Origin of the sequence: Streptomyces marokkonensis (assembly GCF_039539045.1) — a bacterium.
Classification (GTDB): domain Bacteria; phylum Actinomycetota; class Actinomycetes; order Streptomycetales; family Streptomycetaceae; genus Streptomyces; species Streptomyces marokkonensis.
Genome location: NZ_BAABCQ010000020.1, coordinates 1 through 57,671 on the forward strand (window position 1 = coordinate 1; position 57,671 = coordinate 57,671).

Below are 57,671 nucleotides of genomic sequence, written 5' to 3' on the forward strand. Positions count from 1 at the left end.
GGCCGGGGTGCCGGGGCGCGCGGGTGCCGCCCGCCCCTGGAGATAGGACTGCCGACGGCTGCGTGGGCAGGGTGCTCACGCCGTCCGTGGCAGGGACGCGTGGCGGTCCAGGAAGGGTGACACGCCCGAGGCGCGACGGTGGGGGAGGAGCACCCGGGCCGTGCCGGCCAGCATCGTGTGAATGCGGGACGACTGGACCTCGCCCAGCAGGTCCAGGACCCGCATGCCCGCCCCCGCCGCCTCGTCGGGATGGCCGCCGCGGGCCAGGTCGTCCGCCAGTTCCGCCGAGTACAGCGCCAGGTTGCGGGTGAAATGCGGGTCCTGCAGTCCGGCCGCCCGTCGCGCGTGCCGGGCCGCCCGGGGCCAGTCGCCGAGGGTGGACCAGCACTGGGCCTCCAGCCCCTCCAGTTCGGCCTCGCCGTAGAAGCTCATCCACTCGGGATCGGCGTCCGAGGAGCCTCGCCCGTAGAAGGCCTGGGCACGGGCCAGCGCCTGCTCGCAGCCGACGCGGTCGGCGAGCCCCGCCCAGCCGCCCGCCTCGCGCAGCGCCAGCAGCGACATCAGCCGGGCCGAGCCCAGCGGTCGGGCGGCGCGCTGCGCGGCCTGGGCCGCCCGTACCGCCTCGCGCGGCCGGCCGGCGTCGCGGGCCAGGAACGCCATGTTGCAGAAGGCGTGCGCCTCCAGACCCGCGTCGCCGGTCATCCGGGAAGTGGCGAGGGCCTCGGCGTAGTGGGAACGCGCGTCGTCGAAGCGTCCGGAGTCGTGCGCTAGCCAGCCCACGGAGATCGCCAGCTCACCGGCGCCCGAGTAGAGCCGGTCCGCCGTCGCCTGCCGGGTCGCGCCCGCGTCCAGCAGCGCGTACGCCGTGCGCAGCGGGGCTGCCGCGCGCCGGTAGAGACCGTCCGCGCCGTGCCGGTCGTCGAGCAGCCGGATCCGGAGGACGGCGTCTTCCAGGGCGCCCGCGTCGCCCGCCCCGGCCCGCCGTACGGGGCGCTGGGCCGCCGCGGCGTCGAGGGCGAGTCCCAGGGGGCCCAGCGAGGCGGCGGCCGCCGTGGCACCGCTCGTCATGAATGCGCGACGCAGCACGTCGCTCTCCTCGTTGTCGTTGTCATGCCTGTCGTACTGGTTCTGCGTGTACCGCGTCTCATACGGCTCGCCGGTCCCTCTCGTCTCACTCGCGGTACGCACCCGGCGTCCGCGTACCGAAGAGCGGGGCGTGAACCCCAGGTCGGTGAGCGTCCGGCCCGGGAACATGTGGAGGAACACCCGCTCGTACGCGTAGTTGGGACAGCGGATCTCGCCCGCCTCGACCCGTCCGATGTAGCGCGCGTCACAGCTGACCCGTTCGCCGATCTCGCGCGCGGCCCTGCGCACCGCCGCCGCGAACTCGGCCGGCGAGCGTTTTCCGCGCAACCGCCGGAAGACCGGGTTCGGCCGCGGGGGCCGTTCGGGCTGGGCGGAGGTCACCATTGACGACGCCATGGTCGGGTCCTCTCGTGCGAACCTGCGAACCATGCCGAGGCAGGGGTGGGTTGCGAGGAACTCTCCGTCTGTCATCCCTGCTTCCGGCGAGCAAGAACGTACCCGCTGTGACGGAGTGGCCACGCGGTGTTTGGCCACAAATCGGATATCTCATGCGCGATCTGCCATGAAGTGCCATCCTTTGCGGCTGATTCGTGCCGTAGCCGTTGACGGTCCGACGCGTTGAACCCCGTGGACCGGGAGGCTCCCGACTCCCGATCCGCTCGTCCAAGGAGGAGTTCCGTGGTGGAGGCCGGGATGGATACCGGACGGATCAGCGATCACCCCTGCGACGCCTGCGACGTCGTCACCGTGCCGACCCGGCAGGGTCTGGAGGCGGTCGACATCCTCAGGCGGGGCGCCGGTGAGGGGGTGGGCCCGGTGATCCACGACGACGGCTGCGACACCCTGGGATTCCTGGTGCCCCCGGGCACGGCCGCCGCCTGGGACGTGCCGGGAAGCACCTGCACCGAGACGGACGGGTGCGCACCGCATGTCGACCCGGCCCCCGAACTCCCCGAGCCGCCCGTGGAGGGCTCCGACTGGCTGCTGCCACCCGGCGACGCCGACCCGGCGACCGACCCCGCCGTGCTGCGGGCCGCGCTGGGCGAGGCGGCCCGGCTGATCGAGGCCGCGGACAGCTGCCGCTGAGCTGTCGGGTGCGGCCGCCGGGGTGCCGGGGTGCGGCTGGGCTGCCGGGGTGCGGTCGGGTGCGGCCGCCGGGCTGACGTTGGGGCTACTTCAGGGTGCCGGGCCCGGGTGCGCCGAGACGCCGGGCGCCGGGGCAGCCGGCAGGGTGCCCTCCGGGTGCGCCGATAATGGCCCGATGGGAAAGTCCAGGAACGCCCGTCGCGGGCGCGCTGCCGTCGAAACCGTCGCCGAGAACGTCGACGGCGGGCTCGCCGAGCTGGTCCCCGACCGGGAACGGACCCGGGCCTGGACGCTGCTGATCGACGGCGCCCCGCAGTCGCACGTCGACCTCGACGACCCGGCCCACCTGTCCTTCGAGTACCAGCGCCGCCTCGGGCACGTCATCGACCTGGCCGCCCCGGAGGGCAGACCGCTCCAGGCCGTGCACCTCGGCGGTGGCGCCTTCACCCTCGCCCGCTACGTCGCCGCCACCCGGCCCCGCTCCACCCAGCAGGTCGTGGAGAAGGACGCCGGCCTCGTCCAACTGGTCCGCCGGGAGCTTCCCCTGGCCCCCGGCGCGCGGATCCGGGTGCGTTCCACCGACGCCCGCGCCGGGTTGGCCAAGGTGCCCGACGGCTGGGCACAACTGGTCATCGCGGACGTGTTCAGCGGGGCCCGCACCCCGGCCCATCTGACGTCCACCGAGTTCCTCGACGAGGTCCGGCGCGCGCTCGCGCCCGGCGGGATCTTCGCCGCCAACCTCGCCGACGGCCCGCCGCTCGCCCATCTGCGCGGCCAGATCGCCACCGCCGCCGGCCGATTCCCGGAGCTCGCCCTCGTCGCCGACCCCGCCGTGCTGCGCGGCAGACGCTTCGGCAACGCGGTCCTCGTCGCCTGCGACCACCCGCTGCCGATCGCCGAACTCACCCGCCGAGCCGCCTCCGACCCGCAGCCCGCGCGCGTGGAGCACGGCCGCGCGCTGACGGACTTCACCGGCGGCGCCGCACCCGTGACGGACGCGGCGGCGGTGGCCTCTCCGGCGCCACCCCCGTCCGTCTTCCAGTGACTCAGTAGTTTCCGATCTCCACCCGGGGCGCCGAGTCGTGCCAGGTGCAGAACACCGACACCCGGTCCGCGCCGGAGGTGAACTCCACCCGGATCCAGGACTCCGTCTTCCACACCTGCATCGACCAGCCCGCGCCCGGCGTCGCCGACACCAGGGACGCGGACGACGTACCGAGGTCGAACACCACACGGCCGCCGTCGGTGTCGTAGCTCCTGACCCGGCCGGAGGCGCTGGCGGACGGATCGGGAGCGGAGGGAGCGGAGGGAGCGGTGGCCGTCGCCGTCCGCGGCGGGGCGGGCCTCGGCTCGCGGGGGGTGCCGCTCGGCGTCGGCGACGGACTGGCCGACGGAGAGGGCCGCCTGGTGGAGGAGGCCAGCGACTTTGAGCCGTCGTCGTCCGCCGCGGCGTCCGACTCCCGCGCGTCGCGCACGGCCGCGTCGTCCGCCGTGATGGGCAGGGCGCGGGGACGGTCGTAGGCCGTGCCCGCCATCACCGTGTGGACGCCCCACCACGACAGCGTGACCGACGCACCGGTGGCGAGCAGCCAGGCGAGTACGTGTACGAGTCCTCTGCGCATCGCGGCCATACTGCCTCACGTGTCACACACGTGTCGCCCCGAACAGAGGGGCGACGGCAGCGGATCGAGGGCTGATCGAGGGTGGACCCGAGGCCGTGATCGAGGGACTGACCGAGGGACTGACCGAGGGACTGACCGAGGGCGGAACACGAGGGTGGCGGAGCGGAACGGGGTGGTGGCAGGGGCCGGGGCCGCGGTTGTCCAGGCACGCACCGGCCTCGTCCGCATCGCGTACGGTGCCGCCCATGGCAAGTGTGCTCGTGGTCGAGGACGACCAGTTCGTACGTTCGGCGCTCATCCGGCACCTCACCGACGCCTCGCACACCGTGCGCAGCGTCGGTACGGCGCTGGAGGCGCTGCGCGAAGTCGCCCATTTCCGTTTCGACGTGGTGATCCTCGACCTCGGACTGCCCGACCTGGACGGCTCCGAGGCGCTGAAGATGCTGCGCGGCATCACCGACGTACCGGTGATCATCGCCACCGCCCGGGACGACGAGACGGAGATCGTACGGCTGTTGAACGCGGGAGCGGACGACTACCTCGTCAAGCCGTTCTCCGTCGAGCATCTGTCGGCGCGGATGGCGGCCGTACTGCGCCGCGCCCGGACCGGTCACGCTCAGGCGGCGCCGTCGACCGTCCTCCGGGTCGGCGGCCTCGCCGTCGACCCGCTGCGCCGGCAGGCAGAACTGGACGGCGCCCGGCTCGACCTGACCCGCCGGGAGTTCGACCTGCTCGCCTTCCTGGCGGGCCGGCCGGGAGTCGTCGTCCCCCGCAAGGAACTGCTCGCCGAGGTCTGGCAGCAGTCCTACGGCGACGACCAGACCATCGACGTCCACCTGTCCTGGCTGCGGCGCAAGCTCGGCGAGACCGCGGCACGGCCGCGCTACCTGCACACCCTGCGCGGTGTCGGCGTGAAGCTGGAGCCGCCCACCGGGCCGTCCACCGGGCCGTCCACCGGGCAGTCCACCGGTCTTCCCGGAGTGGAGCCGCCACGATGAGGTGGGCCCTGGTCAAGGTGTCGCTCGCGGTCACCGCGATGGTCGTGGTCGCCTTCGCGGTCCCGCTCGGGCTGGTCATCCGGGAGATGGCCCGCGACCGCGCCTTCACCAACGCGGAGCGGGAGGCCGCCGCAGTCGCCCCGGCACTGTCCATCACCACCGATCGCGAGCAGTTGGAGCGCGTCGTCGCCTCCGCCGGCTCGGACGCCGGGATGGCCGTACACATACCGGCCCCCGGCGAGGAGAGCGGCGGCACGGACGGCGCGGCGCACGGCGGCACCGACATCGGCAGGCAGCGGGCCACCGACGAGGACATCGCCGCCGTACGCGAGATGGGGCGCGCCTCCACCACAGAGGTGCCCGGCGGCTCCACGCTGCTCCAGCCGGTCGCGCTCAGCTCGGGAGAGATCGCCGTCGTCGAGGTGTACGTCCCCGAGTCCGAGGTCACCAACGGCGTCGGCACGGCCTGGGCGGTGCTCGCCGCGGTCGGCGCCGCCCTGATCGTCGGCTCGGTCGCGGTCGCCGACCGGCTGGGCGTACGGATGGTGCAGCCCGCGCGGCGTCTGGTCGAGGGCGCGCACGAGCTGGGGGAGGGCAAGCTGGGCGCCCGGGTGCCCGTGGAGGGGCCCAGCGAACTACGTCTCGCGGCGGTCGCGTTCAACTCCATGGCCGACCAGGTCGTCCAGCTCCTGGCGAACGAGAGGGAGTTGGCCGCCGACCTGTCCCACCGCCTCCGTACCCCGCTGACCGTACTGCGGCTCAACGCCGCCTCGCTCGGCGAGGGAGCGGCCGCCGAACAGACCCGGGCCGCCGTCGAGCAGTTGGAACGCGAGGTCGACACGATCATCCGCACCGCCCGGGACGCCAAGCCGCAGACGGCCGCGGCCGGTCCCGGCGCCGGGTGCGACGCGGCCGAGGTGGTCCGGGAGCGGATGGGTTTCTGGTCGGCGCTCGCCGAGGACGAGGGCCGCAAGTGGCGGGTGGCCGGCGCTGATCGGCCGGTGCGCACACCCGTGGCCCGCGCCGATCTGGCCGCCTCCCTCGACGCCCTGCTCGGCAACGTCTTCCGGCACACCGCCGAGGGCACGGCCTTCGCGGTCGACCTGCACAACGGGGAGGACGCGGTGATCGTGCTCGTCTCGGACGCTGGCCCCGGCATAGCCGACCCCGAGGCGGCGATGGCCCGCGGCCGGGGGTCCGGCAGCGACGGGTCCACCGGCCTCGGCCTGGACATCGTGCGCCGGCTCGCGGAGTCGACGGGCGGTGACGTCCGGATCGGCTCCTCGGTGCTCGGCGGCACCGAGGTGCGGATCTGGATCCAGTTGGGCGGGCGGGCGACGCAGGTACGGCAGCGCGGACACCGGGGGGCCGTACGACGCCGCCGGCAGGCCCGGCCGGCCACGACCACTCAGGTGACGTCGCCCGGTGGCTGACCCTTCCGTTCCCGAGCCGGGGAGCAGGCGTCGCATGCCCGGGGCGCGCCAACGGGCCCCGCGTACGGGGCGCGGCCCCCCGTGGAATGCCGCGCCCGCGCCCCGTACCCCGACCCCCGTTTCCCCGTCCCTCCGCTTCCCCGTCCCCCCGGGCGGGGCTACTCGGCGGCCGATTCCACCGGCGGCAGCGACCCCGTGCGGGCCGCCCGTCCGTACCAGAGGGCGCTCGACTTCGGGATGCGCTCCTGGGAGGCGTAGTCGACGTACACCGCGCCGAACCGCTTCTCGTAGCCGTAGGCCCACTCGAAGTTGTCCAGCAGGGACCACAGGTAGTAGCCGCGGACGTCGGCGCCGTCGGTGATGGCCCGGCGAACCGCCTTGAGGTGGCCGTCCAGGTAGGCGACCCGCTCGGGGTCGTGCACCGTGCCGTCCGCGCCGGGCTTGTCGTCGTAGGCGGCACCGTTCTCGCTGATGTACAGCGGCAGGCCGGGAGCCTCACGGTGGTAACGCATGATCAGTTGGTGCAGGCCGGTCGGGTCGACGCTCCAGCCCATCTCCGTACGCTCGCCCGGCGGCTGATGGAACGCCACGTCGTCCGCGGCCGGCCACGGCGAGTGGTCGCTCTCGCCGTGCCCGCCGGAGCTCCGGACGCGTGAGTCCGCGTCCGCCGCCGAGACCACGGTGGGCGTGTAGTAGTTGAGGCAGATCGCGTCCAGCGGCTGGCGGATCAGCCCCAGGTCGCCGTCCTCGACGTGCGACCAGTCGGTGACCGGCGCCGTCGCCTCCAGCAGGGTCTGCGGGTAGGCGCCGTGCAGGATCGGGCCGTGGAAGATCCCGCCGGACAGGTCATCGATCTTTTGCGCCGCCGCCAGGTCCGCAGGCTGCTGCGACAGCGGCCGGACGGCGGAGGTGTTGAGGCTGATCGCCACCGAGTTGTGGGCCGGCATCACCGAACGCAGGGCCACCGTGCCCAGTCCGTGGGCCAGGTTCAGGTGGTGCGCGGCGCGCAGTGAGGCGGCCGGGTCGGTACGGCCGGGGGCGTGCACGCCGGAGGCATAGCCAAGGAAGGCGGCGCACCACGGCTCGTTGAGCGTGATCCACTGCTCCACCCGGTCGCCGAGCGCCTCGCCGACGATCTGCGCGTACTCGGCGAACCGGTAGGCGGTGTCCCGCTCGGGCCAGCCGCCCGCGTCCTCGAGCTCCTGCGGCAGGTCCCAGTGGTAGAGGGTGACGGCCGGCTTGATCCCGGCGGCCAGCAGCTCGTCGACCAGGCGGCGGTAGAAGTCCAGGCCGCGCTGGACGGCGGGGCCGCGGCCGGTCGGCTGCACGCGCGGCCACGAGATGGAGAAGCGGTAGGCGCCCAGCCCCAGCTCCTTCATCAGCGCCACGTCGTCGCGGTACCGGTGGTAGTGGTCGACAGCGATGTCACCGGTCTCGCCACCGGCCGTCTTCCCCGGCGTATGGCTGAAGGTGTCCCAGATCGAGGGGGTACGGCCGTCCTCCCGCACCGCGCCCTCGATCTGGTACGCCGAGGTCGCGGCGCCCCACAGGAAGGCCGAAGGGAAGGAGACAGGGCTTGCTTCTGGCATGGAATCGCTCCCACGGGTCGGGGCCTTCATTATGCATGGGAGCGCTCCCACAGCAAAAGTCCATCCCGGGGCCGCCATGTCCCGCCCCGCTGCGGGCCGTTGGCCGCTGGCTCCCGCCTCCCACCTCCCGCCTCCCGCCTCCCACCTCTCGCCCGTTCCCCGTTGCCTGTCGCCCGCTGAGCCGCGGTGCCGGGTCCCTGTCAGGCCGACTCCCGTACCACCAGCCGTGTCTCCAGGACCACTCCGCGGTGGCCCGAGCCGCGTTCGGCGATCTCGTCCAGGAGCAGGTCCGCCATGCTGCGGCCCATCTCCTCCAGTGGCTGGCGGACGCTGGTCAGCGGCGGGTCGATGTGCCGGGCCACGATCGAGTCGTCGAAGCCGACCACGGCCACGTCGTCGGGCACCCGCAGGCCCGCCGCGCGCAGTTCCAGTACGGCACCGGAGGCCATCACGTCCGAGGCGGCGAACACCGCGTCCAGGCCGGGGCGCCGGCGCAGCAGTTCCCGCATGGCCGCGCGCCCGCCCTCCTCGGTGAAGTCGCCGGCCGCGACCAGGTCCTCGTCGACGGCGACACCGGCGCTCCGCAGGGCGTCGCGGTAACCGGCGAGGCGCTCCCGGGCGGCCTCCATGTCCAGTGGGCCGGTGATGGTGCCGACGACTTGCCGGCCGCCCGCCAGCAGGTGCCGGACGGCACTCCCGGCGCCGCCGCGGTTGTCCGCGCGGACGTGTCCCAGCGGCTCCCGGTCACCGCGACGGCCGGCCAGCACGGTCGGGATGGAGAGCGCTTCCAGCTGGTCGGGCAGCGTGTCGTCGCTGTGCACCGCGACCATCAGCACCCCGTCCACGTGCTGCCCGGACAGATAGGGGGCGAGTCGCGCGTACTCCTTCTCGTCACGCACCATGACCAGCAGCAGCCGCATCCCGGCGCTCGCGAGTCCGGCGGACACTCCCCGGATGATGCCGGAGAAGTACGGCTCGGAGAACAACCGCGTCTCGGCGTCGGGGACGACGAGCGCCACGGAGTCGGTGCGCCGGGTGACCAGGGAGCGGGCGGCCGGGTTGGGGACGTAGCCGAGCTCGGCGATCGCCTGCTCCACGGCCGCGCGGGAACGGTCGCTGACCTTGGGCGATCCGTTGATGACCCGGGAGACCGTGCCGCGGCCGACACCGGCGCGGGCGGCCACGGCGTTGAGGGTCGGGCGCCGGACGTCCGCGGCGGAGGGCGGCGGTTCGGCAGGGCGCATCGTTCACCTTCCGGTGCTCGGTGGGGGGCTGGCCTCATTCTGGCCCAGAAATGCGCGGCGACCCCCCGGATGGGCTCCTCCACACCCTCTCCTGGTGGCCAACTCGCCTTTGACCTGCGTTAATTCGCCATCTCACGGGCTGTTGACCGGCAGGGCGCGGTCCGCGGCGCAACACATTCCCATGACGCGCGGAACACGCTTGGGCAACAACGCCGTTTTCAAGTCTTGACACCTGGCCCGGCACCAACGAGTCTTCGGGGCAAGCCGCGTGGGAGCGGTCCCACGAACTTCCGGGACCGGTTCCCGTGCGGACCGAAGAACCCCAGGCCCTTCCCTCCACCTCGCATGGCACACCGTTGACCAGCATCTTCGCATCGCACACCGCGTTGCCCTGGGCTGGCCGCTGCTCGAACCGAGAGGGCAGGTCCGGACCGTCGATCCCGGCGGTCTGATTCCTGAGATCCCGTTCCCACTGGAACAAGGAGTAGTGGAATGCGCATCACCCGAACCGGCGGCGGTCGCGGCCGCAGAGCAGCGGTCCTGACCACGTCGGTCCTGACGGCCTCCGCGCTGCTGCTGACCGGCTGCAGCAGCGACAGTGACTCGGACTCCTCGGAATCCGACGGGAAGATCACCCTCAAGGTGTCGGACTACGGGCAGTTCGGCTACAAGGAGGCCGGCCTGTTCGAGAAGTACGAGGAGCTCCACCCGAACATCAAGGTGGAGGAGGAGACGACCTCCAACGAGCAGGACTACTACCCGAAGCTTCTTCAGCAGCTGAACTCGGACAGTGGTCTCGGGGACGTCGTCGGAGTCGAGGTCGCCCGTATCAAGGAGGTCGTCGACACCCAGGCGGACAAGTTCGTCGACCTGAAGGACTCGATCGACGTCGGCCAGTGGCTCGACTGGAAGGCCAAGCAGGCCACCACCAAGGACGGGAAGATCATCGGTGCCGGCACCGACATCGGCCCGATGTCGCTGTGCTACCGCAGGGACCTCTTCGAGAAGGCGGGTCTGCCGACCGAGCGCGAGGCGGTCGCCAAGGCGGTCGACGGCGGCTGGGAGGACTACCTCAAGCTCGGTGAGCAGTACCAGGGGAAGGCCCCCGAGGGCACCTTCTTCATGGACTCCGCGAGCGCCATGTTCAACGGTCTCGTCAGCTCCTCCGAGGAGCAGTACTACAACGCCGAGGGCGAGCCGATCTACAAGGACAACCCCACGGTGAAGAAGGCCTGGGACCTGGCCGCCGAAGCCGCGGACAAGAAGATGACCCAGGGGCTGCCGCAGTTCCAGGACCCGTGGAAGGCGGCGCTGCGCTCGGGCAGCGTGGCCACCGTCGTGTGCCCCGCCTGGATGGCCATCCAGATCGAGGAGTACTCCGGCGAGGACCTCAAGGGCAAGTGGGACATCACCAGCGCGCCCGGTAAGACCGCGGCCAACTGGGGCGGTTCCTTCCTGACCGTGCCCAAGAGCGGCGAGCACGTCAAGGAGGCCACCGAGCTGGTCAAGTGGCTGACCGCGCCGGAGCAGCAGGCCGCCGTGTTCAAGGCCGTCGGTATCTTCCCGTCCAACCAGGGTGCGTACGAGCTCCCCGAGGTGAAGGACGGCAAGCTCCCGTACTTCAACAACGCCCCGGTCGGCCAGCTCTACGCCGAGGAGGCCAAGAGCATCCCGGTGGCCGTGCTCGGCGCCAAGGACGGCCAGATCAAGGACGTGATCTCCAGGGAGATCAACAACATGGAGCAGCGCGGCACCGACCCGGACAAGGCCTGGAAGTCCGCGACCGAGACGATCGACAAGGCCATCGGCTGACCCCGCGCGGTGCGGGCGGCTCCACCGCCCGCACCGCGTCCGCCGGGGCCCCGGCACAACGGCGGTCCCGCGCCCGCGGGCGCGGGGGTCGTACGCAGCAGACCCGGCCGTCGCGGCGGGTCTGCTGCCCGGCGTCCGGAGGCACTCCCATCCGTACCAGGCCCCGGCGTCCACACGGCCCGGGGCCCGAGCCCCGTCCCGGCCTCCGCACCATTCCGTTCCGCCGGCCGCGCTCCCGCCCGACCCCGGTCACCTCGGCCCGCGTGCCCCGGCACCCGGCGCCGGATCTCCGGCCGCACCCACCTCATGCCTCCGTACGGCCCGCCCGGCACACCGTGCTGGTCCGCGCGGGCGGAGGAAAAGGGGCGGGACGGGCGCCCGCTCGAACGTCCCGTCTCCCGCCCTACCAGGCCCGACCTCCCAGGGAAGGACTCCCTCCGTGGCAACGACAACCCCCACACGGGGTGCCCACACCCCGCCCACCGGCGGCTCCGGCACCGCGTCCAAAGGACGCAGCGCATGGCGTGCGCGCCTGTGGCGCTTCGACGACAAGGCGTCCCCGTACGCGTACATCGCCCCGTTCTTCCTGATCTTCGGCGCGTTCGGGCTCTACCCGCTCCTCTACACCGGCTGGATCGCCCTGCACCGGGTGGAGATGACCAGTCTCGACGAGTCCGAGTGGGTGGGCCTGGAGAACTTCACCACCATCCTCCAGGACTCCGAGTTCTGGACGTCCGTCTCCAACACCTTCATCATCGGCGTCATCTCGACCGTCCCGCAGCTGCTGGTCGCGCTCGGCCTGGCCCACCTGCTCAACTACAAGCTGCGCGCCAGCACCTTCTGGCGCACGGTGATCCTCACCCCGTACGCCACCTCGGTGGCGACCGCGGCCCTCGTCTTCGCCCTGGTCTTCCGGGCCGACGGCGGCCTCCTCAACTGGGTGCTGAGCCTCGTCGGTGTCGAGAGCATCGACTGGGGCAACGGGCACTGGTCGTCCAAGATCGCCATCGCGGTCATGGTGATCTGGCGCTGGACCGGCTACAACGCCCTGATCTACCTGGCGGCCATGCAGGCCGTGCCGAGCGACCTGTACGAGGCGGCCTCCATCGACGGCGCGTCGCGCTGGCAGCAGTTCATCAAGGTGACCATCCCCTCGCTGCGGCCGACGATCCTGTTCACGATCGTTATCTCGACCATCGGCTCCATGCAGCTGTTCGGTGAGCCGCTGCTGCTGCAGGGCGGCACCCTCGGTTCCGTCGGCGGCAGCGAGCACCAGTACGAGACGCTCAGCATCTACCTCTACAACTACGGCTGGAAGCTGGGGCACCTCGGCCCGGCCGCGGCCGTGGCCTGGGCCATGCTCGCACTGCTGCTGCTCATCGCCCTGATCAACTGGATCGTCAGCCGGTACGTGCGCAAGAGCGCGGCCTGACGGGAGCGACACGATGACCACGACCATTCCCTCCAAGTCCGCGCTGAGCCCGGTCGAGGACCCGCCTCCCGGCCCCAACGGCAAGGGCCGCCGCCTCAAGATCGGCGCCGGCCAGCAGATGAAGGGCGGCCCGTACACCTACCTCGCGCTGATCGTCGTCGGCCTGGGGTCCGTCTTCCCCCTGTACTGGACGCTGGTGGCCGCCTCCCACGACCAGCAGCGCGTCCTCGACAACCCACCGCCGTTCATCCCGGGCGGCAGACTGTGGAGCAACCTCGAGGCGGCCTGGGAACAGGCCAACCTCGGCAAGGCCATCGTCAACAGCATCATCGTGTCCACGAGCATCACCGCGGCCACGCTGTTCTTCTGCACGCTGGCCGGCTACGCCTTCGCCAAGATGCGCTTCCGCGGCCGCGGCGCGCTGATGACCGCGGTCATCGCCACCCTCACCATCCCGCCGCAGCTGAGCGTCGTGCCGTTGTTCATGATGATGTCGGACATCGGCTGGGGCGGACAGCTGGAGTCGGTGATCTTCCCGACCCTGGTCGGCGCCTTCGGTGTCTTCTTCATGCGCCAGTACCTGATCGAGGCCCTGCCCTACGAACTCATCGAGGCGGCCAAGGTGGACGGGGCGAGCAACATCCGCATCGTGTGGGCCGTCGTCCTGCCCGTCGCCCGGCCCGCGATGATGGTGCTCGGCATGCTCACCTTCGTCCAGGCGTGGAACGACTTCTTCTGGCCGTTCCTCGCCCTGAGCCAGGAGAACCCCACCCTCCAGGTGGCGCTCGGCCAGCTCAGTGCCTCCTACACCCCCGACCAGAGCATCGTCATGGCCGGAGCGCTGATCAGCACGCTGCCCCTGCTGGTGGTCTTCGTCGTCTTCGGCAAGAAGATCGTCGGAGGCATCATGGCGGGCGCCGTCAAGGGCTGACACCCACCGCCGTATCCGGACGGGCCCGCCCCGCGGGGCCCGTCCGCCGCACCCGGCAGGGCCCGCCCGCACGCGGGCGTGTCCGCAGCGACCCGGCGGAACCCGCCCGCACGCGGGCGTGTCCACCACACCGGCGGGCCCCGCCCCGTGTGCGGGCCCCGCCGGACCGGGGGCCCGCCCCGCGCACCGACCCCGCGCGGTCGGCCCGCCCTTCCCACACCACCGGACCACCCTGTCCCGTCCGGTCCTCCTCCACGCCATTTGGGAGCGTTCTCACCATGACCGCCGTACGACCCGAGACCACTGCCCAGTCGGCCTCCGACACCTCCTTCCCGACAGGTTTCGTCTGGGGCACCGCCACCGCCGCCTACCAGGTGGAGGGCGCCGCCGCCGAGGACGGCCGCACCCCCTCCATCTGGGACACCTTCAGCCACACCCCCGGCAAGGTCCGCAACGGCGACACCGGTGACATCGCCGCCGACCACTACCACCGGTACCGCGACGACGTGGCGCTGATGAAGGACCTCGGCCTGAAGGCGTACCGCTTCTCCGTCTCCTGGTCCCGCGTCCAGCCCACCGGCCGGGGCCCCGCCGTCGAACGCGGCCTGGACTTCTACCGCCGCCTGACCGACGAACTCCTGGAGGCGGGGATCACCCCCGTCGCCACCCTCTACCACTGGGACCTGCCCCAGGAGCTGGAGGACGCCGGCGGCTGGCCCCACCGCGACACCGCCGACCGGTTCGCCGACTACGCCGACATCATGGCCCGCGCCCTCGGCGACCGGGTCGGCGTGTGGACCACCCTCAACGAGCCGTGGTGCAGCGCCTTCCTGGGCTACGGCTCCGGCGTGCACGCCCCCGGCCGCACCGACCCCGCCGCCACCCTGCGCGCCGCCCACCACCTCAACCTGGCCCACGGCCGCGCGATCGGCGCGCTGCGCGCGATCCTGCCGGCGTCCGCCCAGACCTCCATCACGCTCAACCTGCACCAGGTCCGCCCGCTCACCGCCACCCCCGAGGACATCGAGGCGGCCCGCCGGATCGACGCGGTCGGCAACCGGGTCTTCACCGGCCCGATCCTCGACGGCGCCTACCCCGAGGACCTGATCCGCGACACCTCGCACCTCGTCGACTGGAGCGAGCTGGTCCGCGACGGCGACCTGGCCGAGATCTCCCGGCCCATCGACGTGCTCGGCGTCAACTACTACTCGCCGACCGTCGTCTCCCGGCCCGCGGACGGTGCCGGCGCCACCCACAACGACGGCCACGGCGCGAGCGCCCACACCCCGTGGACCGGTGCCAAGGACGTCGCCTTCCACCTCGCCAACGACGACGTCACCGCGATGAACTGGGCCATCGACGCGGACGGGCTGCACACCCTGCTGACCGACCTGGCGAAGTCCCACCCGGGTCTGCCGCTGATGGTCACCGAGAACGGTGCCGCCTTCGACGACTACATCTCCCCCGAGGGCCGGGTGAACGACCCGCAGCGCGTCGCCTACCTCCACTCCCACCTGGACGCCGTCCGGCGGGCCATCGCCGACGGGGCGGACGTCCGCGGGTACTTCCTGTGGTCCCTGCTGGACAACTTCGAGTGGTCGTACGGCTATTCCAAGCGCTTCGGTGCCGTCTACGTCGACTACTCCACCCAACGCCGCATCCCGAAGACGAGCGCCCACTGGTACGCCGACGTGATCCGGCACAACGCGCTGCCGGCCGCGGCCGGCGGACAGGGCTGACGCTCCGGTCCACCCGCGCCGAGGGTGCGCCGCCGCCCGCCGGCCGCGCACCCTCTCGGCCACCGTGCCGGACCGGCACGGTGGGGGAGGACCGTCCCGGCCCCGGCACGGAACGACGGGGTCGGGGAGGGCAGCGCCGGGGCTGTTAGATTCCAGGCCTGACAGCTGCGAAGGGAAGGCGACGACCATGGCGGTCAAGGGTGGGGGGAGCCGGGGAGTCAGACGTCCGACCCTGGAAGAGGTGGCCGCTCGGGCCGGTGTCGGCCGTGGCACCGTCTCCCGGGTGATCAACGGCTCGCCCCGGGTGAGCGACACGACCCGGGCGGCCGTCGAGGCGGCCGTCGCCGAACTCGGCTACGTCCCGAACACCGCCGCCCGGGCCCTGGCCGCCAACCGCACCGACGCGATCGCGCTGGTGGTCCCCGAGCCGGAGACCCGCTTCTTCGCCGAGCCGTACTTCTCGGACATGCTGCGGGGCGTCGGCGCGGAGATCTCCGACACCGAGATGCAGCTGCTGCTGATCTTCGCGGGCAGCGACCGGGAGCGGCAACGGCTCGCCCAGTACCTGGCCGCGCACCGGGTGGACGGCGTCCTGCTGGTGTCCGTGCACGCCGACGACCCGCTGCCCGACATGCTGGGCCAGCTGGAGATCCCCGCGGTCATCAGCGGTCCGCGCTCGGCCCGGGAGCCGCTGGCGTCGGTGGACTCGGACAACTACGGCGGCGCCCGCTCGGCCGTCGAGCACCTGCTGTCCCGCGGACGCGGCCGGATCGCGCACATCACCGGCCGCCTCGACGTCTACGGCGCCCAGCGTCGCGTCGACGGCTACCGCGCCGCCCTGCGCGACGCGGGCCACGCGGCGGACGAACAGCTCATCGAGGTGGGGGACTTCAGCGAGGAGGGCGGGCATCGCGCGATGGTGGAACTGCTGCGCCGCCGGCCCGACGTGGACGCGGTCTTCGCCGCCTCGGACGTCACCGCGGCCGGCGCCCGGCGGGCCCTGCGCGAGGCGGGCCGGCGCATCCCGGACGACGTGGCGCTGGTCGGCTACGACGACTCTGCCATCGCCCGCCACATGGAGCCGCCGCTGACCAGCGTGCGGCAGCCCATCGAGGAGATGGGCCGGGCGATGATAGACCTGCTGCTGTCGGAGATCGCGGATCGCCGCCCGACGGCCTCGCGAGGGCCGGAGCAACGGCACCGGACGGTGCTGGCGACGCAGCTGGTGGAGCGGGCGTCGTCGTGACGCGGCGCGGGCTGCGGGCGTCGTGTGACGTGGCGCGGACCGAGGACGGGACGTGGGCCGTCGTGACAGGGCCGGCCCGCGAGAGGGAACACGTCGGCCGGTGACCTCGTGCGAGGTCGCCGGCCGACGTGTGGGTGGCGGAGTGGGCGGATGGCTCGGGCTCGTCGGAGGTCAGGCGCGGCGCAGTACCGTGGCCTCCGTGCCCCAGCCGAGGGCGATGACACGGTCGACGTACCAGCCCGTCCGCTCCGCGAGAGCGGCGATCGCGGCCGAGTCGCGCAGGGGACTGCCGGTCGCAGCGCACGCCTGCAGGGCCGCCTCGGCGGCGTGCGGGCTCAGGCCGTCGGGGCGGGAGGCCTCGACGACGATCGCCGTGGAGGCCCAGCCGGCCAGCTCCGTGAGCAGTCGCGCGGCCTCGTGATCGGTCCGGTACGCGAGGGCTCTCGCGGCGACGGCGACATCGGCGGGCCCCGCCATCCAGTCGATCCGCTCCGGTGCCTGGACCGACTCGCGCAGGACCGCCGCGGGGACGTCGCCCTCCGCGACCCGCAGCCGTGGCCGGCGTCCGGCGTCGTCGAGGGCGGCGGCCACGGACGCGCTGCCCGGCCCGGTGAGCAGGCAGGTCCCGACCTCCTCCCAGAGTGGGTCGGCCGTCAGGCCGTTCAGGAGGAAGACCAACTGCTCGCACTCCTCGACCAGCTCACCGTAACGGTCCGCGTCCTGGGCCACGGCGTCGCACAGGGTCGTGTGCGAGACCTCCTGCCAGGGCGAGGTGCCGTTGCGCAGCGCGGGGGCGAACCGGGCCAGCGAGAGCAGCAGTTCGGCCTCCTGCCCCGCGTACTCCACGCGCTCGTGGTCGTCGAGCAGTTCCTCACCCGCCGCGCCGAGCCGCAGCCCGGTCTCGTCGCCGACCACCACGCCGTGCGCGGTGAGCAGGGGCAGCAGTGCGCCGACACTCGCCGGGGGCACGCCCACGTGGGACGCGAGCGTCCCGAGCGTGAGACCCGGCGCGTCGGCGATCGCGTCGATCACGCCGAGCTGCACCGCGGCCCGCGCGGCCAGCCACGGCAGCGGCGACGCAATACGCGCCGGTACTTCGGCACCCCTGGCAGCCCCCGTGTCCTTCGCCTCCGCCGCGTCCGGTTCTGCCGCGCCGGGCTCCTCGCGGTGCCAGTAGCCCGTGACGTTCAGGCGGTCCTTGGCGAGTTTCCGCTCGCGTCGCAGATGGCGGCGTACCGCAGAGCCCTGTCGTGGTGAGTGCGGAGCGCCCCTACCGCGTACCGGAAAGCAGCGGCACCCCCGTCAGGAACGGGGTGCCGCGCGGCCTTCGCCGGCAAGCCTGGGAAGCAATGCCAACGATGGCCGATCTGGGGGCGGGTGACAGGCCCGCCTTATTCAAACGCCCGTTCCATTCGGGTGGGGCGTTGGGCTCCGTGATGATCCCGGGCGGGATCGGTGAGGGTGCTCGGTGGCGAGGCCCTGCCTGTCGTTGCAGTCTGCGATGGCCGGGATCAAGATCGCAAAAAGCGGAATGCAGTCCGCAGACAAGCGGCCTTGATCATTCCACCGTTTGACTGGTGCGAGACCTGCCCGACGATGACGACTGGATCCCCGCGAGACGCCGGGCGACAGGCGACCGCGTGCGCGCCGAACGCCGACGGCACGTCGGCGTCCTCGGCCGCGTGCATCGCCCGGTCGGCGGCGATCGTGGCCAGGTCGACGCGGCCGGTCCGGCGCAAGTACGAGCGCAGCAGACAGTAGAGGTCGGCGGAGGCCCGCAGGACAGCCCGGCGCTCCGCCGCGTCGGTCCCAGTCCGAGCGGTGCGCACCGCGTGCTCCACGTCGGCGACGAGGCCGGGCAGGTGCTCGGCCGCCTTGGCGAACCGGTCGCCGTCGGTCTGCCAGCTCTTCCAAGCTGCCTCCACTCGGTCCCGCAGGGTGCTGGCGGCCACGGGCGTGGTGCTCCGGGCAGGCCCATAGCCGAGAAGCGCGCGCCCCACGGCGGCTTCGGCGCTGTCCGTAGTCTGCTCCTCGGCGGGTGGCTGCTCGGACAGCAGTGCCGCGGTGGGCACACCGAGTTCCCGGGCAAGCGCGTACAGGATGGGCAGGCTGGGCACCTTGAGGCCCCGTTCGATCTGGGACAGATAGTCCGGTGAGATTCCGACCAGTCCGGCGACGGCATCCTGGCGGCGTCCGCCACGGTAGTGCCTGATGCGGTCCCCGATGGGAAGGTCTGCTGCAACCATGCGCCCACTCCTCACTCCCGTGCTACGAGCGTATGGTGCCCGCTACATGGGCACCCCCGTTCGTCGAGAGAGGAGGCGCCGGTGCCGGACCTGGTGCTGTGGGACATCGACCACACGCTGATGGCGACACGCGGACTCGGTCGTGAGCTGTGGGCAGAGGCGTTCGCGCAGGTGACGGGCGTGACGCTGAGAGAGCAGGCGTCTGTGACGGGGTCAACGGAGCGAGTGATCCTCCGGGAAACGGCACGGGCCCACGACATCCCTTACAACGACGACCTGTTCGCACGGTTTGCTGACGCCTTGGGAGCCGTGCACGTTCGGCGTGCGGCCGAGTTGCGCGAGCGGGGGCACGCGCTGCCGGGGGCTGCCGTGGTCCTGGCTGCGCTCGACGAGCGCGGGGTGCAGCAGTCAGTGGTCACCGGCAACGTGCGTGGTGCAGCCGAGGTGAAGCTGGCCGTGTTCGGCCTGGACACGTACGTGCGTCTGGACGATGGCGCCTACGGCGAGGATGGTGAAGGCCGGCCCGAGCTGCTGCGCCTGGCGCTCGAGCGTGCACGTGTGGATGCAGGGCTGGCGGTGTTCTTGGGGGACACGCCGGCCGATGTGGCTGGCGGGCGGGAGGCCGGCGTTCGGGTGGTAGCAGTTGCCACAGGCAAGGCCTCACCGGGCGATCTGCGAAACGCCGGAGCCGAGGCCGTTCTCTCCGGTCTCGCTGACACTGGCCAGGTACTTGTGGCTCTTGGAGCATGACGAAGCGGCCGCCTCCCATAGCGGGAGGGGGCCGAGGTCTTCACGGGACTGCCTGCGGTGTGGGTCCAGCGCCGGGGCGAGCGGGGTCGTCGGCGCTTCCGGCTCCTGGTCGCTGTCGTCCGGTGTGCTGTCCCTCCTGCAGACGAGGGCGTCCTTGTCCCAGCTCGGGGCCTGCGGGCTGTACCCGGCTGGGCACGACGGCCCGGCTGGACCACGCGTACCCGCCGGACCCTGCGGACCGGCCGGACCGGGCTCCCCCTGTGGACCGGCCGGGCCTGCAGGACCAGCCGCGCCGGCCGGGCCGGTAGCACCGACGCCACCGGGCACACCCGGCTCGCCGTCCACCCCCGACGCCTCGGCCTCGCCGGCGGCCCCGAGTCGTGCTTGGTCCGGTCGTCCTCCGTGTTGAGGCCGTCCACGTATCTGTGTGCGTAGTCGGCCAAGGGGTGATCGTTGGGGTGCTGGTCGGGTTCTGCGAAGCCGCGGCCCTTCACCCAGCCGTACGGCCAGCGGTTGCCGTGGGCTTCGACCAGCTGGCGGAACTGCTCGGCCTGGACCTGGCCCTCGTCGCCGCCGAAGTTCTCGGTCTGCCAGCTGCCGTCCTGCCGACACTTCACCTGGAACGTGCTCGGGCCCGACTTCTTCGGGCGCTCAACGATGCTTGCCATGGAGGGAAGATACGGCCCGAATCGGGCGCCGGGGAGGGGCTCGTGTTCCCGAATGTTCCCAAAGCCCGGAACGCAATCAAGGGCTGGCCCGTTTTACGAGGTCAGCCCTTGATCATTCAGGGTGAGTGACGGGATTTGAACCCGCGGCCACCTGGACCACAACCAGGCGCTCTACCAACTGAGCTACACCCACCAAGGCCGGTGCTGGAATCCCGCGAGGCGGGCTCCCCGACCGGCTGAGAAAAAGTGTACAGGGTCCGAAGGGGTGCTCGCGCCCGGCTTTCGGGACGCCGCTGCCGGACCGTCCGACCGCCCCTACCGGGCGGACACGACGTGCTTCGCGGCGATCGCCTTCGCGGTCTCGGAGTCGGGCCCCGGCTGCGGGACGAAGACCGCTTCCCGGTAGTAGCGCAGCTCGGCGATGGACTCGCGGATGTCGGCGAGCGCGCGGTGGTTGCCGTTCTTCTCGGGGCTGTTGAAGTACGCCCGCGGGTACCAGCGGCGGGCCAGCTCCTTGATCGAGGAGACGTCGACGATCCGGTAGTGGAGGTAGTCCTCCAGTGTCGCCATGTCCCTCAGCAGGAAGCCTCGGTCGGTGCCGACCGAGTTACCGCACAGGGGGGCCCTGCCAGGCTCCTTCACGTGCTCCCGCACATACGCCAGGACCTGCGCCTCGGCGTCCGCCAGCGTCGTGCCGCCGTCGAGCTCCGCGAGCAGGCCGGACGCGGTGTGCATCTGACGCACGACCTCCGGCATCGTCTCCAGGGCCCGCTCCGGCGGACGGATGACGATGTCGACACCTTCGCCGAGGATGTTCAGCTCGGAGTCGGTGACGAGGGCGGCAACCTCGATGAGCGCGTCGTCGGACAGCGAGAGGCCGGTCATCTCGCAGTCGATCCACACCATGCGATCGTTCATGCGGCCACTTTACGGGGGGCCGCCTGTCCATTGGTCCCCGGCGTCGGTGCCGGGCTCGCCGGGGGCTGCCGCCCCCAGGCCCCCGCTTCCGCCCTGAACGGGCCTCGTCCTCAAACGCCGGACGGGCTGAATCAGCCCGTCCGGCGTTTCGAGTGTCACCTCACGGCGCGCTGCGCTGCCCCGGCAGGCTCGCCGCCGCCGCGGCGGGCGGCGGTGCCGCTGTGCGGCGGGACTGGAACGGGACCGCGTTCTCCACCGACAGCGGGGCCGGCTCCGGCGGTGCGCTGGGCCGTGGGCCACGGGACGACTCCGGGTCCACCGCGCGCTCGCTCTGGGGACGGCGGGCCCGGTAGGCCGCCCGGTAGGCCGCAGGGGACGAACCGAGCTGGCGGCGGAAGTGGCCGCGCAGGGCCACCGGTGAACGGAAGCCGCAGCGGCCCGCTACCTCGTCCACCGAGTAGTCGGACGTCTCCAGCAGGCGTTGCGCCTGGAGCACCCGCTGGGTGATCAGCCACTGCAGCGGCGCACTGCCGGTCAGTGAGCGGAAGCGGCGGTCGAAGGTACGGCGGCTCATGTACGCGCGGGCCGCCAGCGTCTCCACGTCGAACTGCTCGTGGAGGTGCTCCAGTGCCCAGGCGACGACCTCGGCGAGCGGGTCGGCGCCGATCTCCTCCGGTAAAGACCGGTCGAGGTAGCGCTCCTGACCGCCGGCGCGGCGCGGCGGGACCACCAGGCGGCGGGCCAGCGCGCCGGCCGCCTCGTTGCCGTGGTCCGTGCGCACGATGTGCAGGCACAGGTCGATGCCGGCCGCCGTGCCCGCCGACGTCAGCACGTCACCGTCGTCCACGAACAGCTCGCGCGGATCGACGTGCACCGACGGATACCGCTTGGCCAGCGTCGGCGCGTACATCCAGTGGGTGGTGGCGGGGCGGCCGTCCAGCAGCCCGGCCGCCGCGAGGACGAAGGCGCCGGTGCACAGCCCGACTATGCGGGCACCCTCCTCGTGCGCCCGGCGCAGGGCGTCGAGCGCGTCCTCCGGTGGCGGAGAGGTGATCGACCGCCAGGCCGGCACCACCACGGTGCCGGCCCGCGAGATCGCCTCCAGGCCCTGTGGCGCGGTGAGTTCCAGGCCGCCGGTGGTCCGCAGCGGGCCGTCCTCGCCGGCGCACACCAGCAGCCGGTAGCGCGGCACGCCGGCGTCCTGGCGGTCGATCCCGAACACCGACAGCGGTATGGAACTCTCGAAGATGGGGCCGCCGCTGAACAGCAGCACCGCGACGATCTCCTTGCGGCGTCGCCCGGTGAGCTTCCGGGCCGCGGTTTCCGGCGCGGCGGTGGAGTCGTGGCTCACAACTGCTAAGCCCCCCTCGGTGGTCGCGGCGCCCTGTTCCCTTCGGGTCTGTCGCTCCAACACGTTTCCCCTCGGTCCTGCACGAGTCCCCCGCCGTAGACAGTCAAGATCGAATCTACTGCGTCCCGTCGAGCCGAGGTGGCCGGTTCGGCACTTGGGACATTATCGACATGGCAACTTGGCGTGAAGCAGTCGATCACGAAGCGTTGCACTCTGGGGCGCCCCAGGGAAGTGCGCCTTGTGTCAGTGGCCAATCCCCGTAGGGTGCGCGGGGTCCTCCAGACCCTTCCCGTGCAGGTGAAACGGGGTTTGGGGGGCGCTGAGGGCCGGGGATGAGCCACCGGTGGAAGTTGGCCGAAAAGAAGCGGACGCGTGCGCGGAAACCGGTCAGTCGACCGGTGTCTTCTGCCCGGCGTGCCGTCCGCCTCCGCGTGCCGGTCGTACGGCCCGGTGCCGGTGCCCGGCCCGTCCCGTCCGGCGGCCGCCGGGCAGCCGGGCCGCGAGGCGTTCGGACCGGCGCAGCAGCAGGCGGCAGACGCCGGTGACGGCGGCCAGACCGAGGGCCGTACCGGCGGTGCCGGCGAAGGAGGTGCCGTACCAGAGGAGCACGACCGGGACGAGGAAACAGCTGAAGGCCGCCCAGCGGACGAGGTCGGTGACGCCGTCCCGGAGCGGCGCGATCGGTTCCGGGCCGCCGGGGGCGTCGGGGCCGGAGGGAGTGCCAGGGCCGGAGGGAGCGGCAGGGCCGGAGGGAGTGCCAGGGCCGGAGGGAGCGGCAGGGCCGGCGGGCGGGTGAGGGGTGGCGGACGGCGGCTCGACGGGCTGGTGCGGTCCGGACATGCGGGCTCCCTGAGGCTGGCGGCATGGAGATCAACGCCCGTGCGACGCGTCGGTCACGACTGATCACGGACAGTTGCAGCACACGCAAACCGCCTGTACAGCGCAGCAACCATTGCGTTGCGGGCGCCCGCTCGGGCATGCTCCGGGGAACCCGCGGCGGACCCTGCGCGTGATCTGGGCGAAGGAGGCGTGGCGCCGTACCCTTGGGGGTATGGGCTTGGGAAGATGATTCCCGGACACACAGCTCCGCCGCACACTGTTGTCCCCCATAGAGGATAAAAACGCCGAGACAGCCATGGCCGGTCACGAATTCTTCGAACCCGCGGACCGCAAGCGGCCCGTCGCCGAACCTACGGCGGCCGAGCCCCTGGCGGCCGAAGAGCCACGCCAGTCGTGCGACCCAGCCTTCAAGCACGGTGTCGTCGTCGGCTTCGACGGCTCCACTTCCAGTGAGCGTGCCCTCGCGTACGCCATCGGCATGGCACGCCGGCTCGGCTCGGGCCTGGTCATCGTGCATGTCGCCAACCGGCTGCCCACCACCGTGTGGGCCGGCTGCGAGCCCCCCGTCTTCGTCGACGTACCGGACCATCGCACCGAGGTGCTGGGGCTGGAACTGGCGTGTGCGGACTACCTCACCGAGGTGCCCTGGATCCTGGTCGAGCGTGGCGGCGACATCTGCCACGAACTCGAGGAGGTGGGCCGCGAGTACGAGGCGGACGCCATCGTCGTCGGCTCCAGTCACGGCCTGGTGGGCCGTCTTTTCGGTTCCGTCGCCGGCCGGCTCGCCAAGCGCGCGAAGCGGCCCGTGGTGGTCATTCCCTGACGGGCCGCTCCGGACGTTTCGCCGAACGCCCTACTCCACCGTCACCGACTTGGCGAGGTTGCGCGGCTTGTCGATGTCCCGGCCCAGGGCCAGCGCCGTGTGGTAGGCGAGGAGTTGGAGTGGGATGCCCATCAGGATGGGGTCGAGTTCGTCCTCGTTCTTCGGGACGACGATGGTGTGGTCGGCCTTCTCCTGCTCCTGGTGGGCGACGGCGAGGATCTGGCCGCTGCGGGCCTTGATCTCCTCCATGGCCGCGCGGTTCTTCTCCAGCAGGTCGTCGTCCGGCACGATCGCGACCGTCGGCAGGGCCGGCTCGATCAGGGCGAGCGGGCCGTGCTTCAGCTCGGAGGCCGGGTAGGCCTCGGCGTGGATGTAGGAGACCTCCTTCAGCTTCAGGGAGGCCTCGCGGGCGACCGGGTAGCCCCGTACGCGGCCGATGAAGAGCATCGAGCGGGCGTCGGCGTACTGCGCGGCCAGCTTCCTGATGTCCTCCTCCCGCTCCAGCATCTCGGAGATCTGCTGCGGCAGCCTGCGCAGCCCCTCGATGATCCGCTTGCCGTCGCGCACGGACAGGTCGCGGGTGCGGCCCAGGTGCAGGGCGAGCAGCGCGAAGGCGACGCAGGTGTTGGTGAAGCACTTGGTGGAGACGACGCAGACCTCGGGGCCGGCGTGCACGTACATGCCGCCGTCGGCCTCGCGGGCGATCGCCGAGCCGACCACGTTGACGATGCCGAGGACGCGGGCGCCCTTGCGCTTCAGCTCCTGCACGGCGGCCAGCACGTCGTACGTCTCACCGGACTGGGAGACGGCGATGTACAGGGTGTCGGGGTCGACGACGGCGTTGCGGTAGCGGAACTCGGAGGCGGGCTCGGCGTCCGCGGGGATGCGGGCCAGCTCCTCGATCATCTGGGCGCCGATCTGCCCCGCGTGGTACGAGGTGCCGCAGCCGAGGATCTTCACCCGGCGCACGGCACGCGCGTCGCGGGCGTCCAGGTTCAGGCCGCCGAGGTGCACGGTGGAGAAGCGGTCGTCGATCCGGCCGCGCAGCACGCGGTCCACGGCCTCGGCCTGCTCGTGGATCTCCTTGTGCATGTACGTGTCGTGGCCGCCCATGTCGTAGGAGGCGGCTTCCCACTCCACGGTGGTGGGCTCCGAGGTGGTGCGGGTGCCCTCGGTGGTGTAGGTGCGGAAGTCGTCGGCCTTGAGGGTGGCCATCTCGCCGTCGTCGAGGGTGACTATCTGGCGCGTGTGGGTGACCAGCGCGGCGATGTCCGAGGCGACGAACATCTCCTTCTCGCCGATGCCGAGGACGACCGGCGAGCCGTTGCGGGCGACGACGATGCGCTCGGGGAAGTCGGCGTGCATCACGGCGATGCCGTAGGTGCCCTCGATCACCCGGAGGGTCTCGCGGACCTTGTCCTCGAGCTTGACGGCCTCGGAGCGGGCGATGAGGTGGACGAGGACCTCGGTGTCGGTCTCGGAGAGGAACTCGACGCCGTCCGCCTCCAGCTTGCGGCGCAGGTCGGCGGCGTTGTCGATGATGCCGTTGTGGACGACGGCGACCTTGTGGTCGGCCGACATGTGCGGGTGGGCGTTCTCGTCGGACGGGGCGCCGTGGGTGGCCCAGCGGGTGTGGGCGATGCCCGTGGTGCCCTTGAAGCGTGCCGGGACCCTGGCCTCCAGGTCGCGGACCCGGCCCTTGGCCTTGACCATCTTCAGGCCGGCCGCCTTCGGGGACGTGACGACGATGCCCGCCGAGTCGTAGCCGCGGTACTCCAGGCGCTGGAGGCCCTCCAGCAGCAGGGGTGCGACGTCACGCTTGCCGATGTATCCGACGATTCCGCACATGTATACGTAAACCTCTGTCCCTCTTCGGCTTCTCAGCCGTAGACGATGCGGCGCAGCTGGCGGAGCGACAGCTCCGGCGGTGCGACCGTCCGGTACTTCAGGTCCGCCTCGATCTGTTCGAAGATCGCCGCGTTCACCAGGCCCTGGGCCTGGAGCTCGCGGTGGCGGCGACGGACGAATTCCTCGGTCGTCTCGTCGAAGTAGGCGAGCACGTCCTGGATCACGCGCAGTGCCTCGCCCCGGTTCAGAGGCGTGGACCGCGTCAGGTGATCAACGAGTTCGTCGTGCACGCGGTAGATCCTGGAGTACGGGGGAGGCTTTCGCAAGAATTCTGCCCGATTTCGGGCAAGCGGAGTGGGTGTGGGTCGCCAAGTGGTCTACATGCGCTTCAGTACCGCCTGTTTGGCCAGGGCGAACTCCTCGTCCGTCAGCACTCCGGAGCGGTGCAGTTCGCCCAGCTCACGCAGCCGCCGCAGCAGCGCGTCGTGATCGTCCTCGGCGGGCGCGGCAGGCGCGGCGGGCGCGGCGGGCGCGGCGGGCGCCGGAGCCTGCGCCTCACCGGCCGTCCGGGCGTCGTCCGGAGCGGCGAGGGCGGCCGGTGCGGAAGGGTGCGGGAGACGGGCCTGCACGGCCGCGGCCACCAGGGCCATCAGTGGGTCCCTCTTGAAGCCCCACAGCTCCACCGCGTTCGGGTCGTACTTGGGCGGCGCCTTGGTCGGCGCGGCCCGCACGGTGAAGCGGAGGTGGCCGTTCTCCAGACCGATCGTCGGCTGCCACTCCACCGCGACGATGTCCGACAGGGGCAGGGTGCGCGGGCCCCCGGCCGACTTGGAGTCCTCCGCCTGCCACTTCCATTCCAGGCGTACGCGCTCGCCGTCGAAGCCGGCGACTCCGTCCCCGGCGGACACCGACAGCGGGACCGGGGGGCCGGGCAGCAGGTACGCGTCCACCGGGCCGGACGGGACCTGCTCGATGAGCAGCGCGTTGCGCACCTCGTCCACGAAGTACTCGGCGACCCCGTACCGGTCCGACTCCACGATCAGCTGGTAGGGGTCGTGCGGCTCGGTCAGCCGGCCGCCGCTCGCGTGCAGCAACGGATCGGCACCGTCCCGCAGGCGCAGCCGCAGCCGTCCCGACTTCTTGCCCTGCTCGAAGGATATGCCCGCCAACGCCGCCAGGGGGACGAGCAGTTCACCGAGTTCCCTGCGGAGCAGGCTGACGTTCTTGTCCCGTCCGGGAGTCAGCCGCAGGGTGTCGCCGTCGAAGACCCACGTTCCGTCCTTCTGGATGATTTCCGCCATGCGGGGATTGTTCCACCGACGCCCGACGGGCACCCCGGAGGACCGTCTCCGAGGTGCCCGCCCGTTCGTGAGGGTCTTCGCCGCCTTCGCCTACCGGCCCGCGATCGGGTTCCGCAGGCTGCCGATCAGCTGGAGTGCGCCGGACGGGTCCGTGAGGTCCACCATCTGCTCGTTGTCGCGCAGCTGGAGCCGGTTGAGGCAGGACAGCGCGAACTCGGGCGCGAACATGTCGTACCGGTCGAACTTGTCGGCCAGTTCCGGCACCGACTCCTGGTACTCGCGGGTGACCTCCGCCACCGTCCGCCAGAAGCCGTCCTCCTCGACGATCCCCTCCTCCGCCAGGTTCGCGGCGAGGAAGCGGAAGAAGCAGTCGAAGACGTCCGTGAAGATCGACAGGAGCTTCTTGTCGTCGGGGACGTCGACGGCGATCCGCGAGACCTCCGGCGGCAGCACCGCGTCCGGGTCCATCACCGCGATCTCCTCGGCGATGTCCTTGTAGACCGCGCGCCGCACCACCCCGTCCTTCAGGACCAGGATCACGTTCTCGCCGTGCGGCATGTAGACCAGGTCGTAGGCGTAGAAGCTGTGCAGCAGCGGGACGTAGTAGGCCCGCAGGTAGTGCCGCAGCCACTCGGTGGGCGCCAGCCCCGACCGCTCGATCAGCGCGCCCGCGAAGGAGGCGCCCTCGTGGTCGACGTGGACGAGGGAGGCCATCGTGGCGAGCGTCTCGCCGTCCCGGAGGGACGGGACCGGGCTCTCGCGCCACAGCGCCGCCAGCATCTTGCGGTACGGCGAGTAGCGGTCGGTGGCCTGCTCGTACTCCAGGTGCCGGTAGCCGACGGCCGCCCGCTCCCGGATGATGCTCAGGCCCGTCGACTTCAGCACCGGGTCGCCCTCGATGAGCTGCGCCAGCCAGTCGTTGATGGCCGGCGTCGCCTCCATGTACGCCGCCGACAGACCGCGCATGAAGCCCATGTTGAGGACGGACAGGGCCGTCTTCACGTAGTGCTTCTCGGGGTGCGAGGTGTTGAAGAAGGTGCGGATGGACTGCTGCGCCAGGTACTCGTCGTCGCCCTCGCCGAGGCAGACCAGGTGCCCGCGGGCCACCTCGGCGGCGAAGGTGACGGTGAGCTTGTTCCACCACTGCCACGGGTGGACCGGGATGAACAGGTAGTCGGCCGGGTCCAGGCCGCGCTCGCGCAGCACGCCGTGGAAACGGTCGACGGTCGCCCCGCCCAGCTCGTCGCGTACGAACGACTCGTACTCGATGCCCACGCCCGCCGTGAACGCCGCCCGCGAGCGGTGCGCGGCCAGCCACACCAGCCGGACGGGGCTCGCGGTCTCGGGGGCGTACGACAGGTACTCGTGGACGCCGAAGCCGAGCCGCCCGTTGTTGGCGACGAAGCAGGGGTGGCCCTCGGTCATCCCGGTCTCGACGGCCTGGAAGCCGCTGCCGGCCAGTTCGGCGGAGGTGAGCTTCGGCTTGGTGAGCTTGTAGCAGGTGCCGGAGAGGGTGGAGGAGATCTCCTCCAGGTAGACGGGGAGGACCCTGTCGCTCAGGCCCAGCGACTCCTTCAGCTCGACGAAGAAGTCCAACGCGGCGAGCGGATGCTGCGTGCCGTCGCGATGGCGGGTGATGGAGTCGGCGTCCACCTGCCAGTGGTCCAGGGCGCGGACGGTGGCGGTGAAGCGGTAGGCGGTCTGGCCGTCGTCGCTGTGGACGACGTACGCCTCCCCGTCCGGCTCCCGCTCGGGGGTCAGCAGGCGCTCGTGCGCGAACTCCGCCAGCGCCTTGCGGATCAGGAGGCGGTTGGCCTGCTCCCAGCGCTCGGGGGAGAGGTGGGCGACGGCGTCGGCGAGGCTCACGCGGTCACCGCCGTCGCAGCGAGGAACCGCTCCCGGGTGCAGAAGCTGAGCAGGGCCCGCTTCTCGGGCTTGTCGATCTCGCGCTCCGGCACGAAGCCGACGGCCGCGTTCAGCGCGTGCACGGCCGTGTTGTGGACGTCGGGTTCGACGACCACTCGCAGGGTGGCCGGGTCCTCGAAGAGGTGCGCCATGACGGCGGTGATCACGGAGCGGGTGAACCCCCGCACCGGCCGGTCCGTCGGCGGCGTGAGGAAGTGCATGCCGATGTCCCCGGGCCGCGGGGTGTACAGGCCCACCAGTTCGCGGTGGACGGGGTCGTACTTCTCCATCAGGAAGGCCGGCTCGCCGTCCTGGAGGCCGAGCAGGGCGTGGTGGTGCTCGTCGGCGGCCATCTCCATGTACGCGCGCTCGACGTCCTCCAGCCTCGCGCCCTGCATCATCCAGAAGGCGGCCTTGGGGTGGGTGACCCAGGTGTGCAGGAGCTCGGCGTCCTTCAGCGGGTCGAGGGGGCGGAACGTGAAGGTCATACGGAGAACTCCTGGAACGCGATGGTCTTCTCGACCGGGTAGTACTCGGTGCCGAGCAGCTCCCGGATGATGCAGCTGTTGCGGTACGCGCCCATACCCAGGTCGGGGCTGGTGATGCTGTGGGTGTGCACGCCGGCGTTCTGGAGGAAGACGCCCTGTCCGGTGATGTCGACGGCGTAGTTGCGGCCGACGTCGAAGCCGCCGTGCGTGTCGTACACCAGGCGGTCGCGGACGGGCTTCAGGAACTCCGGTTCGGCGTACCGGTAGCCGGTGGCGAGGATCAGGCCGTCCGAGACCAGCTCGAAGTCCTTGCCCTGTTCCTCCTGCCGGAAGCCGAGCGTGTACCTGCCGTCCGCGTACCGGGCGCCGGTGAGTGCCGAGTTGGTGAGCAGGCGGGTGGGGACGGGGCCGCCGAGCTTCTTCTGGTAGAGCAGGTCGAAGATCTCGTTGATCAGGTCGCCGTCGATGCCCTTGAACAGGCCCTTCTGCTCGGCCGTGAGGCGGTAGCGGGTGTCCTCCGGGAGCGCGTGGTAGTAGTCCACGTACTCCGGTGAGGTCATCTCCAGCGTGAGCTTGGTGTATTCGAGGGGGAAGAAGCGGGGGGAGCGGGTCACCCAGTTCAGCTGGTAGCCGTGGACGTCGATCTCGCCGAGCAGGTCGTGGTAGATCTCGGCGGCGGACTGGCCGCTGCCGACCAGCGTGATCGACTTCTTCTTCACCAGCTCCGCCCGGTTCTGCACGTAGCGGGAGTTGTGGAGGAAGTCGCCGGCCAGGCCCCGGCAGGCGTCGGGTATGTGCGGCGGGGTGCCGGTGCCGAGGACGAGGCGGCGAGCGCGGTAGGTGTCGCCGGAGGTGGTGGCGACGGCGTACAGCTCCTCCGTCTCGTCGTACGTCACCTCGGTGACGGTGGTGGAGAAGCGGACGCTGCTCAGTCTGTTCGCGGCCCAGCGGCAGTAGTCGTCGTACTCGACGCGCAGCGGGTAGAAGTTCTCCCGGATGTAGAACGAGTACAGCCGGCCCTTCTCCTTCAAGTAGTTGAGGAAGGAGTACGGGGACGTCGGGTCGGCGAGGGTGACCAGGTCCGACATGAACGGCGTCTGGAGGTGGGCGCCGTCCAGGAACATGCCCGCGTGCCACTCGAAGTCCGGCTTGGACTCCAGGAAGACGCCGTTCAGCTCGGCGATGGGCTCGGTCAGGCAGGCGAGGCCGAGATTGAAGGGGCCGAGGCCGATCCCCACGAAGTCGTACGGGGCACTGGCTTCAGGAAGCGCGGTCAAGGGACTCTCCCAGGTACTGCTCGGCGTGGCCGGCGATCAGGTCGAGGACGGCGGCGATGTCGGCCGTGGTCGTCTCGGGGTTGAGCAGGGTGAACTTCAGGTAGTGGCGTCCGGCCACCTTGGTGCCCGCGACCACGGCGTCGCCGGAGGCGAACAGGGCCTTGCGGGCGTACAGGTTGGCGCGGTCGGTCGCGGCGGGGTCGGTGACGGCCGCCGGTACGTAGCGGAAGACCAGGGTGGACAGCGACGGCTTCACCACGACGTCGAAGCGCGGGTCGGCGTCGATCAGTTTCCAGCCCTCGGCGGCCAGTTCGCACACCTCGTCGAAGAGCTGCCCGATGCCGTCGGCGCCCATCACGCGCAGCGTCATCCACAGTTTGAGCGCGTCGAAGCGGCGGGTGGTCTGGAGGGACTTGTCCACCTGGTTGGGGATACGTTCCTGCACCATGCGGCGCGGGTTGAGGTACTCCGCGTGGTACGTGGCGTGGCGCAGGGTGGACACGTCCCGGACCAGTACGGCGGACGAACTCACCGGCTGGAAGAAGGACTTGTGGTAGTCGACGGTGACCGAGTCGGCCCGTTCGATGCCGTCGATGCGGTCCCGGTATTTCAGCGAGGCGAGCAGCCCGCAGCCGTAGGCCGCGTCCACGTGCATCCACACGCCGTACTGCTCGCACAGTCCGGCGATCTCGGGCAGCGGGTCGATGGAGCCGAAGTCGGTGGTGCCGCCGGTGGCGACGACGGCCATGGGGGCCAGGCCTTCCTGGGCGCAGCGCTCCAGCTCGCGGGCGAGGGCGACGGTCTGCATGCGCTTGTCCTGGTCGACGGGGATCGACACGACGGCGTCGGGTCCGAGGCCGAGGAGTTTCGCCGACTTCCTGACGCTGAAGTGGCTGACCTCGGACGCGAACACGCGCAGCTCGGCGAGGTTGTCGGTCTTGGCCTCCTCGCGGGCCAGCAGCAGCGCCTGGAGGTTGGACTGGGTGCCGCCGGAGGTGAACACGCCGTCGGCGGCCGGGCCGAGGCCGATCCGAGCGGTCGTCCAGTCGATCAGTTTCCGCTCGATGAGTGTGCCGCCGGCCGACTGGTCCCAGGTGTCCAGGGAGGAGTTGACGGCGGACAGGACGGCTTCGCCGAGCACGGCCGGGATGACGACCGGGCAGTTGAGGTGGGCGAGGTAGCGGGGGTGGTGGAAGTAGACGGCGTCGCGGAGGTAGACGTCCTCCAGCTCGTCGAGGACCGCGGCCGTGTCGTGCAGCGGCCGGTCGAGGTCTATCTCGTCGATGCGGGGGGAGAGGGCGTCGACCGTGACACCGGTGAACGGGCGGTCGGTGGTGGCGATTCTGGCGGCCACCCGCTCGACTCCTTCGGTCACGGAGCGGCGGTACTGCTCCGCGGTGGTGTCGTTGAGCAGGTGCGAGCGCATGTGGGGGTCCTCCGGTGGGGACGGTCCGAGAGGGACGGGAGAGGGCGGGGCCCTGGCTTCGACTTAGGTTAGCCTAACCTAATTAGCCCGGACCGTGCGTGTGCCTCTGCGTGACTGTCGTCACTCACGTCTCATCCGTGTGTCACAGACAGTGAGTTGAAGCTCCGGGGGTGCCAGGCGTCAGACCCGTCCGCGGAGTTGTTCCTCCGTCAGGCCCTGGCGCCAGTAGCCGACGAAGGTGACGCGGCGGCGGTCGACGCCGCGTTCGCCCACGAAGTGCCGGCGCAACTGCTTGACGCGGCCGGACTCTCCGGCGATCCAGACGTACGGGCTCTCGGCGGGCGGCAGTTGGGCCGCGCGAAGCGTGGCAGGAGTCGCCTCGGGCCCGCCGGCGACGTCCTTGACCAGCCAGTGCACCTCGGCGTCCGCCGCCGTCCTCAGCTCCTGCACGTCCTCGGAGTGCGGCACCTCCAGCCAGACCCGGGCGCGGGTGCCGGCCGGCAGCGACTCCACGATGGCGCAGGCGGCCGGTACGGCGGTCTCGTCGCCCCAGATCACCACCAGGTCGGTGTCCTCGGGCGGCCGGAAGCGGATCGCCCTGTTGTCGGCGACCGCGGGGCCGAGCAGTACGACCCGGTCGCCGGGGGCGGCGTCGGCGGCCCAGCGGGAGGCGGGGCCGGCCTGGAGGGCGGCCCCCGGACCGACGCCGTGCAGTACGAAGTCGATGTCTATCTCGACGGTGTCCCCGTCGCCGTCCCGGCGCAGGGCCCGCAGCGTGTACGAGCGCATCACCGCCCGTACGTCGTCCGGCAGTTCACGCCAGCCCTGCCACCAGCCGTCGCCCAGCTCGACGGGCACCGCGGGTTCCGGCTGCCCCGGGTGCGGCAGGAACAGCGACAGGGACTGGTCCTGTCCGTCGGAGCTGAAGGCGCGCAGGTCGGGCCCCGCGAAGGTGACCCGGTTCAGAGACGGCCCGAGCCGCCTCGTCCGTACGACCTGGAGGGAGAAGAAACGGAACGGGGCGGCTACGGCCGTCGTCATGGAGGGCTCCGGGGGAAAGGGGAGGTCAGCCGACCTTCTTGGCGTTCTCTATCGCCTCTGCCAGGTTGTCGAGCAGCGGCGTGCACTTGTCGTAGGACAGGATCGGCTCGGGGGAACGGGAGATGACCTGGCCGGCCTCGACGGCGGGCAGCTGCTTCCAGGTGCCCTCGGTGATGTCCGCCGGCTGGATGGTCGAGGCGCGGTCGTCCATGATGACGACGTCGGCCGGGTACTTGTCGACGTTCTCCCAGCTCAGGCTCTCGAACCAGCCGCCGGTCGCCTTCTTGGCCTCCTCGGAGGGCTCGACGAAGTTGACGCCGAGGGCCTTGAAGTACTCCAGGTCGACGGAGAGGTTGGTGCCGGAGACGTAGAAGAGCTCGGCGCTCGCGGAGCCGGCCAGCACCCTGATCTCGGGCCTGGCCTTCGCGGCGGCGCGCAGCCGGGCCGCGGCCTTCTCGAAGGCGGCCTTGGCGTCGGTGACCTTCTTCGCCTTCATGTCCGCGCCGAGCGACTCCGCCAGCTCCCACATACGCTGGAGCGGCTGGGTGAGCCGGCGGTCGAAGACGGAGACCGCGACGCTCGGGGCGAGCTTGGCGACCTTGTCCTTGGAGTCCTCGGGGACGGACCAGAGGGTGCCCGCGGTGTCGAACGTCGTGGTGACGAGCAGCTCGGGGGCGAGGGTGGCGTACTTCTCGACGTTGAGCTTGCCCCACTCGTTGCCGAGCACGGTGACCTTGTCGACATCGAGGTCGCCGGCCTGGACGTCGGGCTTGCCGTCCTTGGTCGTGGTGGGCCCGAAGACGCCCTTGACCTGGACGCCGTAGTCCCAGAGCGCGGCGGCGACACCGGTGAAGGCGACGATGTTCGTCGGGACCTCGTCCAGCTTCACGGTCGTGCCCCGGTCGTCCTTGAAGGACCAGGGGCCGGACTTGGCCGCCCCCGACTCCTTGCCGGAGCCACCGCTGTCCTTGTCCTCGTCACCGCAGGCCGCGAGCACGGCACCGAGACCGAGGGCGCCGCCCGCGGCGAGGATTCCGCGGCGGGTCGGGTGGGTAGCTCTGGCGTTGAACATGGCGTGGCTGCTTTCGAACGGTGCGGAGCATCCGCGGGACAAGTCGAAGGTAGGTTAGCCTAACCTCAGATCTTGTCCAGGGGGCGGGCCGGCCGCGACGAGGCCGCGGCCGACCCCGACCGGACCGGCCGGCACCGGCCCGGGTCTCAGCCCGCCAGGCCCAACTCCCGTGCGATCAGCATCCGCTGGACCTCGCTCGTGCCCTCGCCGATCTCCAGGATCTTCGCGTCCCGCCACATACGTGCCACGGGGTACTCGTTCATGAAGCCGTAGCCGCCGTGGATCTGCGTGGCGTCCCGGGCGTTGTCCACCGCGACCGTCGAGGAGTACAGCTTCGCCAGGGCCGCCTCCTTCTTGAAGGGATCGCCCGTCACCAGCCGGGAGGCCGCGTCGCGCCACGCGAGGCGGGCCGTGTGGGCCTTCATCTCCATGTCGGCGATCTTGAACTGAATGGCCTGGTTGGCGCCGATCGGCCTGCCGAAGGCGTGACGTTCCTTCGCGTACTTGACCGACTCGTCCACACAACCCTGCGCCAGTCCCGTGCCCAGCGCCGCGATGGCGATCCGCCCCTCGTCGAGGATCCGCAGGAACTGGGCGTAGCCGCGGCCCTGTTCGCCCAGCAGGTTCGCCGCCGGGACCCGGACGTCGGAGAAGGAGAGCTCGCGCGTGTCCGACGCGTTCCACCCGACCTTGGAGTACGGCGCGGCCACCGTGAAGCCCGGGGTGCCGGACGGGACGATGATCGCCGAGATCAGGGGCCGGCCGTCCGGCTTGCGGCCGGTGACCGCCGTGACCGTCACCAGGCCCGTGATGTCCGTGCCCGAGTTGGTGATGAAGCACTTGGTGCCGTTGATGACCCATTCGTCCGTCGCCTCGTCCAGGCGGGCCGTCGTACGCGTCGCGCCCGCGTCCGAGCCGCCGTCGGGCTCGGTCAGGCCGAAGGCGCCGAGGATCTCGCCCGAGCAGAGGCGCGGCAGCCACGTCCGCTTCTGCTCGTCGGTGCCGAACAGGTGGATCGGCATCGCGCCCAGCGAGACGCCCGCCTCCAGCGTGATGGCCACCGACGAGTCGACCCGGGCCAGCTCCTCCAGGGCGATGCCCAGGGCCAGGTAGTCGCCGCCCATGCCGCCGTACTCCTCCGGGAACGGCAGGCCGAACAGGCCCATGCGGCCCATCTCCCGGACGATCTCGTACGGGAACTCGTGCCGCTCGTAGAAGTCGCCGATCTTGGGTGCCACGACGTCGTGCGCGAACGCCTCCACCGTGCGGCGGAGGTCCTCCAGCTCGGGGGAGAGCTTGTGGTCCATGGTCGTCAGTGCTCCTTGTGGGAGTCGTCGCCCGAACCCGCGAGGGCCCGAACGGTGCGGGACGGGCTGGGTCGGCCCAGGTGGGCGGCCATCCAGACGCTGGTGGCGACGAGAGAGCCGAGGTCGACCCCGGTGTCGATGCCGAGTCCGCGCAGCATCCACACGAGGTCTTCGGTGGCGAGGTTGCCGGTGGCGGACTTCGCGTAGGGGCAGCCGCCCAGTCCGCCGGCGGAGGCGTCGACGGTCGTCACGCCGTGCCGGAGGGCGGCGTAGGTGTTCGACAGGGCCTGGCCGTAGGTGTCGTGGAAGTGGACGCCGAGCGCGCCCACGGGAACGCCGGCGTCGGTGAGGGAGGTGAGCAGGGCGCCCACGTGGCCGGGGGTCGCCACCCCGATGGTGTCGCCGAGGCTCAGCTCGTCGCAGCCCATGTCCAGCAGGGCCCGGCAGACCTTCACCACCTGCTCGACGGGGACCGCGCCCTCCCACGGGTCGCCGAAGCACATCGACAGGTAGCCGCGGACGTGGACGTCCGACGCCTTCGCCCGCGCCACCACCGGCTCGAACATGGCCAGGGCCTCGTCCAGCGTGCGGTTCAGGTTGGCCCTGGCGAAGGACTCCGTGGCGCTGGCGAAGACCGCGACGCGGCGGGCGCCGAGCGCCAGGGCCCGGTCGAGGCCGCGTTCGTTCGGCACCAGGACGGGGAGGTCGACCGGCAGGTCCGCGACCGCCGGGAACAGCTCCTCCGCGTCCGCCAGCTGGGGCACCCACCTGGGGTGCACGAAGCTCGTCGCCTCGATGGTGGTCAGACCCGTACCGGCCAGGCGGCGGACGAACTCCGCCTTCACCACCGCCGGGACGGTCGCCTTCTCGTTCTGCAGGCCGTCGCGCGCGCCGACCTCGTGGATCCGGACGCGGGCGGGCATGCCGCCCGCCGGTACGGTCATGGGCAGGCCCGGTTCGGGGGCGTTCACGTCGTCTCCTCCGTCCCGTCGTCGTCGGGTGTGATGACCACCAGCACCTGGTCCATGGCGACCGTCGTGCCCGGCGCCACGTCCAGCTCGGCGACCGTGCCGGCGTGCGGGGCGGAGATGACGTGCTCCATCTTCATCGCCTCCACGACCAGCAGGCTCTGCCCCGCACTCACCTCGTCGCCGACGGCGACCTTCACCACTGTCACCGTGCCCGGCATCGGCGCGGTCAGCGAGTCGGCGCCCGCGTGGGCGGCGCCCGTGAGCGAGGCGGCGACCGGGTCGTGGTCGCGCACCTGCCAGGCGTCTCCGTCCCGGCCCAGCCAGTCGGCGGCGCGCCGGAAGGTGTGCCGGACGCCGTCCAGGGTCACCGACACCCGGTCCTCGGTGACGGTGTGCGTGCCTCGCGGGGTGTGTTCCACCGGATCGGTGACCCGCAGGTGGAAGGTGACGGGCTTCGGCTCGCCGCCCATGCGCCACCCGCTCGGCACGGAGAACGGATCGGTCCAGCCGTCCCCGCGCGGACGCAGCGCGTCCAGCCGTACGGCCGCCGCCGCCTCGTACACCTCCTCCGGTACGCCGGTGGCCACCAGGCCGTCGACCTCCCGCTCCACCAGCCCGGTGTCCAGCTCGCCCGCCACCACCGCCGGGTGCGCGAGCAGCCGGCGCAGAAACCCGGCGTTGGTCTGCACGCCCAACGTGACCGTCCTGGCGAGGGCCGCGCGGAGCTTGCGCAGGGCGGTGGCGCGGTCGGGGCCGTACGCGATCACCTTGGACAGCATCGGGTCGTAGAGGCTGCCGACCTCGCCGCCCTCGCTGAGCCCGGAGTCGGTGCGCACCCCGTCGCCGTCCGGCTCGTGCAGCAGCAGCACCGTTCCGCCGGAGGGGAGGAAGCCGCGGGCCGGGTCTTCCGCGCACAGCCGGGCCTCGACCGCGTGCCCGGTCAGCCGCACGTCCTCCTGCGCGAACCCCAGCTCCTCGCCCGCCGCCACCCGCAGCTGCCACTCCACCAGGTCCAGGCCCGTGACCAGCTCGGTCACCGGGTGCTCGACCTGGAGGCGGGTGTTCATCTCCATGAAGAAGTACTGGGAGGGGTCCTCGCCCGGCACGATGAACTCCACCGTGCCCGCGCCCCGGTAGCCGCACGAGCGCGCCGCCTGCACGGCCGCCTCGCCCATCGCGGCGCGGGTCGCCTCGTCGAGGAGCACGCTCGGCGCCTCCTCGATGATCTTCTGGTGGCGGCGTTGCAGCGAGCACTCGCGCTCGCCCAGGTGCACGACGTTCCCGTGGCCGTCGGCCAGGACCTGGATCTCGATGTGCCTGGGCCGGTCGATCCACCGCTCCACCAGCAGCGTGTCGTCGCCGAAGGAGGCGCGGGCCTCGCGGCGGGCGGCGGCGATCTCGTCGGCGAGCACGGCCGCGTCCCGCACCAGCCGCATGCCCTTGCCGCCACCACCGGCCGACGGCTTCAGCAGCACCGGCGTCCCGATCTCGCGGGCCGCGTCCGCGAGCTGCGCGTCCGTCAGCCCGCTGCCACTGCTGCCCGGTACCACCGGCACCCCGGCCGCCCGCACCGTCTCCTTGGCGCGGATCTTGTCGCCCATCAGGGCGATGGCGTCGGCCGACGGTCCGATGAAGACCAGCCCCGCCTCCTCGCAGGCCCGCGCGAAACCGGCGTTCTCGGCGAGGAAGCCGTACCCGGGGTGGACGGCCTGTGCACCGGTGCGGGCGGCGGCCTCCAGCAGCCGCTCGACGGACAGATAGCTCTCCGCCGCGGGCGCCGGGCCGATCCGTACCGCCTCGTCGGCCTCCCGCACGTGCCGCGCGTCCGCGTCGGCGTCGGAGAAGACCGCCACCGAGCGCACGCCCATCGAGCGCAGAGTCCGGATGACACGCACCGCGATCTCACCGCGGTTGGCCACCAGTACCGTGTCGAACATCAAGCTCCCCATCGCGCTTCCCATCGAAGTCCCCTCCTCACATCCGGAAGACGCCGAACCGGGGCTCGCCCAGTGGCGCGTTGGCACACGCGGTCAGGGCCAGACCCAGCACCTGCCGGGTGTCGGCGGGCTCGATCACCCCGTCGTCCCACAGGCGGGCGGTCGCGTAGTAGGCGTTCCCCTGGTGCTCGTACTGCGCGCGGATCGGCGCCTTGAAGGTCTCCTCCTCCTCGGCCGGCCACTCCTCCCCCCGCCCCTCCAGCTGGTCCCGCTTGACCGTGGCCAGCACGGACGCGGCCTGCTCGCCGCCCATGACGGAGATCTTGGCGCCCGGCCACATCCACATGAACCGCGGCGAGTACGCCCGCCCGCACATCGAGTAGTTCCCCGCGCCGTAGGACCCGCCGACGACGACCGTCAGCTTGGGCACGCGCGTGCACGCCACCGCCGTCACCATCTTGGCGCCGTGCTTGGCGATGCCCCCGGCCTCGTAGTCCCGGCCGACCATGAACCCGGAGATGTTCTGCAGGAACACCAGAGGGATGCCGCGCTGGTCGCACAGTTCGACGAAGTGGGCGCCCTTCTGGGCCGACTCGGAGAACAGGATGCCGTTGTTGGCGACGATCCCCACCGGGTGGCCGTGGATGCGCGCGAAGCCGGTGACGAGGGTCTGCCCGTACTCGGACTTGAACTCGGCGAACCGGGAGCCGTCCACCACCCGCGCGATGATCTCGCGGACGTCGTAGGGGGTGCGGGAGTCGACCGGCACGGCGCCGGACATCCCCCGAGGGTCCACCTTCGGCTCGACGGCCGGCTCGACGCCCCAGGGCAGCGGACCCCGCGTGGGCAGCGTGGAGACGATCTGCCGCACGATCCGCAGCGCGTGCGCGTCGTCCTCGGCCAGGTGGTCGGTCACCCCGGACACCCGCGAGTGGACCTCGCCGCCGCCCAGCTCCTCCGCCGTGACCACCTCGCCGGTGGCCGCCTTCACCAGCGGCGGGCCGCCCAGGAAGATCGTGCCCTGCCCGCGGACGATCACCGCCTCGTCGCTCATCGCCGGGACGTACGCCCCGCCCGCCGTGCAGGAGCCGAGGACGGCCGCGATCTGCGGGATGCCCGCGCCCGACATCCGGGCCTGGTTGTAGAAGATCCGCCCGAAGTGCTCGCGGTCCGGGAAGACCTCGTCCTGCATCGGCAGGAAGGCGCCCCCGGAGTCCACGAGATACAGGCACGGCAGCCGGTTCTCCAGCGCCACCTCCTGCGCCCGCAGGTGCTTCTTCACGGTCATCGGGTAGTACGTGCCGCCCTTGACGGTGGCGTCGTTGGCGACGATCACGCACTCCCGGCCGCCGACCCGGCCGATCCCGGCGATGACGCCGGCGGCCGGGGCCTGCCTGTCGTAGAGTCCGTCGGCCGCGAGCGGCGCCAGCTCCAGGAACGGCGAGCCCGGATCGAGCAGCGTGTCCACGCGGTCGCGCGGCAGCAGCTTGCCGCGCGCGGTGTGCCGGGCCCGGGCCCGCTCGCCGCCGCCGAGCCGGGCCGCCGCGAGCTTGGCGCGCAGCTCCTCCACGAGGACGCGGTGCGCCTCCTCGTTGGCCCGAAAGGCCTCCGACGCGGGATCCGCCGCCGTCGTCAGCTCCGGTGCCTCGTGCATCCCGCGGTCCCCTCACCTGGTGGTCGATCGGTCACTCGGTCGATCGGTCGATCTGTTAATGAGCGTTAACGCATTCCCTTCAGGTTAACGAGCGCTAACCCCTCTGTCTAGAATCGACTTCATGGCCACGAGAACCGACGCCCCCACCCGCCGCGAGCAGATCCTCAAGGAGGCCGCCCGGCTTTTCGCCGAGCGCGGCTTCCACGGCGTCGGCGTCGACGAGATAGGCGCCGCGGTCGGCATCAGCGGTCCCGGCCTCTACCGGCACTTCGCCGGCAAGGACGCGATGCTCACCGAGCTGCTCGTCGGGATCAGTGACTCGCTGCTGACCGGGGCGAAGCGGCGGCTTGCGGAGGCCGGTGAGGCGACCGGCTCCGAGGCGGTCCTCGACTCGCTCATCGAGGGGCACATCGACTTCGCGCTCGACGACCGCCCGCTCATCACCCTGCACGACCGTGAGCTCGACCGCCTCCGGGACGCCGACCGCAAGACGGTGCGGCAGTTGCAGCGGCAGTACGTGGAGCTGTGGGTCGGGGTGCTCCGCCAGGTCTACCCGGCGATCGCCGAGCCCGCCGCCCGCTCCGCGGTCCACTCGGTCTTCGGCCTCCTGAACTCGACCCCGCACCTGGGCCGTCCCGGTTCCCTGCCGGGCCGCGCGGTGACGGCGTCGCTGCTGCACCGGATGGCGCGCGGGGCGTTCGAGGCGGTGGCCGGGGAGCGGTGCGGGGAGTGACGAGGGTTACGTACCGCCGACCCTGGACGCCCCTCCCTACCCGCCGGTACGGTGAAGTCTGAGCAAGCGCTTAGATTCGTACCCTGGAGGTGGCGCGGTGCGCCGTACGGTGTTCAACGAGGACCACGAGGCGTTCCGGGAGACCATCCGCGCCTTCATCGAGGCCGAGGTCGTCCCCGTCTACGACGAGTGGTTCGCCGCGGGCCAGGCGCCGCGCGACTTCTACTACAAGCTCGGTGAGCTGGGCATCTTCGGCATCAACGTGCCCGAGGAGTTCGGCGGCGCCGGCATGGACAGCCACAAGTTCGAGGCGGTCCTCTACGAGGAGACCGCCCGCGCGGGCGTCCAGTTCGGCGGCTCCGGCGTGCACGTGCTGCTCGCGCTGCCCTACATCAACATGCTGGCCACCGACGAGCAGAAGAAGCGCTACCTGCCGAAGTTCGTCACCGGCGAGGAGATGTGGGCCATCGCGATGACGGAGCCGGGCACCGGTTCCGACCTCGCGGGCATGAAGTCCACCGCCAAGCTCTCCGAGGACGGCACCCACTACGTCCTCAACGGCGCCAAGACCTTCATCACCGGCGGCGTGCACGCCGACAAGGTGATCGTCTGCGCCCGCACCGACGCCCCCACGGCCGAGGACCGCCGCCACGGCATCTCCCTGTTCGCCGTGGACACCAAGTCCGAGGGCTACTCGGTGGGCCGCAAGCTGGACAAGCTGGGCCTGCGCACCTCCGACACCGCCGAGCTCGCCTTCGTCGACGTCAAGGTCCCCGTCGAGGACCTCCTCGGCGAGGAGAACAAGGGCTTCTCCTACCTCGGCCACAACCTCGCCTCCGAGCGCTGGGGCATCGCCTACGGCGCCTACGCGCAGGCCGCCGCCGCCGTCCGCTTCGCCACGCAGTACGTCCAGGAGCGCACCGTCTTCGGCAAGCCGGTCGCCCACTTCCAGAACACCAAGTTCGAGCTGGCCGCCTGCCAGGCCGAGGTGGACGCCGCCGAGGCCGTCGCCGACCGCGCGACCGAGGCCCTGGACGTCGGCGAGCTCACGCCCGCCGAGGCCGCCAGTGCCAAGCTGTTCTGCACCGAGGTCGCCCACCGCGTCATCGACCGCTGCCTCCAGCTCCACGGCGGCTACGGCTACATGAACGAGTACCCGATCGCCCGCCTGTACGCGGACAACCGCGTCAACCGCATCTACGGCGGCACCAGCGAGGTCATGAAGATGATCATCGCCAAGAACATGGGCCTGTAACCCTCAGGGCATGAGCGAAGCACTCCAGTCCCTCCTCGACCTGCTCGACCTCGAGCGGATCGAGGAGGACATCTTCCGCGGCCACTCCCGCTCCGCCGTCGTCCCCCGGGTCTTCGGCGGGCAGGTGGCCGCCCAGGCCCTGGTCGCCGCCGGGCGCACGGTCCCCGCCGACCGGCACGCGCACTCCCTGCACGCGTACTTCCTGCGCCCCGGCGATCCCGGCGCCCCCATCGTCTACAACGTCGACCGCCTGCGCGACGGCCGCTCCTTCACCACCCGCCGCGTGGTCGCCGTCCAGCACGGCAAGCCGATCTTCGGTCTGTCGGCGTCCTTCCAGACGTACGAGGAGGGCCTCGACCACCAGGCCCCGATGCCGCCAGCCCCGGACCCGGCGACCCTCCCCACCGGCGAGCACCGGCTGCGGAGCTACCCGCATCTGCCCGCCGAGACCGTCGAACGCTTCCTCGAGGCCCGCGCGGCCGTCGACCTGCGCCACGTCGACGACCCGCCCTTCGGCGACTTCGGCACCCCGCGCGAACCCCACTCCCAGGTGTGGTTCCGCACCAACGGCAAACTCACCGACGACCCCCTCCTGCACGTCGTCCTCGCCACCTATGTCTCCGACATGACCCTCCTCGACTCGGTCCTGCTCGCGCACGGCCGCGGCGGCTGGGCCGTCGGCGACGTCGTCGGGGCCTCCCTGGACCACGCGATGTGGTTCCACCGGCCCTTCCGCGCCGACGAGTGGCTGCTGTACGACCAGGAGTCGCCGTCCGCGTCCGGCGGCAGGGGCCTCGGCCAGGCCCGCATCTACACCCAGGACGGGCGGCTCGCCCTCTCGGTCATCCAGGAAGGCGTGGTCCGCGTCCCTCGGGAACACTGAGGGGCATGGCGGAGACTGCACGCGAACGGCATGCGACGAACGGCGGCGGCGACAGTACCTTCACGGTGATCGTCGCCGCTCTCGCCAATCTGGGCATCGCCATCGCCAAGGCGGTGGCCGGCGTCCTCAGTGGTTCCAGCGCGATGCTGTCGGAGGCCGCGCACTCGGTCGCCGACACCGTCACCGAGGTCCTGCTGCTGACCTCCCTCAAACGCAGCACCCGCCCCGCCGACGAGGACCACCCCCTCGGCCACGGCCCCGAGCGCTACATCTGGGCGCTGCTCGCCGCCGTCGCCACCTTCGTCGGCGGCGCGGTCTTCGCCCTCTACGACGGCGTCCACGCCCTCACCCACCGCGAGGAACCCGGCGACCCGCTGATCGCGTACGTCGTCCTGGCCGTCGCCTTCCTCCTGGAGGGCTACTCCCTGCGCACCGGCCTGAAACAGGCGCGCGGCGAGGCCCGTCACTACAAGGTGCCCTTCGGCCGCTACCTGCGCCGCACCCCCGACACCGCCGTGAAGGCGGTCGTCATGGAGGACTCCGCCGCCCTCGCCGGGCTGTTGCTGGCCGCGGGCGGCCTGCTCGGCGGGCAGCTCACCGGCTCCGGCGTCTGGGACGGCGTCGCCTCGCTCTGTATCGGCGTCCTACTGCTGTACGTCGCCTGGGTGCTCGGCCGTTCCAACGCCGAGTTCCTCATCGGCCGCCCGCTGCCCCGTACCGTGCGCGACCGGATCCGGGCGGAACTGGTGGCCGTCGAGCACATCGAGGCCGTACTGGAACTGACCACCCTGCTGCAGGGCCCGCGGGAGGCGCTGGTCGCCGCCAAGGTCGACTTCCGGGACGTGGCGACGGCCGCGCAGATCGAGTGGGCGTGCGAGCGGGCCGAGCAGCGGCTGCGGGAGGAGTTCCCGGTGGTGCGCCGGGTCTATCTGGACCCGACGCCCGGGTTCGCGCAGCGCCGCTCGGAGGGACTGAACCCGTGGCCCTGACGGGCCGACGGGGTCGTCCGGGCCGGCCGGGCTACTTCAGCCCCGCCTCCGTCAGCAGATACGCCGTCATCGGGTCGTAGTAGCGCGGGCTGACCACGTGGTCGTCCAACGGCACCGCGACCTGGAGGGTGCCCTCCGACTCGGCGAGGAAGAGCGCCGGGTCGTTGCAGTCCGCGTAGCCGACGGAGTCGAGGCCGTGCTGAGCCGCGTAACCGGCCCAGCCGTGGTCGGCGACCACCAGGTCGGGCAGCGGACGGCCCGCACGCTCGAGACCTGTCAGGATGGCCTTCATCGGTTCACCGGAGTGGGTGTGCCACAGCGAGGCCCCGTGCTCCAGCACGGCCACGTCCGCGAACTGCTGGACGTATCCCTCCTCCGTCGTCAGCCCCTCCGGGATCACGACGATCTCGCAGCCGGCGGTGCGCAGCGCGTCGGCCGTGGCGCGGTGCACGTCGAGCAGGCCGCCCGGGTGACCGGTCGCGAACAGCACCCGCTGCCCGCCGTCGGCCGCCTTGCGCAGCCGCCCGGCCATGCGTTCCAGCGCGGCCACGGTCAGCTCGGGGTCGATGGTGTCCTGGCCGTACCGGTATTCGGGGTCGTCGTTGACGCCGACCCGCTCCGCCATCACCGCGAGCACGTCCTGCTCGTCACTCCAGCGGTCGCCCAGCTCCAGGCCGAGCCAGAAGTGACGGTCGCCGTTCGCCAGCTTCCGGTAGTGGGAGAGGTTGTTCTCACGGGGAGTGGCGACGTCGCCCGCGATACGTGTACTGACGAGGTGTTCGGCGAGTTCGGCGCGGCTGGGTGTCCCGGGTATCGGCATGGCTCCATTGTGAGGCAGCCGCCGGTCGGCGTCTCGGGCATGTCCCACGCTGGGACGTGGGTCACCCTTCCGGTCGGCGTCATGGACGTTTCCTCCGGTCCCGAGGAGGCGTATGGACGGAACGTACATGTGCAGCCGCACGTCAGCCCCCTAGTCTGCGACCCGGACCGGCGGCCGCGGTACGGACGGCCCCGGCAAACCGGTCCTCACCGGCGCTGCTCGCTCACCAGTAGAGTCGGACGGCAGCAGTACATACGCGACGAAGCGTAAGAAGGAAGGCAGTACATGAGCAGCAACGAGACGCCCCGCGGCCCCGTCGACTCCTCCCGCGTCCCCCGGTACGCCGGTCCCGCGACCTTCGCCCGGCTGCCCCGCCTGGACGAGGTGGGCACCGCCGACGTCGCCGTGGTGGGCGTGCCGTTCGACTCGGGCGTCTCCTACCGGCCGGGCGCCCGCTTCGGCGGCAACGCCATCCGGGAGGCGTCGCGTCTGCTGCGCCCCTACAACCCGGCCCAGGACGCCTCCCCCTTCGCCCTCGCCCAGGTCGCGGACGGCGGTGACATCGCCGTGAACCCCTTCAACATCAACGAGGCCGTCGAGACCGTCGAGGCCGCCGCCGACGACCTCCTCGGCACCGGCGCCCGCCTGATGACCCTGGGCGGCGACCACACCATCGCTCTGCCGCTGCTCCGCTCGGTGGCCAGGAAGCACGGCCCGGTCGCCCTGCTCCACTTCGACGCCCACCTGGACACCTGGGACACCTACTTCGGCGCCGAGTACACCCACGGCACGCCCTTCCGCCGCGCCGTCGAGGAGGGCATCCTCGACACCTCCGCCCTCTCCCATGTCGGCACCCGAGGCCCCCTGTACGGCAAGCAGGACCTCACCGACGACGAGAAGATGGGTTTCGGCATCGTCACCTCCGCCGACGTCTACCGCCGCGGCGCCGACGAGGTCGCGGACCAGCTCCGGCAGCGCATCGGCGACCGTCCCCTCTACATCTCCATCGACATCGACTGCCTGGACCCGGCCCACGCCCCCGGCACCGGCACCCCCGAGGCCGGCGGCATGACCTCCCGCGAACTGCTGGAGATCCTGCGCGGCCTGGCATCCTGCAACCTGGTGTCGGCCGACGTCGTCGAGGTGGCCCCCGCGTACGACCACGCGGAGATCACGTCGGTGGCGGCGTCCCACACCGCCTACGAACTGACCACGATCATGTCCCGCCAGATCGCCCAGGAGAAGGCCTCGAAGTGACCCACGACCACGACCTGGTGCTCCGTCCGACCGCCGCCCAGACGGAGGCCGCGCTGAACCCTCCCGGCGGCCGCCACGGCGGGGACCTGGTCGTGGAGACCCTGGCCTCGCTCGGCGCGACCACCGTCTTCGGCCTGCCCGGCCAGCACGCCCTCGGCGTGTTCGACGCGCTGCGCCGCTCCGACCTGCGCTACATCGGCCTGCGAGTGGAGAACAACGCCGGGTTCGCGGCGGACGCGTACGGCCGGATCACCGGTGAGGCGGCCCCGCTGCTGCTGTCCACCGGCCCGGGAGCCCTCACCTCCCTGGCCGCGCTCCAGGAGGCACGCGCGGCCTCCGCTCCCGTACTGGCGATCAGCAGCCAGGTCCCGAAGGCCGGCCTGGGCGGCGGCCGCCGCGGCTACCTGCACGAACTCCCGGACCAGGCGGCGTCCTTCCGGGGCGTGGTGAAGTCCGTCCACACGGTCCGCGCCCAGTCCCAGATCCCGTCCGCGATCGCCGAGGCGTGGACGTCGGCGCTGACCGTCCCGCACGGCCCGGTGTGGGTGGAGATCCCGCAGGACGTCCTGTCGGCCCCGGCGTCGGTCCCGGTGGTGACGGGCGGCGACACCTTCCCCGAGGAACTGCCCCCGCGCCCCGAACTGACGGCGGTCGCCGCCGACCTGTTGTCGCGCGCGGAACGTCCCGTGATCATCGCGGGCGGGGGAGTGGTACGCGCGGACGCGTCGAAGAAGCTGCGGCAACTGGCGGAGCGGCTCCGGGCCCCCGTCGTCACGACCTTCGGCGGCAAGGGCGCGTTCCCGTGGACCCACCCCCTGTCCCTCCAGTCCTGGCTGGAGGACCGCCACACGACGGACTTCCTGGAGGACGCCGACGCTCTCCTGGTCGTCGGCTCCGGTCTCGGCGAACTCTCCTCGAACTACCACACGTTCAAGCCGCGCGGCCGGATCGTCCAGATCGAGGCCGACCTCGGCAAGCTCGAGTCCAACCACCCGGCCCTCGGCATCCACGCCGACGCCCGCCTCGCCCTCCAGGCGCTGTTGGAGACGGTGGAGGAGCGCACCGACCCCACCGCCCCGGAGCGCGTACGCACGGTCCTGGGCCGGGTCCGCGAACGCATCGCCGCCCAGGAGCTCACCCTGGAACAGAACGTACTGGCGGCCGTTCGAGGGGCCCTCCCGGCCCGCGCCCCGTCCTTCTGGGACATGACCGTCCTGACCTACTGGGCGTGGTCGGCCTTCGACGCCGAGGCCCCCAACACCATGCACTCGGCCCAGGGCGCCGGCGGCCTCGGCTACGGCTTCCCGGCGGCGCTGGGAGCGGCGGCCGCCGATCCCACGCACCCCGTCCTCGCGGTGTCCGGCGACGGTGGCGCCCTGTACTCCGTCGCCGAACTGGCCACCGCCCGCCAGTACGACCTGAACGTCACCTGGCTCATCGTCGACGACGGCGGCTACGGCATCCTGCGCGAGTACATGACGGACGCCTTCGGGCAGCCGACGGGGACGGAACTGACCCGCCCCGACTACGTGGCACTGGCGGAGTCCTTCGGTGTGCCGGGCGTACGCACGTCACCAAAGGCCCTGGAGGCGGACCTGGCGAAGGCGCTGGCCGCACCGGGCCCGTCGGTCGTCGTCCTCCCCGCCGTCCTGCGCATGTTCGCGCCGACACACCTGGGCTGACCGCCTACCAGATCGCCTCGACCCACTCCGGGTGGTCGACGAACGGGTTGCGGTTGTGCTGGTAGGAGTCGTAGATGACCTGGTTGCGGCGCTCCTCGAAGGCGTCCGGCGGGTCCTCGTCGTTCCACGCCTTCAGTACGGAGAGCTTGCCGATGTACGGGCTGCTGCCGTTGTCGACGCTGCCGTTGACCTCCAGGTCGGCCCAGCCGTCGCCGCCCTCGTAGCGGACCGCCATGTAGAAGATCATGCGGGCCACGTCGCCCTTGACGGCGTCACGGGGTTCGAAGGAGTCGGAGTCGGTGAGGCTGCCGCCGCCGTCGGTGAAACCGTCGCCGCCGTTGTCGAAGTCCTTGTTGCCCCGGACGCTGTTGACCCGGACGTCCTCGGGGCGCAGGTGGTGGATGTCGGTGCCGGGACCGGTGGAGGTGCCGAAGTCGCCGTGGGACTTGGCCCACACGTGCTCCCGGTTCCAGTCGCCGCTGTCGCCGCCGTTCAGCGACTTGCTGCGGGAGAGGCCCGAGTAGAGCAGGATCACGTTGCCGCTGTCGGCCGGGTCCTGGTCGGTGGTCCTCAACGCGTCCCAGACCGCCGAGTACGAGAGCTTCGTCTGGTCGCTGATGATCGTGTGGAGCGAGGACTTGAGGTCGGCGCCCGTCTTGCCGACCGCGTCCTTGTAGTACGTCGAGTCGTAGTCCGAGGCCGTGGCTGTCGCCGTGGACGTCGTCGCCGTGGCCTCAGTCGCGCTCAGGGAGGGGGCGGCGAGGCCGGCCAGGACGGCGGCCGTGGCAAGGGCCACCGCTTTCCGGCGCCGTATGCGTATCGCGAGCATGTGGGGTGTCCGATCTACGCGTGTTGAATGGAGCGGTTCAACGAGCGTGACATGGACACGTGGGAGGTGGGTGTACGGAGGGTGACGATTCCGTGACGGCGCTCACCGGCAGGGGTGGCTAGAGGGTGCTGTGACTCAAGTACCGGGTGTGCCGGGGGTGTTGGTGGTCAGGCGACGTCCGACGGGTCCAACGGGTATATGGCCGACATGTCTTCCGCCCGCGAGGTGGAATCCTCTCGTGCCGCAGTCATCGCCTCCGGGGAAACCCGGCGATGCGGCGTCACGACCGAGGCCGCCTCACCTTCGCCAGAGCACCTTGGCCCTCCGCTCGCTGCCGAACCCCAGGCCGTGCCGATAGATCTCGGCCACCCAGTACCGGCCGTCGTTACCTCGAGCGAAGACGCCCGAGTCAACGAGGAAGTCGGCTTCGGTCACGTTGAGCCCCACCTCGTCGAGGGAAAAGGGAACGGTAACGGGTTCGCGGACCTGTTGGAGCCTGCTCAGCAGGTCACCGATCTCCTGGCTCTCGTCCTGAATCGCACTGATCTTGACCCTGCTGCATTCGAGCAGGGCCTTCCTCATGGCGCTCGGCACGAGTACGCGGTCCTCCCAGGACACCTGTGGGATCGACTGACGTGCTGCCTGGGCCAGGAACACCACGACGTCCCGGGCCTGGACCTGGTCCTTGAAGTCACCGAGAGCCGCCGGCACCCAGAGGTGGGAGCGGGCCTCCTTGGACTTCTCCGTTCCCATCTTCCACCCCCATACAGGGATGAGAGCGTCCACGAGCGCGTCGTAGGAGAGCTCTGCGATCTCGGACTCGGCCATGGGCGTGGGCAGGGCGTCGGCGTGAGCGGTGACCCAGAGTGCCAGCCGGAGAGCCTCCTCCTTGTTCCAGCGCAGTGCGTAGGGCTCGTAGCGAGCGAGTAGTTGCTCACTGTTCTGGTGGACGGCTCTCTTCACCAGGTCTCGGCGCACGAAGACGACGAGTCCGAGCGGGCGCCCCCGCAGCGAGCGCAGCCAGGCGAGCACATCGATCAGCAGCACACGCAACGCGGTCCGCTTGACCTCCGTATTCAGCGATTGCAGCAGATCTTCGAGCCCGTCCACGACGAACACCGCTCGTGACCGCCTACTGAGTTCCGTGAGTGAGGCTTCCGCGTCTCGGCCCTCTTTGGGAGGTACTCCGGCGGCGATGGCCAGGCACTCCAGCCACAGGTGCCGCCACCCGATCTCGTCTTCGGCACCGAGACGGGAAAGGCCTTCCCTCAGCCGGTCCTTGATCTCCTGCGAACTCCCGGTCTCCTCGACCGGAGCGCCGTGCGAGGCGGCGAACGCGTCCCTGAGATCCTGAGTCGTCAGATCGTCGTTGTCGAGGTTGTCCGATTCCAACACGGGTACCACGGGCAGCGTCAGGCTCACGTCCTTGATGCCTGACTGTTCCGCGAACGCGCTCCACGTCCTGGCCGCGCACGCCTTTGCGTACATGAACGTCTTGCCGGCCCCCTTGGCACCGACAACGAGAGCCAGGGGAGGGTCTGTGCGGTGGTCTCCCAGCAATCGCCGCAGCGGATCTGTGGCGAGGAAGCCGCTCGCGGACGACATGCCCTTGCGCTCGGCGTAGATGAGCGGTTGCGCGGTGTCGGCGAGGCGTTGGCGCAGTTCCGCGTAGTCCACCTCCGGCCGGCTCTCGGCCGTATCCGGCTGAGGGATGGGGACGGGCGCGGGCACGATCGAGTCCAGGACATCGGACAGTTTGCAGCTCTCAAGCACTCGCAGCACTGCGTCCCATGATGAGGGAAGCGCGAGCAGCTCTTCCCGGAAGGGGCTGAGCAGAGGTCGGGAGAGGATGTCGGTGTCCACCTCGGCCGTGTCGCCGGGGTCCGTCTCCGTGGCTGTCTCCAGCGGGCGCAACGAGGAGAGAAGCGCGTCACTCAACTCGGCCCGCGCCTGTTCGGCCTGGGCTTCGTGCACGTCTTGCCGATACTGGGTAATGATCACGGAGCTTGGCGGATCGGTACCCTCCAGGGCAGGGGCTCGACGCCCCAGTTGCCGCAGCAGCGTTTTGGTACCTTCGAGGGACTGATGGCTGAGCGTGGTGACGAAGACACGCTGCACGCGCGGGTCGAGCAGCACGGGGGCGGAGAGTTCGGACGCCCCGGCGCGCAGGTCCAGGACCACGGTGTCCGCTCCGGTCCGTACGGCGAGAGCGGCGAGTGCCTCCGTCAGGAAGTACGGGGAGCGCCCGGGCGTCAGCAGATCTGCCGGCTCGATGCGCGGTGGGCCCAAGTGCGTCCGCCTGGTAGTGGGGACCACGGTCACCCGCCCTCCGCTCACGAATCGTCCGACCTGCTGGTTCGGGAGATACGCGGCCGCGATGTCGACGGCTGCGGACCAGCCTCCGTCCTCTGACCCCTGAAGCAGGGCGATCAGGTCCTCGTACGAGAAGTCGAGCTGTCCGCCCTGGGCCCTGTGCATCCATGTGATGCCCGGTGCCTCCAGGTCCGAGTCGATCAGCAGGACGTTGCCGCCTCTGCGGGCGATCGTCTCGGCCATGGCGACGGCGTGCACGGTGCGGCCCACCCCGCCCTTGAAGGAGTGGAACGCCAGGATCTGCACGTCCCCGGGGAAGTGCTTTGCGAGTGGACGCTCCAGTGGGTGCGCCAACTGGGCAGTGATGTGCTTCTCCCGGAGCAGGGGGAGGCGGCGCGGCTGGTCCGCGTTCTCCGGCTCGGGACTGAGGATGACGGGAATGCCGGTGAAGTCGGGGGTTCGCGGGTCGTCAAGCTGGAGCATGAGGGTGCCGTCATGCCATTCGGTCGATCCTGTCCCGAAGACCTCGTCCAGCCAGCTTTTCGCCACCTCGGCTCGCGTGTCACAGGAGACGACGAGTTCCAGGCCGTCCCACCAGCCGTCCGCCGCTCGGAGCCATTCGGGCCAGCGGTCGTCAGCGGCCAGGGCCGACAGATGCTCATCGACGTCCACCCAGGTGAACAGGTGTTCCGGGGGCGTCAGCCCTTCCAGGTCCAGCAATCCGGCCACGGCCTTGTACTCTCCTAGCCCTTAGTCTCGCTCGCACCACGTGATCAGCGCCCGGAGGGCTTCCGTCGCTTCCTTCTCGTCGGTCCCGTCAAGCTTCGCACCATAACGCCACGCCTGATGGAGGTCCGCCAAAGCGACGGACGTGCCTGCGGGCGCGTGCAATCGGCAACTGCGGAGCTTGCTGAGCAGCTCGTCCAGGGCCCGGGGGAGATTCAGCTCTTTGGCAAGCCTGCGGAGGTCGTGGGTGGGTTCCAGACCGTTGGTGTCGCGAAGCCCCCTGCGGACCAGAAGGCGTTCCTTGAGGCCGCATTCGGCGGCGTAGAACAGCAACAGCCCCACAGCGGCCGGGTCATCCCCCTTGTTCAGCGCCACCACCGACTCGGCCGAACCTCGTAGCTCATCTCGTCTCTTCTTGCGCCTTGGCCCCCACCTGAAGCACCATGAGGGCATCCTTCCAGGATTCCGCGGCGACTATCCACCGAACTCCCGCCAACGCCCGTGCCCTCGACGACATCGAGGGCATGACGGGAGCACCTCGGCCGCCGCGTCCGCGTACGCCGTGCCCCGGCGCTTGGCCGTGCCCAGGTGCCGGTACGTCCTCCCCAGCCGGTGCACGAAGACGGTCCGTGGCCGCTTCGCGGCCTCGGAGCGTGCCGCGTCCGGCTTCTCGTCCTCGCCCGCGAGCACCCGCAGCGGGTGCGGGTGCTCGCGTAGAACCGCCCCCCACCGGTACGCGTCACCGTCCGCCACGGCTCTCCCCTCCCGCCCGGCCCCACCGGGCTCCGCGTGGCACCGACCACCCGGGCCGGGCGCGCCGTGAACTTCGCCGCCGCGGGATGAAATCCCCGCTCGCAGGCGTTGGAGGCTTCCGGTAGACCAGGTGAGCAGGACGACCGACCGGAGGGCACGGCGTGGACGCGCAACGGGGATGGGCACGACGACTGGCGGGCTACGCCTGGCGCTACCCCAAGGACGTGGTCCTCGCCCTCGGCGCCTCGCTGGGCGGCATGGCCGTCATGGCCCTGGTCCCGCTGATCACCAAAGTGATCATCGACGACGTGATCGGCGACAAGACCAGGGACATGGCCGTCTGGGCCGGTCTCCTCATAGGCGCCGCGGTCGTCGTCTACGCCCTCACCTACATCCGCCGCTACTACGGCGGACGGCTCGCCCTCGACGTCCAGCACGACCTGCGCACCGACATGTACGGGACGATCACCCGGCTCGACGGGCGGCGCCAGGACGAACTGTCCACGGGGCAGGTCGTCGGGCGGGCGACCAGTGACCTCCAGCTGATCCAGAGCCTGCTGTTCATGCTGCCGATGACCATCGGGAACGTGCTGCTCTTCCTGATCTCTCTGGTGATCATGGCGTGGCTGTCCCTGCCGCTCACGCTCGTCGCCCTCGCCGTCGCCCCCGCGCTGTGGTTCATCGCCCGCCGCAGCCGCACCCGCCTGCACCCCGCCACCTGGTACGCCCAGGCCCAGGCCGCCGCCGTCGCGGGCGTGGTCGACGGCTCGGTGAGCGGCGTACGTGTCGTGAAGGGCTTCGGTCAGGAGGAGCAGGAGACCGGGAAGCTCAGGGAGGTCGGGCGCAGGCTCTTCGCCGGGCGGCTGCGGACGATCAGGCTGAACGCCACCTACACCCCCGCGCTCCAGGCCGTTCCCGCCCTCGGCCAGGTCGCCATGCTCGCCCTCGGCGGCTGGCTGGCCGTACGCGGGAACATCACGCTCGGCACCTTCGTGGCCTTCTCCACCTACCTCGCCCAGCTCGTCGGCCCGGTCCGCATGCTCGCCATGGTGCTCACCGTCGGCCAACAGGCCCGCGCCGGCACCGAGCGCGTCCTGGAGCTGATCGACACCGAGCCCGGGATCGAGGACGGCACCAGGGAGCTGCCCGCCGACGCTCCGGCGACCGTCGAGTTCGACGACGTCGCCTTCGACTACGGAACGGGGCCGGACTCGGGGAAGAGCAGGCCGGTCCTGGACGGCCTCTCCTTCGAGATCCGCGCGGGCGAGACCCTCGCCGTGGTCGGCTCCTCCGGTTCCGGCAAGTCCACGGTCTCGCTGCTCCTGCCGCGCTTCTACGACGTGACGCGCGGCGCCGTCCTCATCGGCGGCCACGACGTGCGCGAGCTGACCCTGGACTCGCTGCGGGCCGCCATCGGGCTCGTACCCGAGGACTCCTTCCTCTTCTCGGACACCGTGCGCAGCAACATCGCGTACGGCCGTCCGGACGCCACCGACGAGGAGATCGTGACCGCCGCCCGGGCCGCGCAGGCACACCGGTTCATCACCGAGCTGCCCGACGGCTACGACACCACCGTCGGCGAGCACGGCCTGACCCTCTCCGGCGGCCAGCGCCAGCGTGTCGCCCTGGCCCGTGCGATCCTCACCGACCCCCGGCTGCTGGTCCTCGACGACGCCACGTCCGCCGTGGACGCCCGCGTCGAACACGAGATCCACGACGCGCTGAAGCAGGTCATGCGGGGCCGCACCACGCTCCTCATCGCCCACCGCCGTTCCACCCTGAACCTCGCCGACCGCGTCGCCGTTCTCGACCGGGGCCGCCTCGCCGACCTCGGCACCCACGAGGAGCTCCAGGAGCGCTCCGCCCTCTACCGGCGCCTGCTCACCGACCCCGACGAACTGGGCGGAGTGTCCCCGGGACACGCCCGGCCCACCGCACCCGCCGAGGACACCTCGGTACGGGACGAGCTGGACGCCGAGTTCGACGCCGAGCGCGGCCTCACCCCGCGGCTGTGGACCGGCGACCGCGTGCCCAAGGACACCGCTCTCGCCGGGACCCCCGCCACGCCGGAACTGCTCGCCCAGGTCGACGCGCTGCCCCCGGCCGACGGGACCCCGGACATCGACGAGACACGGGCCGTCGAGCCGGAGGAGTCGTACGGCCTGCGCCGCCTGCTGCGCGGCTTCCGCACCCCGCTGCTGGTCAGCCTCGCCCTCGTCGCCGTGGACGCCGGCATGGGCCTGCTGCTGCCGGTGCTGATCCGGCACGGCATCGACGAGGGCGTCACCCAGACCGCGATCGGCGCGGTCTGGGCGGCCTCGCTGCTGGGCCTGCTCGCCGTGCTCGCCCAGTGGACGGCGCAGACCGGCGAGATCCGCATGACCGGCCGGACGGGGGAGCGGATCCTGTACTCGCTCCGGCTGAAGATCTTCGCCCAGCTCCAGCGGCTCGGCCTCGACTACTACGAGCGCGAGCTGACCGGCCGGATCATGACCCGGATGACGACGGACGTGGACGCGCTGTCGACGTTCCTGCAGACCGGACTCGTCACCGCGTTCGTCTCGGTCGTCACCTTCTTCGGCATCATGGTCGCCCTGCTGGTGATCGACGTGGAGCTCGCGCTGATCGTCTTCGCGACCCTGCCGCCGCTGATCGTCGCCACCTACTTCTTCCGCAGGGCCAGCGTGAAGGCGTACGAACTGGCCCGGGAACGGGTCTCCTCGGTCAACGCCGACCTCCAGGAGTCGGTGGCCGGGCTGCGGATCGTGCAGGCCTTCGGGCGCGAGCACGACGGCGCGCGGCGGTTCGCCGAACGCAGCGACAGCTACCGGCAGGCCCGCATCCGGGGCCAGTGGCTGATCTCGGTCTACTTCCCGTTCGTGCAGCTGCTGGCCTCCTCCGCCACCGCCGCCGTACTGATCGTCGGCGGCACGCGGATCGACAACGCGACGCTGACGACCGGCGCGCTGGTGGCGTACCTGCTCTACATCGACCTGTTCTTCGCGCCCGTCCAGCAGCTCTCCCAGGTCTTCGACGGCTACCAGCAGGCGTCCGTCTCCCTCGGCCGCATCCAGGAACTGCTGCGGGAACCGACCTCGACCAAGGCCTCCGAGAAGCCGCTCGACGTCGCGTCCCTGCGAGGCGAGATCGCCTTCGAGGACGTGCACTTCAAGTACGGGGGCGCCGACGAGGCGGACGCGGCACTCACCGGCATCGACCTGCGCATCCCCGCCGGGCAGACCGTCGCCTTCGTCGGCGAGACCGGCGCGGGCAAGTCGACCCTGGTCAAGCTGGTCGCTCGGTTCTACGACCCGACGGGTGGACGGGTGACCGCCGACGGGCAGGACCTGCGCACCCTCGACCTCACCTCCTACAGGCACCGCCTGGGCGTCGTCCCGCAGGAGGCGTACCTCTTCCCCGGTACCGTCCGGGACGCCATCGCCTACGGCCGCCCGGACGCCACCGACGCCCAGGTGGAGGCGGCGGCGCGGGCGGTCGGCGCACACGAGATGATCGCCACGCTGGAGGGCGGCTACCTCCACGAGGTCGCCGAACGGGGCCGCAACCTCTCCGCCGGACAACGGCAGCTGATCGCGCTGGCCCGGGCCGAGCTGGTCGACCCCGACGTACTGCTCCTCGACGAGGCGACGGCGGCCCTGGACCTGGCCACCGAGGCACAGGTCAACCAGGCCACCGACCGCATCGCGGGCCGCCGTACGACGCTCGTCGTCGCGCACCGGCTGACCACGGCCGCCCGCGCCGACCGCGTCGTCGTCATGGACGGTGGGCGGGTCGCCGAGGACGGCACGCACGACGAGCTGCTGGCCCTCGACGGACGGTACGCGCGACTGTGGCGGACCTTCGTCGGCGCGGCCGAGCCGGAGGAGCCGGTCGGCGCGCTGCACTGACACTCGCGCAACCATTCGGCACCCGCCGCGCGTCCGTACACCCGTACGTCGGTGATCGCCGTACGACGGAGGCGGAGGGGACCGCGGTGGGCCAGGCTGGTGCTGGGATACGCAGGCGGCTGGCGCTCGGTACGGCCGTGCTGACGGTGGCCGGGCTGCTCGCCGTCGCGGTGCCGCAGGAGGCACGGGCCGCCGCGTCGTGCCCGGGCCGCAAGGTGCGCACGCTGCAGTTCGCCACCGGGTCCGTCCTCGTCCACAAGCGCGGCGGCTACGTGTGTGCCGTCACCGTCCCCAGAAAGCCCGGTACCAAGCGGCAGATGTCCGTCAGTGCGCAGGCGCGCGGCGGTCGGCCGGTCGTGGACGCGGGGCGGTTCGCCTACCGGGCGGGGCCGGTGACCGTGCACGCCGGTACCCGCTGCGTGCGGGTGAAGGGCACGGTGTCCGGGCGCTCGGCCGGCTCCGGCTGGATCCTCTGCTGAACCGGCTCCCGGCGGCCGTCTCCTCGACTCCTTCCTCAACTCCTTCCGCGTCTCCCCTGGTGTGCGGGTGTCCTGCTCCGATAGCTTCCGGCGCACATCTGTTTCACAGGGAGGGTGCATGCGCAAGGCGCTCAGATGGCTGCTGGCGCTCGTGGTGCTCGTGGGCACCGTCAGCACGGCGGGCGCGGCCACCGCCGCCGAGCCGAAGGCCGTCGACATCAAGGACAGGCTGCTGTCCATACCGGGCATGAGCCTGATCGAGGAGAAGCCGTACACCGGCTACCGCTTCTTCGTCCTCAACTACACCCAGCCGGGTCGACCACCGGCGCCCGCACAAGGGCACGTTCCAGCAGCGGATCACCGTGCTGCACAAGGACGTGAACCGCCCGACGGTCTTCTACACCGGCGGCTACAGCGTCTCCACGAACCCGAGCCGCCGCGAGCCGACCCAGATCGTGGACGGCAACCAGGTCTCCATGGAGTACCGCTACTTCACCCCGTCCCGGCCCGAGCCGGCCGACTGGTCCAAGCTGGACATCCGGCAGGCGGCCGGCGACCAGCACCGCATCTTCAAGGCGCTCAAGCGGATCTACTCCGAGAACTGGATCTCCACCGGCGGCTCCAAGGGCGGCATGACCGCCACCTACTACGAGCGTTTCTACCCTCGTGACATGGACGGCGTCGTCGCCTACGTCGCCCCCAACGACGTGGTGAACCGCGAGGACTCCGCCTACGACCGCTTCTTCGCGCGCGTCGGCACCGAGGAGTGCCGCGACCGGCTGAACGGGGTGCAGCGCGAGGCGCTGGTGCGCCGGGCGCCGCTCAAGGAGAAGTACGAGGCGTACGCGGCCGAGAACGGCTACACCTTCGACACCATCGGCAGCCTCGACCGCGCGTACGAGGCCGTCGTCCTCGACTACGTCTGGGGCTTCTGGCAGTACAGCACCGTGAAGGACTGCGCCGGCATCCCGGCCGACGCCGAGAACGCGACGGACGACGAAAT

At 71.3% G+C, this 57,671-nt stretch carries 46 protein-coding genes, 1 tRNA gene and 2 pseudogenes (1 of these 49 running past the window's edge); 21 read left to right on the forward strand and 28 right to left on the reverse strand.

Annotated features, from left to right (window positions below):
- Nucleotides 1–75 precede the first annotated feature (75 nt).
- Nucleotides 76–1,482, reverse strand: coding sequence for an NsdA family TPR-like regulatory protein (locus ABEA26_RS07410; protein WP_345590335.1), 1,407 nt, complete (start codon nt 1,480–1,482; stop codon nt 76–78).
- A 297-nt stretch (nt 1,483–1,779) separates the two neighbouring features.
- Here ABEA26_RS07410 and ABEA26_RS07415 point away from each other — a divergent pair, with 297 nt between their 5' ends.
- Together ABEA26_RS07415 and ABEA26_RS07420 are read left to right on the forward strand one after the other, a co-directional pair.
- Nucleotides 1,780–2,172: a hypothetical protein gene (locus ABEA26_RS07415; protein WP_345590336.1), complete on the forward strand. Its 393-nt coding sequence runs from the start codon at nt 1,780–1,782 to the stop codon at nt 2,170–2,172.
- A gap of 175 nt (nt 2,173–2,347) precedes the next feature.
- Entirely contained in the window at nt 2,348–3,217 is an 870-nt protein-coding gene (locus ABEA26_RS07420; protein ID WP_345590338.1) for a spermidine synthase, read from the forward strand.
- A gap of 1 nt (nt 3,218) precedes the next feature.
- Here the strand turns inward: ABEA26_RS07420 and ABEA26_RS07425 are convergent, their stop codons facing one another.
- A complete protein-coding gene (locus ABEA26_RS07425) occupies nt 3,219–3,803 on the reverse strand; it encodes a hypothetical protein (protein WP_345590339.1) in 585 nt (194 codons plus the stop codon).
- A gap of 236 nt (nt 3,804–4,039) precedes the next feature.
- Between ABEA26_RS07425 and ABEA26_RS07430 the strand changes: the two genes are divergently transcribed.
- Nucleotides 4,040–4,792: a response regulator transcription factor gene (locus tag ABEA26_RS07430; RefSeq protein WP_345590340.1), complete on the forward strand. Its 753-nt coding sequence runs from the start codon at nt 4,040–4,042 to the stop codon at nt 4,790–4,792.
- Nucleotides 4,789–6,225 carry a sensor histidine kinase gene (locus ABEA26_RS07435; protein ID WP_345590341.1) on the forward strand — a complete coding sequence of 479 codons (1,437 nt, stop codon included), beginning with the start codon at nt 4,789–4,791 and terminating at the stop codon, nt 6,223–6,225. The genes ABEA26_RS07430 and ABEA26_RS07435 overlap by 4 nt, the downstream gene beginning before the upstream one ends.
- Nucleotides 6,226–6,383: 158 nt before the next feature.
- Here the strand turns inward: ABEA26_RS07435 and ABEA26_RS07440 are convergent, their stop codons facing one another.
- Together ABEA26_RS07440 and ABEA26_RS07445 are read right to left on the reverse strand one after the other, a co-directional pair.
- A complete protein-coding gene (locus tag ABEA26_RS07440) occupies nt 6,384–7,814 on the reverse strand; it encodes a GH1 family beta-glucosidase (RefSeq protein ID WP_345590342.1) in 1,431 nt (476 codons plus the stop codon).
- A 200-nt stretch (nt 7,815–8,014) separates the two neighbouring features.
- Nucleotides 8,015–9,058 carry a LacI family DNA-binding transcriptional regulator gene (locus ABEA26_RS07445; RefSeq protein WP_345590344.1) on the reverse strand — a complete coding sequence of 348 codons (1,044 nt, stop codon included), beginning with the start codon at nt 9,056–9,058 and terminating at the stop codon, nt 8,015–8,017.
- Nucleotides 9,059–9,550: 492 nt separating this feature from the next.
- Here ABEA26_RS07445 and ABEA26_RS07450 point away from each other — a divergent pair, with 492 nt between their 5' ends.
- From ABEA26_RS07450 to ABEA26_RS07470, 5 genes are all read left to right on the forward strand, one after another.
- Nucleotides 9,551–10,870, forward strand: coding sequence for an ABC transporter substrate-binding protein (locus tag ABEA26_RS07450; RefSeq protein WP_345590345.1), 1,320 nt, complete (start codon nt 9,551–9,553; stop codon nt 10,868–10,870).
- A 439-nt stretch (nt 10,871–11,309) separates the two neighbouring features.
- Nucleotides 11,310–12,302, forward strand: a complete 993-nt coding sequence (locus ABEA26_RS07455; RefSeq protein ID WP_345590346.1) for a carbohydrate ABC transporter permease — start codon at nt 11,310–11,312, stop codon at nt 12,300–12,302.
- A 13-nt stretch (nt 12,303–12,315) separates the two neighbouring features.
- Nucleotides 12,316–13,233 (forward strand): carbohydrate ABC transporter permease, encoded by a 918-nt coding sequence (locus ABEA26_RS07460; RefSeq protein WP_345590347.1) that lies wholly within the window; start codon nt 12,316–12,318, stop codon nt 13,231–13,233.
- Between the two features lie 278 nt (nt 13,234–13,511).
- Nucleotides 13,512–14,972 (forward strand): GH1 family beta-glucosidase, encoded by a 1,461-nt coding sequence (locus ABEA26_RS07465; protein WP_345590349.1) that lies wholly within the window; start codon nt 13,512–13,514, stop codon nt 14,970–14,972.
- 187 nt (nt 14,973–15,159) lie between these two features.
- Complete coding sequence (locus tag ABEA26_RS07470; protein ID WP_345590350.1) at nt 15,160–16,218, forward strand: LacI family DNA-binding transcriptional regulator; 1,059 nt, start codon at nt 15,160–15,162, stop codon at nt 16,216–16,218.
- Nucleotides 16,219–16,389: 171 nt separating this feature from the next.
- On the opposite strand, the pseudogene ABEA26_RS07475 reads toward ABEA26_RS07470, so the two are convergent.
- Nucleotides 16,390–17,454: pseudogene (locus ABEA26_RS07475) on the reverse strand (helix-turn-helix domain-containing protein); the annotation flags it as partial.
- A 275-nt stretch (nt 17,455–17,729) separates the two neighbouring features.
- Entirely contained in the window at nt 17,730–18,464 is a 735-nt protein-coding gene (locus tag ABEA26_RS07480) for a helix-turn-helix domain-containing protein (RefSeq protein ID WP_345590351.1), read from the reverse strand.
- Between the two features lie 81 nt (nt 18,465–18,545).
- On the opposite strand from ABEA26_RS07480, the gene ABEA26_RS07485 reads away from it, so the two are divergent.
- Nucleotides 18,546–19,214: an HAD family hydrolase gene (locus tag ABEA26_RS07485; protein ID WP_345590353.1), complete on the forward strand. Its 669-nt coding sequence runs from the start codon at nt 18,546–18,548 to the stop codon at nt 19,212–19,214.
- A 518-nt stretch (nt 19,215–19,732) separates the two neighbouring features.
- Nucleotides 19,733–20,011, forward strand: a complete 279-nt coding sequence (locus ABEA26_RS07490; RefSeq protein ID WP_345590354.1) for a hypothetical protein — start codon at nt 19,733–19,735, stop codon at nt 20,009–20,011.
- Here ABEA26_RS07490 and ABEA26_RS07495 read toward each other — a convergent pair.
- From ABEA26_RS07495 to ABEA26_RS07510, 4 genes are all read right to left on the reverse strand, one after another.
- A tRNA-His gene (locus tag ABEA26_RS07495) sits at nt 20,003–20,075 on the reverse strand. The genes ABEA26_RS07490 and ABEA26_RS07495 overlap by 9 nt on opposite strands.
- 122 nt (nt 20,076–20,197) lie before the next feature.
- Nucleotides 20,198–20,800 carry an oligoribonuclease gene (gene orn / locus ABEA26_RS07500; protein ID WP_345590356.1) on the reverse strand — a complete coding sequence of 201 codons (603 nt, stop codon included), beginning with the start codon at nt 20,798–20,800 and terminating at the stop codon, nt 20,198–20,200.
- Nucleotides 20,801–20,960: 160 nt separating this feature from the next.
- The gene (locus ABEA26_RS07505; RefSeq protein WP_345590357.1) at nt 20,961–22,151 is read right to left on the reverse strand and encodes a helix-turn-helix domain-containing protein; all 1,191 of its coding nucleotides are present in this window, start codon (nt 22,149–22,151) and stop codon (nt 20,961–20,963) included.
- Nucleotides 22,152–22,538: 387 nt separating this feature from the next.
- A complete protein-coding gene (locus ABEA26_RS07510; protein WP_345590408.1) occupies nt 22,539–22,832 on the reverse strand; it encodes a hypothetical protein in 294 nt (97 codons plus the stop codon).
- Between the two features lie 454 nt (nt 22,833–23,286).
- Between ABEA26_RS07510 and ABEA26_RS07515 the strand changes: the two genes are divergently transcribed.
- Nucleotides 23,287–23,814, forward strand: a complete 528-nt coding sequence (locus ABEA26_RS07515) for a universal stress protein (protein WP_279559544.1) — start codon at nt 23,287–23,289, stop codon at nt 23,812–23,814.
- Nucleotides 23,815–23,844: 30 nt separating this feature from the next.
- On the opposite strand, the gene glmS is transcribed toward ABEA26_RS07515, so the two are convergent.
- From glmS to ABEA26_RS07580, 13 genes are all read right to left on the reverse strand, one after another.
- Nucleotides 23,845–25,662 carry a glutamine--fructose-6-phosphate transaminase (isomerizing) gene (glmS, locus tag ABEA26_RS07520; protein WP_345590360.1) on the reverse strand — a complete coding sequence of 606 codons (1,818 nt, stop codon included), beginning with the start codon at nt 25,660–25,662 and terminating at the stop codon, nt 23,845–23,847.
- Nucleotides 25,663–25,694: 32 nt separating this feature from the next.
- Nucleotides 25,695–25,952 carry a hypothetical protein gene (locus ABEA26_RS07525; protein ID WP_345590362.1) on the reverse strand — a complete coding sequence of 86 codons (258 nt, stop codon included), beginning with the start codon at nt 25,950–25,952 and terminating at the stop codon, nt 25,695–25,697.
- 87 nt (nt 25,953–26,039) lie between these two features.
- Complete coding sequence (locus tag ABEA26_RS07530) at nt 26,040–26,963, reverse strand: DUF4429 domain-containing protein (RefSeq protein ID WP_345590363.1); 924 nt, start codon at nt 26,961–26,963, stop codon at nt 26,040–26,042.
- Between the two features lie 90 nt (nt 26,964–27,053).
- A complete protein-coding gene (locus ABEA26_RS07535; RefSeq protein WP_345590364.1) occupies nt 27,054–28,829 on the reverse strand; it encodes an IucA/IucC family protein in 1,776 nt (591 codons plus the stop codon).
- Complete coding sequence (locus tag ABEA26_RS07540) at nt 28,826–29,356, reverse strand: GNAT family N-acetyltransferase (RefSeq protein WP_345590365.1); 531 nt, start codon at nt 29,354–29,356, stop codon at nt 28,826–28,828. Before ABEA26_RS07540 ends, ABEA26_RS07535 begins: the two co-directional genes overlap by 4 nt.
- Entirely contained in the window at nt 29,353–30,633 is a 1,281-nt protein-coding gene (locus ABEA26_RS07545) for a lysine N(6)-hydroxylase/L-ornithine N(5)-oxygenase family protein (protein ID WP_345590367.1), read from the reverse strand. Before ABEA26_RS07545 ends, ABEA26_RS07540 begins: the two co-directional genes overlap by 4 nt.
- On the reverse strand, nt 30,617–32,059 hold the full coding sequence (desA, locus tag ABEA26_RS07550; protein WP_345590368.1) for a lysine decarboxylase DesA: 1,443 nt from the start codon (nt 32,057–32,059) through the stop codon (nt 30,617–30,619). Before desA ends, ABEA26_RS07545 begins: the two co-directional genes overlap by 17 nt.
- A 180-nt stretch (nt 32,060–32,239) precedes the next feature.
- Nucleotides 32,240–33,100 (reverse strand): siderophore-interacting protein, encoded by an 861-nt coding sequence (locus ABEA26_RS07555; RefSeq protein ID WP_345590369.1) that lies wholly within the window; start codon nt 33,098–33,100, stop codon nt 32,240–32,242.
- Nucleotides 33,101–33,125: 25 nt separating this feature from the next.
- A complete protein-coding gene (locus tag ABEA26_RS07560; protein WP_345590370.1) occupies nt 33,126–34,172 on the reverse strand; it encodes an ABC transporter substrate-binding protein in 1,047 nt (348 codons plus the stop codon).
- A gap of 146 nt (nt 34,173–34,318) precedes the next feature.
- Nucleotides 34,319–35,479 (reverse strand): acyl-CoA dehydrogenase family protein, encoded by a 1,161-nt coding sequence (locus tag ABEA26_RS07565; RefSeq protein ID WP_345590371.1) that lies wholly within the window; start codon nt 35,477–35,479, stop codon nt 34,319–34,321.
- A gap of 5 nt (nt 35,480–35,484) precedes the next feature.
- Nucleotides 35,485–36,450: a hydroxymethylglutaryl-CoA lyase gene (locus tag ABEA26_RS07570; RefSeq protein WP_345590372.1), complete on the reverse strand. Its 966-nt coding sequence runs from the start codon at nt 36,448–36,450 to the stop codon at nt 35,485–35,487.
- Complete coding sequence (locus tag ABEA26_RS07575) at nt 36,447–38,387, reverse strand: acetyl/propionyl/methylcrotonyl-CoA carboxylase subunit alpha (protein ID WP_345590373.1); 1,941 nt, start codon at nt 38,385–38,387, stop codon at nt 36,447–36,449. The genes ABEA26_RS07570 and ABEA26_RS07575 overlap by 4 nt, the downstream gene beginning before the upstream one ends.
- A 37-nt stretch (nt 38,388–38,424) precedes the next feature.
- Complete coding sequence (locus ABEA26_RS07580) at nt 38,425–40,041, reverse strand: carboxyl transferase domain-containing protein (protein WP_345590374.1); 1,617 nt, start codon at nt 40,039–40,041, stop codon at nt 38,425–38,427.
- Nucleotides 40,042–40,162: 121 nt separating this feature from the next.
- On the opposite strand from ABEA26_RS07580, the gene ABEA26_RS07585 reads away from it, so the two are divergent.
- The 4 genes from ABEA26_RS07585 (at nt 40,163) to ABEA26_RS07600 (ending at nt 43,901) form a co-directional block, all read left to right on the forward strand.
- The gene (locus tag ABEA26_RS07585; RefSeq protein ID WP_345590376.1) at nt 40,163–40,774 is read left to right on the forward strand and encodes an SACE_7040 family transcriptional regulator; all 612 of its coding nucleotides are present in this window, start codon (nt 40,163–40,165) and stop codon (nt 40,772–40,774) included.
- 97 nt (nt 40,775–40,871) lie between these two features.
- Nucleotides 40,872–42,029 (forward strand): acyl-CoA dehydrogenase family protein, encoded by a 1,158-nt coding sequence (locus ABEA26_RS07590; RefSeq protein ID WP_345590377.1) that lies wholly within the window; start codon nt 40,872–40,874, stop codon nt 42,027–42,029.
- A gap of 10 nt (nt 42,030–42,039) precedes the next feature.
- A complete protein-coding gene (locus ABEA26_RS07595) occupies nt 42,040–42,912 on the forward strand; it encodes an acyl-CoA thioesterase (RefSeq protein ID WP_345590379.1) in 873 nt (290 codons plus the stop codon).
- Between the two features lie 5 nt (nt 42,913–42,917).
- Complete coding sequence (locus ABEA26_RS07600; protein ID WP_345590381.1) at nt 42,918–43,901, forward strand: cation diffusion facilitator family transporter; 984 nt, start codon at nt 42,918–42,920, stop codon at nt 43,899–43,901.
- Nucleotides 43,902–43,932: 31 nt separating this feature from the next.
- Here the strand turns inward: ABEA26_RS07600 and ABEA26_RS07605 are convergent, their stop codons facing one another.
- Nucleotides 43,933–44,721, reverse strand: a complete 789-nt coding sequence (locus ABEA26_RS07605; RefSeq protein ID WP_345590383.1) for a phosphatase — start codon at nt 44,719–44,721, stop codon at nt 43,933–43,935.
- A gap of 285 nt (nt 44,722–45,006) precedes the next feature.
- On the opposite strand from ABEA26_RS07605, the gene speB reads away from it, so the two are divergent.
- Together speB and ABEA26_RS07615 are read left to right on the forward strand one after the other, a co-directional pair.
- Complete coding sequence (gene speB, locus ABEA26_RS07610; RefSeq protein WP_345590385.1) at nt 45,007–45,978, forward strand: agmatinase; 972 nt, start codon at nt 45,007–45,009, stop codon at nt 45,976–45,978.
- Complete coding sequence (locus ABEA26_RS07615) at nt 45,975–47,660, forward strand: thiamine pyrophosphate-binding protein (RefSeq protein ID WP_345590386.1); 1,686 nt, start codon at nt 45,975–45,977, stop codon at nt 47,658–47,660. The genes speB and ABEA26_RS07615 overlap by 4 nt, the downstream gene beginning before the upstream one ends.
- Nucleotides 47,661–47,664: 4 nt before the next feature.
- Here the strand turns inward: ABEA26_RS07615 and ABEA26_RS07620 are convergent, their stop codons facing one another.
- From ABEA26_RS07620 to ABEA26_RS07635, 4 genes are all read right to left on the reverse strand, one after another.
- The gene (locus tag ABEA26_RS07620; protein ID WP_345590387.1) at nt 47,665–48,489 is read right to left on the reverse strand and encodes an endonuclease I family protein; all 825 of its coding nucleotides are present in this window, start codon (nt 48,487–48,489) and stop codon (nt 47,665–47,667) included.
- Nucleotides 48,490–48,786: 297 nt separating this feature from the next.
- Nucleotides 48,787–51,531 carry a KGGVGR-motif variant AAA ATPase gene (locus ABEA26_RS07625; protein ID WP_345590388.1) on the reverse strand — a complete coding sequence of 915 codons (2,745 nt, stop codon included), beginning with the start codon at nt 51,529–51,531 and terminating at the stop codon, nt 48,787–48,789.
- 21 nt (nt 51,532–51,552) lie between these two features.
- Nucleotides 51,553–51,906 (reverse strand): hypothetical protein, encoded by a 354-nt coding sequence (locus tag ABEA26_RS07630; protein WP_345590390.1) that lies wholly within the window; start codon nt 51,904–51,906, stop codon nt 51,553–51,555.
- Between the two features lie 96 nt (nt 51,907–52,002).
- A complete protein-coding gene (locus ABEA26_RS07635) occupies nt 52,003–52,281 on the reverse strand; it encodes a hypothetical protein (RefSeq protein ID WP_345590392.1) in 279 nt (92 codons plus the stop codon).
- A gap of 161 nt (nt 52,282–52,442) precedes the next feature.
- On the opposite strand from ABEA26_RS07635, the gene ABEA26_RS07640 reads away from it, so the two are divergent.
- The 3 genes and pseudogenes from ABEA26_RS07640 to ABEA26_RS07650 form a co-directional block, all read left to right on the forward strand.
- Nucleotides 52,443–56,189 (forward strand): ABC transporter ATP-binding protein, encoded by a 3,747-nt coding sequence (locus tag ABEA26_RS07640; RefSeq protein WP_345590393.1) that lies wholly within the window; start codon nt 52,443–52,445, stop codon nt 56,187–56,189.
- Between the two features lie 86 nt (nt 56,190–56,275).
- Nucleotides 56,276–56,668, forward strand: a complete 393-nt coding sequence (locus ABEA26_RS07645) for a hypothetical protein (RefSeq protein WP_345590395.1) — start codon at nt 56,276–56,278, stop codon at nt 56,666–56,668.
- Between the two features lie 118 nt (nt 56,669–56,786).
- Nucleotides 56,787–57,671: pseudogene (locus tag ABEA26_RS07650) on the forward strand (S28 family serine protease) (it continues 541 nt past the right edge of the window).

Coding starts and splice junctions, on each gene's coding strand:
- ABEA26_RS07410 (WP_345590335.1), bottom strand. CDS start 1,482: ATGGCGTCGTCAATGGTGACCTCCGCCCAGCCCGAACGGCCCCCGCGG.
- ABEA26_RS07415 (WP_345590336.1), top strand. CDS start 1,780: ATGGATACCGGACGGATCAGCGATCACCCCTGCGACGCCTGCGACGTC.
- ABEA26_RS07420 (WP_345590338.1), top strand. CDS start 2,348: ATGGGAAAGTCCAGGAACGCCCGTCGCGGGCGCGCTGCCGTCGAAACC.
- ABEA26_RS07425 (WP_345590339.1), bottom strand. CDS start 3,803: ATGGCCGCGATGCGCAGAGGACTCGTACACGTACTCGCCTGGCTGCTC.
- ABEA26_RS07430 (WP_345590340.1), top strand. CDS start 4,040: ATGGCAAGTGTGCTCGTGGTCGAGGACGACCAGTTCGTACGTTCGGCG.
- ABEA26_RS07435 (WP_345590341.1), top strand. CDS start 4,789: ATGAGGTGGGCCCTGGTCAAGGTGTCGCTCGCGGTCACCGCGATGGTC.
- ABEA26_RS07440 (WP_345590342.1), bottom strand. CDS start 7,814: ATGCCAGAAGCAAGCCCTGTCTCCTTCCCTTCGGCCTTCCTGTGGGGC.
- ABEA26_RS07445 (WP_345590344.1), bottom strand. CDS start 9,058: ATGCGCCCTGCCGAACCGCCGCCCTCCGCCGCGGACGTCCGGCGCCCG.
- ABEA26_RS07450 (WP_345590345.1), top strand. CDS start 9,551: ATGCGCATCACCCGAACCGGCGGCGGTCGCGGCCGCAGAGCAGCGGTC.
- ABEA26_RS07460 (WP_345590347.1), top strand. CDS start 12,316: ATGACCACGACCATTCCCTCCAAGTCCGCGCTGAGCCCGGTCGAGGAC.
- ABEA26_RS07465 (WP_345590349.1), top strand. CDS start 13,512: ATGACCGCCGTACGACCCGAGACCACTGCCCAGTCGGCCTCCGACACC.
- ABEA26_RS07470 (WP_345590350.1), top strand. CDS start 15,160: ATGGCGGTCAAGGGTGGGGGGAGCCGGGGAGTCAGACGTCCGACCCTG.
- ABEA26_RS07480 (WP_345590351.1), bottom strand. CDS start 18,464: ATGGTTGCAGCAGACCTTCCCATCGGGGACCGCATCAGGCACTACCGT.
- orn (WP_345590356.1), bottom strand. CDS start 20,800: ATGAACGATCGCATGGTGTGGATCGACTGCGAGATGACCGGCCTCTCG.
- ABEA26_RS07515 (WP_279559544.1), top strand. CDS start 23,287: ATGGCCGGTCACGAATTCTTCGAACCCGCGGACCGCAAGCGGCCCGTC.
- glmS (WP_345590360.1), bottom strand. CDS start 25,662: ATGTGCGGAATCGTCGGATACATCGGCAAGCGTGACGTCGCACCCCTG.
- ABEA26_RS07530 (WP_345590363.1), bottom strand. CDS start 26,963: ATGGCGGAAATCATCCAGAAGGACGGAACGTGGGTCTTCGACGGCGAC.
- ABEA26_RS07540 (WP_345590365.1), bottom strand. CDS start 29,356: ATGACCTTCACGTTCCGCCCCCTCGACCCGCTGAAGGACGCCGAGCTC.
- desA (WP_345590368.1), bottom strand. CDS start 32,059: ATGCGCTCGCACCTGCTCAACGACACCACCGCGGAGCAGTACCGCCGC.
- ABEA26_RS07555 (WP_345590369.1), bottom strand. CDS start 33,100: ATGACGACGGCCGTAGCCGCCCCGTTCCGTTTCTTCTCCCTCCAGGTC.
- ABEA26_RS07560 (WP_345590370.1), bottom strand. CDS start 34,172: ATGTTCAACGCCAGAGCTACCCACCCGACCCGCCGCGGAATCCTCGCC.
- ABEA26_RS07565 (WP_345590371.1), bottom strand. CDS start 35,479: ATGGACCACAAGCTCTCCCCCGAGCTGGAGGACCTCCGCCGCACGGTG.
- ABEA26_RS07575 (WP_345590373.1), bottom strand. CDS start 38,387: ATGTTCGACACGGTACTGGTGGCCAACCGCGGTGAGATCGCGGTGCGT.
- ABEA26_RS07580 (WP_345590374.1), bottom strand. CDS start 40,041: ATGCACGAGGCACCGGAGCTGACGACGGCGGCGGATCCCGCGTCGGAG.
- ABEA26_RS07585 (WP_345590376.1), top strand. CDS start 40,163: ATGGCCACGAGAACCGACGCCCCCACCCGCCGCGAGCAGATCCTCAAG.
- ABEA26_RS07595 (WP_345590379.1), top strand. CDS start 42,040: ATGAGCGAAGCACTCCAGTCCCTCCTCGACCTGCTCGACCTCGAGCGG.
- ABEA26_RS07600 (WP_345590381.1), top strand. CDS start 42,918: ATGGCGGAGACTGCACGCGAACGGCATGCGACGAACGGCGGCGGCGAC.
- ABEA26_RS07605 (WP_345590383.1), bottom strand. CDS start 44,721: ATGCCGATACCCGGGACACCCAGCCGCGCCGAACTCGCCGAACACCTC.
- speB (WP_345590385.1), top strand. CDS start 45,007: ATGAGCAGCAACGAGACGCCCCGCGGCCCCGTCGACTCCTCCCGCGTC.
- ABEA26_RS07620 (WP_345590387.1), bottom strand. CDS start 48,489: ATGCTCGCGATACGCATACGGCGCCGGAAAGCGGTGGCCCTTGCCACG.